The organism is uncultured Psychroserpens sp. (assembly GCF_947501425.1).
In the GTDB taxonomy this organism is placed as follows: domain Bacteria; phylum Bacteroidota; class Bacteroidia; order Flavobacteriales; family Flavobacteriaceae; genus Psychroserpens.
In genome coordinates this window covers 1-57,671 of the sequence record NZ_CANMVN010000004.1, presented here as the reverse complement: position 1 = coordinate 57,671, position 57,671 = coordinate 1, and the positions used below count along the sequence as shown (strand labels likewise).

Sequence of the window (57,671 nt, the reverse complement as noted above, 5' to 3'; positions counted from 1 at the left end):
CCATGAATATGTAGCAAGTGGATTGTCAATATTTCCATCTAGACTAACAACATCTGCACAGGTCTGAATATCTGCACCAAGATCAACGGTAGAGTTGAAACTGTTACCTTCAATAAATACGGCAGAGTCATAATTTCTATCAGTTTGATCAGCTATAATTAACTTTATATGATATTGTACATTAGGTTGTATGCTTGTGCTGGCAGTCATTACTGTAGTACGACCATTATAATTGGTATCTCCTAAATTATAACCATCAAAGAATTGTCCATTTGAAGCATCACAAAATCCAACAATCTCGTCGTGAATAGTATTTGTATTTACAGGAGTTGAGGTTCCTGGAATTACAGCTATGTTGACATAAGGATCATTTGTACCAGCCTCTTTGATTAGAAAAGCGAAGCCATCAGAATACTGACATGGGAAATTTCCGAAGTATTCTTCGGAAGCTAAAATGTAATTAAACTGTATTTGATTGGCAACTGAAACAAAATCAAATTCTATAGATGTTGCATTTAAAGTACCTGAAATTCCCAATGCAGTCTCCAGATCCGGATCTGTTGTCCAATTAGGTTGTCCTTCATTTAATATAGCAGTGTTTACTGTATTTCCTCCAGAAGTTGCATTACCTGTTGATAGCATAATACCGTTTTCAAAAGGAAAATTTGATCCAGCACGCTCAAAATAGGCAAAGCTGTTAAAGCCGTTAACCTGACCATTAACTTGAGATTGAATATTAGAGGTTTCTACACAGCCTTGAATAAGATTGTTTTCTATGAGTTCTTGCTCTGTAAACGAGTTATTGATACTAATTTGTTGTGCACTAACAATGCAGCATAGTAGACATGCGAATATGTGGAGGGATTTTTTAATAAACGTCATTTGCAAGCGGTTAAGTTTATGGCATCAATAGTGGTTAGTTTGGGGCACATGTGATATTGATATCCTATTGGGTGGAAAAATAGGTGTAATTAAGACGAAATACAAAAAAACACGATGAAATACATTAAATTTTAACATTTAATCCGTATGCTCTATCAATTTTAGATATAATGATAGTTTTTGAGAGTTAAGTGTATTTTTATTTGACAATTGACAGAGCAGACTAATAATCTATTTTTATAATTTCAGTTGTGGTGAACATATTTACACTTTCATTGAAAATCTTAAATTTTATTTCACTGATTTGCTTTGTGAATTTATCCCTAAAAAATCTAATACTCTCTGTTTTTAATTTTTTAGGTAACACGTTATTATGATCTACACAAAAGCAAAAACCACTATTGAAATTGCCTCCTACGGAAACCTTATTCTGTAGTGCAAAATCAATTATTTCATCAATTAGAATGTCTTCTTTAATTGGAGCTATTTCTTCCTGTAGCTTGATTTTAAAACATAATTCTCTCATTTGAGGTTAGGAGTTAAAAGGTTTAATAATTCACATATACCCAACCTACTACAGGTTGATAATTGGTGTCGTTAGGATTAAGCACGTAGAAGTATGTGCCTACAGGTACTAACTTTCCATGGTTATTCAATCCTCTATTGATAAGTCCATACCATTTTTTATCATTATCACCTTCAAAGATCAAAGTGCCATAACGATTGAAAATTTTCAGTTCATGCTGTTCAAAAATATCATACAAGCCTTGTATGTTAAACCAATCGTTTACTCCATCATCATTTGGTGAAAAACCTTGAGGAACATAAGGCGGACAATTTTCTACCGAAACTTCAAAACTATAAGCTTCGTAGCATGGTGGATTATTGACTCTCACATAGATGGTTTGGGGATTGGATGTATTAGAAAAATTTTCAGGATTTATAATATCATTGGTGTTAGCCTCAAGATCTTCTAAAGATTCAAAAAATTTGATCTCTTCTTCAGTAATTAGAATTTCAGAAATCAATTCAACCAAATTGAAAGATCCACTATTAAACCCTTCATTACAGGCTATTTGATCAGGTAAAGTTTGAATAGGTGGTACAACTAAAAGTTCAACGAGTGCATCATCTATATTGTTGTTCTCATTGATCTCGGTGACAATGCCATTGCCTGTTCCGTCATCGTCAACAGACAGAGTTAGTAAGAATATATCATCAACACTATCAGGAAGCATCAAGGTTATAGAACCACTCTCAGAGCCTCCAATGGGAATCTCATTCTCTGTTTGGGTTTGACCAATGTTTACACCATCTGCATAGCATGCAATTGGTGTGTTGGCAGGTAATGAATCAGTACTATTAGTATTAAACACTGTAAAATCAATCACAATAGTTCTATCACCACAATTAACAACATAATTATCCAGAGCAATCGTTGCATCAGGTAACTGGCTATTGAGTACGGTAACTATATTATTGATAATAATAAGATCTGCTCTAAAAACGCCAAATTCATCAAAATCACCTGTTGTTAATTTTATGGTCGCATTGGTGTCACCAATATTTATATTATCCTGAATATTATAAACATCCAGATCAGCATTATAAAATGTGTTGGAATTTGTAAAGCTGTTGGTTCCGTTAAAAGCATTATCACTTAAATTTAACGGTGGATTAGAAAGCACATTATCATTAATAGATAGACTTTCTCCAAAATTTAAACTATTATCACCTTCCCAAGCTAAAAAACCAATTTTTGCGCCTTCATTATCGATGACATTCAGGTTATCAATTACAATGGTTTTTTCCTGATTATTTCTGTTGATGATCTCAAGACCTTGATACAGGTTCAATTGATTAAGAGGAAGGCTGTCATCTTCATAAATGATGTAGATACTCCAACCTGCAAAATTTGTTCGATTACTGCAATATCCTGGTGTATTAGTTAGTGCTTCTGTAATATCAAGATCGGCGAGTTCGTAAGAAATATTACCTTCGGAAATTATCATATCGGTAATATTTGCATAACAAGAAAAATAGGTAAGCGTTTCACTAAAAGGTTCTGTATAATCAACAGTGTATATGTCTTCAGCATCAATTGGGAGACCATTAAGTGTGACATTAGCATCACCTGTTCCAGAACCAGCCCAATACAAATATGCAGAAACAATTGTAGCTGAGGACGATAAGTTTAATGTAGCACTTGATGATTCTAATGGAAAACAAAAGCTAAAATCAAGATTGTTTTCAAAAGGATTAAGTGTATTGCCTATGGCTATATAATCATATCGACCGTTGTACTGTTCGAATAAATTGATGTCTTGTGCAGATGAGGATATTGTAAAAACAATAGATGCTATAACCATTATGGATTTCAAAAACCTCATTTAACGAACTTTAGAATAACAATTTACATGATTTTTAGCGTTTTAGGGCAAAATGTCCTTTTACTGTACGTCCATCTTCTAAGATCACTACAAACCAATAATCACTTGCAGGCATATTAGCACCATTGAATGTCCCATCCCATCCTGGTCCAAGTGGATCGAGTTCTGAGAGTAATTTTCCAAACCGATCAAAAATCAGAATTTGCGAGTTAGGTTGAAAATCAGCATTAATCCCTTTCACTTGCCAAAACTGGTTAAAGGTATCACCATTTGGCGTAAAGAATTTTGGAAATCCTATCACAGAGACAATTTCTTCTACTGTCCCACAATCATTTTCAATATCACGCACGTAAACGGTATGAAAACCAAAACTTACATTTTCAAATAGATTGCTTTCCTGATATGGTCCATTTGGATCATCTAAGGCATATTCATAAACACCATCTCCTGTAACAAAAACACTAATGGAGTTATTTGATGTTGCATCAGTAACTTCAATTTCTGTAATGTTGGCAATGTCTGATGGTAATACATTTATGGTTCGGTCTTTAAAGCAGCCATCAGTTGAGGTCACTCTAACAGTATAGGTACCAGGTTCGTTAACTTCAATAGAAAATTCATCTTCGCCTGTTGACCATTCGTAATAATAATTATTTGGGATATCATCAATTAATCCACCAGTTAATGTAATGGTCTGGGGGAAGAAATTCAGACAGTAATACACATCTTCCTGAATTTCAATATTAGGTAGTTCAAATACGGTAAGCTGTATTTCGCTAATTCCAAAACAAGCATTCATATTTTCAACACGAGCATAAATAGTTTGTGAATACGGATTAGTATTGGTGTAATTTGTATCTAGTGCATCATCCTCAACTAAAGCATTTTCATAGGTCTCGTAAAACGTCACATCAAGATCAGCTGGTAGTCCAAACAAAATAGCATCCAAAGCATCATTTAAATTAAAGTTATAGAGACCATCTTCGGTGCCATCATCATCACAGACTTCTAAAACTGTATTGTTTGAAGCTGTTGAACTCACTTCAAGAGTTAATTCTGCTATATTAGTACAGCCTGTTGTAGTATTAGTAACTAAAGCGTAAAGTGTTTGCGGATTAAAATAATTCTCAAAAGCATCAGCGTTGACTTCGTCTTCAGCATTTTCAAGGTCAGATAGTGATACATAAAAGTTTATGGTTCTGTCTGATGCACCTCCAGTAATATCATCAAATGCCTGATTAAGATCAAAGATGGTAAAGCCTTCTGGAATGCCATCTTCATCACATTGAATTAAGGTTGAATCTATAGCCTCAGGAGAATTATTCACTGTTAGAATAAATGAATCTGTACTATAGCAGTCTGTATTGGTGCTATTTTCTATTCTTACAAATATTTCTTCAGAATTAGCAACTGTATTTGTGTAATTTGATGGTAAAGCACCTGTATTATCGTCAGCGTCCTGTTGGGTTGGGTGATAAGAGATAGTATATAAGGTTTCATCTTGATTTCCTAAAATACCTGCATTTAAATCATTTAGATTAGTTGTTGTAAAACCATCCATATTATTGTTATCGTCCCCAGAATCACAAACAGTAATATCATTTAGCGTAGTTATTATTGGTGTAACAAAAACTGATAGTGTAAAGCTTGTTGTTGCAAAACAGTTGGTGTTGTCGTTATTTTCTACTCGTGCGTAAATGGTTTGTGGGTTTTGAAAATTAGAAAAATCACCAACAATTTCATTTGTATTTGCATCAGCATCATCTTGTGTTTCAAAATATCTAACACTATACTGAGCTTGGTCTTGAGTGTCAAGAATATCAGCATCTTGAATGCTAAGATCAAAAACGGATGTTTCTGTCGTATCACAAACTACAATATCCTGTGGTTGAGTTGCAGTTGGAATATCAAAAACACCAACTACAGCTTCGCCTTCAATTGGGCATTCACCATTATTGGGTTCAATAAAGACCTCATAGAAGCCTGGAGTATCTACGCCTAATTCAAATGTGTTTTCGGGAAGCACAACACCATCTTTTGACCAAGTATAAGTAGCACCTGGAATTTCTTCAGCTGTTAAAAAGTACAAATCGCCAACGCATAAGCTAAGGTCTGTTGTACTAATGCCATTTTGAATGATATCTATTTGTGAATTAAAAAGAGATTGAATAAAAGGTGGTAAACCGATACGGCTTAAATTTTGAAATCCACCATTAATATCCAATAGTACACCAGTTTCATCATAGTTTGAGGCGCCACCTGTGGCCTCTGGATTTTCAATAACACCAATATAATTTCCTGAAGTTGTAAAATTAGCAAAACTCACCTGAGCTCTGTAGATGCGTTTGTCTAATCCTAATTGCAAAGCTCCAGCACTGAGAGTACCTGAACTATGGATCAATTGGATTGACGCTGGAATATCTGCACTCTCCAAATCCCATTGGTAAATACTACTAGCACCATTCCCTTGAATACCTGCGCCTACAGTTGCGTATACTTTTCTGTTTTCTGCGGAAAACTCAACACCATAAGGACTATCTCCATTTTGAGGACCATATAGCTCAACTGGGTTGGTAATGATTCCTGTATCATTATCAAAATCGAATAAATAGACACCACCAGCTGCATCATTAGCTGTTACTGTAGAAAACCCAAAATGAGCTACTGCTAATTTAGTACCATCAGGAGATGCTTTGATATAACCAAGTGCATTTCTACGATATCCAGAGACTGGTACTTCGGGACCAACTGTAGAAATTACAGGTGTTGTATTGACACCGTTCGTATCTACTTTAAATGCATAAAACTTATCTACAAAGTGAGTAATCACCCAAAATGATGAGCAATCGTCAGCTTTTACAGCGGTGATTTTTTCAGAACATTTATAGTCAACTTCATCTGGATTAGTTTCATCATAGGTAATGAGAGGTACGTTTTTTTCAGTATCTACAACATCACCCAGACCACCATCTAAAGTAATATCTACTAAAGAATATTGGAGACCATCATTAACACCATCTCCATCAGTTTCTCCAGGAAATGCTGCAGAGTTAAAATGATGAGGCTCGTCCACTGTAAAAATATAATACAAGTTTGGATCTTGCGGTTTAGGAACAATCAATCCAGAAGATGTACTTGAGTCGTCACCTTTTAATCCAGTACCAAACAATTCGCTGGCATTAGCCATTGGAATATGATTGGCGTTCCAAATGGTACGACCATCAGAGTAAAACAATAGATTTCCATTAGTATCAGAAATTGATGTACAGCCTTCGAGCGTATTTAGTTGACCGTTAGTGACTGCAGTAACTGTGCCTGTTCCAGCATCAAATTGCAGACCAGCATTTTGTCCGAAATACCAAAAGGAAGCTTCTTGTTGTGCAAAGGTAAGGGCAATACAGAGTTGCGTAATAAAAATTAAAACGTGATTCTTTTTCATGTAATATTTAGCAATTAACCAAGACGTTCTATGGATATAACAAACTGACATTTAAAACTCCTAATTTTCTTTAAAAAAGAGAGTTCAAAATTGGTTTCTGTTCTTATAGAACTACTGAGTCAATAAAGATATTACAAATCTCGCTTTTTTAATAATCTATACGATAAAAAGATAAATAAAGCTGTCCAGCAAATTACAATAGCTATCTCATGCCAATGCACTGCAAAATCGTAAGCAATATCTGCTTTTTCTGGCATCTTGGACATTACAATTCGCTGTATAGGTTGATCTATAAGCTTATACATAGATTTTAACGGAAAGAAATTCTGAATTCTTTCAGCAACATCAGCATTAACTTTCCAAGTAATTAGTCCGAAAATAATCCATTCTAATAACCAAAGCACGAATAAAAATGCTAATGCAAAAGCTGAACGCTTTACCAACATTCCGAGGAATAAACAGAGACTAAAAAATCCGACTAATTTAAGGAAATAAGCTAACAGAAATTCTGTGCCTCTAAAGATGAGGTGAGGCTCACTGATACTAGAATAATATAACCCGATAACTAAACAGATTAGAAATATAATTAATGTAGCTACGGCAGAAAAGAATAAAATGGTGTAGAATTTTGATAAAATGAATTCCTTTTTACTCAATCCGTCAATAAGGTTTTGTTTTATGGTCTTATTACTATATTCATTACCAATCATACTTACAACAACTATAGCAAAAAAGAACTTAAATTGGGCAGCAAAGAATGTCGTAATATGCCAAACTATGGGGAAATTAAACACACCATAATGTCCTAATTCTAGTACAAATAAACCAAAAAAGTTGATTCGTAATGAAGATAATATAATAACGAAGAATGGTAGAATGAATGATATAAAAATAAGAACTTTACTTGCTCTGTTGAGCAATAATTTTTGAAGTTCTAACTGTAATAATCTTAACATGGTGGTTGGTTTTTGATTGTTCTGAAAATTTGCGTTTCAGACTTGATTTGATTGATGATTAGTTGTTATTATCTGTTAATTGTAAGAATTGCTCTTCTAAACTTTCTTTACGTTTCACAAGGTGAGATAGGACGATACCTTTATCAAACATGAGTTTGTTAAATGTATGCGAATCCATAGGTTCATTTAAAAAGGCAGTAATCAAATTGTCTTCAACTTTTATAGTTCCGAAGTACGAATGCTCTTCAAGAACTTTGATAAGTTTCTCTTGTTTTTCTGCTTTTAGTTCGAAAAATCCATGACTGGATATCATTTCATCTACACGACCTGAATACAATTTCTCTCCTTTTCTCAATACTACAACATGAGAGCATACTTTTTCAACTTCATCCAATAGGTGAGAGGCTAAAAGTATGGTGGTTCCGTCATTGGCAATATCTTTTATAATCTGACGAATTTGATGAATTCCTTGCGGATCTAAACCATTTGTAGGTTCATCTAATATTAAGATTTCAGGATCATTTAGCAAAGCAGATGCAATTGCTAAACGCTGTTTCATACCTAATGAATAGGTTTTGAATTTATGATCTTTTCGATCTAGAAGTCCGACAACGTCAAGTTTTTCTTGAATTTTACTATCGTCCACACCTTTGATTCTACAGACTAACTTTAAGTTTTGCTGAGCGGTCATGTAAGGATAAAAGTTTGGTCGCTCGATAATAGCACCAACCTTTTTAAGTGCATCGTGAGTAGAGGTATTACCGTCAAACCAATGGAAATTACCTTCGGTTTTATTGACCACATTTAATACAATACCTAGAGTGGTTGATTTACCACTTCCGTTAGGACCTAAAATGCCATAAACATTACCTTTATTGATTGTAAATGATAAATCTTTTACAGCTTTGACGTGACCAAAATTCTTACTGAGATTGTTAATGGTTAGAATTGATTCCAAAATTTGATTGATTTTTTCTGCGGAACTCATGTCTGCAGTGGTTGATTATTAAAGTATGACGACTATACATTCGTTTTGTTACAAAATCCAGATATAGTTCATTCTGAAAAGATAACTAATCTATGATCATCATCTTAAGGACAAGTAGAAAAATAATGAGATTAACAGTTAATCTTAGCCATTTTATTTTAGATTTCAAAATGAGATTTCCTACAGAAATTAGTACTAGAAAACCAGCAACAATAAGTAATTGAGCGAGTTCGATACCAATATTAAATCCTAATAAGGGTAAAACGATAGACTCATCATCAAAGATCATCATTTTAATATAGTTAGAAAATCCTAATCCGTGAATGAGACCAAAGGCTAATAAAATGATGTATGTTGTAGTAAGTTGTTGTTTAGATTGTTTGTCTTTAGCTAATAACCAAAAATTATTGATACAACTCAACAGGATAGTAATAGGGATGAGTAGTTCAACAAGATCAGAGTTAATTCTAACGAGATCTAATCCAGAGAGAAATAATGTCACACAGTGCCCAACGGTAAAAGCAGTAACTAATCCCAAGATTTTTTTCCAGTCGTTAAATGTGTATAAGATGCAAAATGAGAGTATGAAATAGAAATGATCTAAACCATCTGGGTCCAGAATATGATTGATGCCTTCTTCTAGGTAGAATTTAAAATCAGTCATTAGTAAGATGTATTAATTCCAATTTTCGTCAAAGTCTAAATTGTCATAATCATCAACATCGATATCATCATCAAACTCATTAAAGTCGTCTCCAAAATCTTCAGCTTCAAATGCTTTTTCCGGAGCTGTATCTGGTATTTGTCCGTGAACAAACATAAGGTTTGGGTAGTCGGTACCTTCAGCTTCATCGACAATTTCAGCAAGCTCTACAAAAAAGGTCCACATGCTTAAAAAATCGTAAACATAAATGAGTTTTGTTTGAGCTTCATGGACCACATCATTTAGAGTAGTTTCATTCATAGTGCGAACTGCATTAGCACCTTCACTAACATCAAACATAGAGATTTCTTCACCTTGTTCCCAAGCATCATTACTGATATAGAAAGAAGCCATTTCCAATCCGTCAAATCCAAAAGATTGCGTAATTGTATTGTGTAGATCCTCAAGTGAATCTGTTTCACGGATTTCAATATCTCTGAAAATATCGTCTTCTGTGTCGTTATCTAGTATGACTCTAAATCTATAAATCATGATGTAAAAATAAACTATTTTTTAAATTATTTACTAAATCGGTGTAAGGTAAATACCATTGCCGAAAGGAGTAAGAATGCACCAACCTGATGTACCACTCCAAGCCATACAGGTACTGCGTATATTATGGTAAGCACACCTAAGATAAACTGTATAGCAACACCAACCAATAAGGTATTTATACCAGTGATTTGATATTTTGTAACTATAAGACGTCTCATTCTGTACCAAATAGCAATAATAAACGCAACAACAATATAGGCTAGTGTTCGATGAACAAACTGAACACCACTTTTGCCTTCAATGAAATTTCTGTAGAGTGGTTCTTGTTCTATGTAAACCGTTTCATGCATAAATTTCCCATCACTCATCATTGGCCAGTGATTATGAATAAAACCAGCATCTAAACCTGCAACAAAAGCACCATAAATGATTTGAATAACTAAAATAACCAGTCCTACACGAATGAAGTTTCTCATACTTTTATTAACCTCTTTTTTCTTCGGAAATATGAGATCTAAAGCCACCCAGAACGTGTAAGCAAACGTCAGGAATGCTGTAGTAAGGTGCATCGCTAGTCGGTAATGGCTTACATCTGGGTTGTCTACCAAGCCGCTTTTTACCATATACCATCCTAGAAAACCTTGAAAAGCTCCCATACAAAGCAGGATGATACTTTTCTTGATGGTTGGTTTTGAGAGTTGTTTTCGTATGAGGAAGTATAAGAACGGAATAATGAATACGAGTCCGATAAATCGTCCAATCACACGATGGATCCATTCCCAGAAATAGATGTCTTTAAAATCCTGGAGATCAAAATGAGTGTTTAGTTTCTGGTATTCGGGATATTGTTTATAAAGGTCAAATGCTTCCTGCCATTCGACTTCGTTCATTGGTGGAATTGTTCCTGAAATTAACTTATAATTCGAAATTGATAATCCCGAATGGGTTAACCTGGTGATACCACCAACAATGACCATAATAAAAATTAAAACACAACCTGTTAACAGCCAATAAATGACCTTTTTGTTATCCTTTTTCATCTAAACAATTTCTTTTTCAAAGCACAAACTATTGTCCATACCAATGTACTGACCATAATTTGAAATAATTTTGTAATTCTTCTTTTTATAAAATGCAACGGCCTCTTGCTGACGTTTTCCTGTTTCTAAAATACAAGCGGCATATCCTAATTCTTTAGCCCAATGTTCTAAAGCATCCAGAATTTTAGAAGCAATACCATTTCCACGATATTCAGGGCTGGTATACATTCGTTTAATTTCTACTTTAGAACCGTTAAATGTTTTAAAAGCACCACAACCTACAGGAATGCTATCTGAGTAAGCAACTACAACATGTTTTAGAACATCTATACCATTAAATTGATTGTAAAACTCATGCTCATCACCATCAGTAGTTTTCAAATAGGCATCCAATTCTTTTACAAGGTTTATAAAATCTTTAGTATTTGAATTTGTTCTGATTACCTCAATCATAGTTATGGATTCGTTTTTAGACCTAATTTTTCCCCTTCTTTCAGCATGAGTTGATAGGCTGCTTCATATTCATTTGGGATTTCACCTTCTAAAATAGCTTCTTTGATAACTTCTTTAATTTTACCAATTTCTCTGGATGGTTTTAAATTAAAGGTCTTCATAATTTCTTCTCCTGAAATTGGAGGTTGGAAATTTCTAACGTGATCTCTTGCTTCAACTTCAACAATTTTTTGACGAACAATTTTAAAATTGTTGTGGTATTTGTTGAATTTTTTTGGATTCTTAGTTGTAATATCAGCTTCACACAAGGTCATCAAATCTTCTACATAATCACCAGCATCAAACACCAATCGTCTCACAGCCGAATCAGTGACAATATCTTGAGCCAATACAATTGGACGAGAACTCATAAATACCATTTTTTGAACAAACTTCATTTTTTCATTCAGTGGCATTTTCAAGCGCTTAAATAAATGATATACCATTTTAGCACCTTCAAATTCGTGAGCATGGAAGGTCCAGCCCACTTTTTTGCTGAATTTTTTTGTAGGTGCTTTACCAATATCATGAAGCAAAGCTGCCCAACGTAGCCAAAGATTATCTGTATGCTTAGCAATATTGTCAACCACTTCTAAAGTGTGATAAAAATTATCTTTATGAGTCTGACCTTCAACTTCATCAATTCCCTTTAATGCTGTAAGCTCAGGAAGAATGAATTTTAAAAGCCCTGTTTTTTCTAAATGTAAAAAGCCTATTGATGGCGTATCGCTTTCAAGAATTTTATTGAGTTCTACGACTATTCGCTCTTTAGTAATGATTTTAATACGATGATTGTTTCTTGAAATAGCTTTGAGTGACTCTGATTCAATTGAAAATCCCAATTGTGTTGCAAATCTGATAGCACGCATCATTCTTAGAGGATCATCACTATAAGTAATGTCTGGGTCGAGAGGTGTACGGATGATGTTATCTTTCAAATCCTGAACACCATTAAATGGATCTAATAAATTTCCGAAGTGATCCTCGGAAAGATTGAGAGCCATAGCATTTATGGTAAAATCTCTTCTATTTTGGTCATCCTGTAAGGTGCCATTCTCAACGATTGGGTTTCTGCTATCTTCATTGTAAGACTCTTTACGAGCACCAACAAATTCGATATCCATCCCATCATGCACCAACATAGCTGTTCCGTAAGTTTTAAACACTTGAACTTTGGGTTGGTCAGGGAGATTTTTAGCAACTTCTTTGGCTAGAGCAATACCGCTTCCAATAGCAACAATATCAATATCTTTATGCTCACCACGATCTAAAATGTAATCACGAACAAATCCACCAATAACATAGCTGTCTAACCCTAATTCTTTTGCAGATTTAGAGATGATTTTAAAAATAGGATGTGTAAGGGCTTGTTTGTAATTCATCATCAAATTGCTCCTGGCAAATATCGTTTCGCTTTCATCTTTACAAAACTTCTATACTTATTAAAAATAGAATGATTTTGTGTCGTTAATTTCGTTTTGCAAATTTACGACATAACAGACATCTTTTAAAATCTCTTATCTTTTTTATTTAAAAGATTAAAGATATTTTTTTGATAACGTTTGGATTTAATTTTGGTCTAAAATCTCTTGATAATAAGCGATTGATGTTTCAACCATTTTTTCCTTTGTAAACGTACTCAAGACGTGAGCTCTTGCGTTTTTTGAAATACGTAGTTTTTCTTCTGAATTTGTAAAGATCAAATCAATGTATTTGGTGTAGTCTTGAAGTGTTTTTGCAATAAAGCCGTTTTCTTTAGGTGTGATGATCTCATTAAAAGAGGGAATGTCTGAGGCAATCACAGGCTTTTGTAAAGCCATGGCTTCAGCAATGATGAGCCCAAAAGTTTCATTGAGTGATGGAAATACACAAACAGTTGCTTTAGAAACTAACTTTGGGAGTTCTTCTATTTGTTTGGCACCATAATAGGTTACATTGTCTTTTGCTACAGGAGAAAGCACATTAGTTTTGAGATGATCCAGATAGTTTGTTCCTCTGCCAATTAAATGTAATGAGGCATCTGGGTATGCCTTTATGACCTCATTAAAAACCTTACAAAGAGTGTCTAGACCCTTAGCTTTTGAAATTGTTCCAAAATAAAAAATGGAGTGTTCAATTTCTTTGATGTTAGGATTTGGAGCAAACAGATTTGCATCAATACCATTGTAGATGATTGTATCCACATCTATGGCATAAATATGTTTTAGAGCGTTGGCTGAAAATTGAGATACAGTAACAGTGTATGGTGTGGCTTCAAGCGCTTTTTGTTCCATATGTATTTTATGCTCTTCTTTTTTTGCACCAAGATAGTAATGCCAAAATCCGCGAGAACCATGAAAACGAATGACAAGTGGAGTAGAGTTGTTCCAATACGCTGTAAACCCATTAAATACAAATGATTCTATGATATCTATGTCATGAATTTTGCAGTAATTTTTGAGCTCTTTGGCAAGGTAACGACGTTCTTTTTTTAAAAAGTTAAGCTCAGCATTTTTGAGATTTAATTTTCCGCTAATTGATCTCAAAAACTCAGAGAACGGAAATTGTTTTTTGTAATTTTTTATGTAAGTGATTTTGATATTGTCATACCCAAATGCAACAGCACGTTTAGAAAACCCATAGATGTGAACCTCATGACCTAGCTTGCTCATAGATTCTGCCATGGTTTTTAAAAATGAGCCAACACCTCCAGAAGATGGAAGTTTTGGGTGAGCGTATTCATTTGTAAAAAAGACAATTTTCATCTATTAATATTAGCGTTTGTGATGTTCAACCACGCTTTTTAAACGTTCATAAAATTTTTGAGAGATCACATCTTTAGTGAAATTATTTTTGAGGTGTTGATATCCGTTCTCAACAAGTTCTTGCTGTAACGATTTGTTATTGATGAGTAATTCTACCTTATCTGCAAAATCGGTTGGATTCCCAACTTCAGCCAATAGTCCTGTTTTTTTGTCTACAATAACTTCTGGAATTCCACCAGCATTAGCAGCTACAATTGGTACTTTACAAGCATAGGATTCTAAAAGAACACCACCTGTAGGTTCGTTGTTAGAGGTAAACATGAACAGATCAAACTCAGGAAGTAACTCAGGAATATCTTTTCTAAAACCAGCAAAAATAATATGGTCATTCAAATTTTTATCGCTTACATATTGTTTGATTTCTTCTTCTAATTCTCCAATACCTACCAAAATATATTTTGCTTTTACAGTTTTACGTTTTACTAGTATTTCGACAGTATCTACCCAAGTATAATGATCTTTAAAACCTGTAAATGCGGCAATATTTCCTATGAGTTTATAATCTTTTGGAATATCAAACTGCTCATGCAACATACCATTTGGAGCTTGTTTTTTAAATTTTGCAATATCTGTAACGCTACCTACAATACTGAGTTTGCTGTGATCTTTTACTGCAAATTTTAAGACATCCACAACCGCTTGAGATACACAAATAATATCTTTAATACCTTTATAATTGTATTTCCATTTACGGAGCGCATTTGTGTCTACACGCCTTATAAGGGTTCGACATAACACTAATGGTGCTTGCATCTTGTAGAACATATGAGCCAACACAGCTATTGTGTGTGATTTACTATTATGCATTAGCACTACATCAATACCTTTTTCCTCAACAATTTTAGCAAGTTGCTTAGCAAACTTAAAATCGTATTCAGATTTGAAATCAAAGCCAATCACCTGCATGTTCTTTTCTTTAGCAACCTCATATATAGGTGTGTTTTTAGCACAAACGATATATTGATCTTCAAAGGAGTTGTTGTCTCTGTATGCTTCGTAAAGGTAGATGATCTTTTGTTCATGACCTCTCCAAACTCCAGATGCAGTAATTTGTAATAATTTCATTGATGGTTGATGTCGAAAGTTAGATATCCATTAATATACCGCAAAGTAATTAAAAAAACATTTAAGAACAGTGTGTAGTTTTGAGTTCAATATATAAAAGTTGTAGTTTTGCCTTAATGAAATCAAAAGCACATATGAAAGCCTCATTGGTTATTTCTACCTACAATTGGAAAGAAGCATTAGAGCTGGTGCTTAAAAGTGTGCTTAAGCAAAAGATGATGCCTTTGGAAATTGTCATCGCTGATGATGGTTCTAAAAATGACACAAAAGCGTTAATAGATAATTACAGATCCAAATTCAATATACCTTTAGTTCATGTTTGGCAGGAGGATAACGGGTTTAGAAAGTCAATGATTATTAATAAGGCTGTTGCAAAAGCTAAAGGTGATTATATTATTCAAGTTGATGGTGATTGTATCCTGCATCCATCTTTTATAAAAGATCACCTGCGATATGCGCGTCAAGGTGTTTACCTCTCTGGAAGCCGGGTGACTATCAAAGAATCTTATTTGAAGACTTTATTTGGACAACAAAAAACGCGTTTAAATGTATTTACCAAAGGTATAAAGAAAAGAGGTAGAGCATTACGTTTACCAATTTTGAGTACTTTTTATAAAGAAAGTGACGGATTTAATTTGAAGAATAGAGGGTGTAACATGTCTTTTGCTCGAGAAGATTTTATTGCCGTTAATGGTTATAATGAAGATTTTGAAGGTTGGGGAAGAGAGGATTCTGAATTGGGTAGACGATTTCATAATTACGGATTATTAAACCGAAGATTAAAAAACATCGCTATTGTTTATCATATTTACCATTATGAAAAACCTAAGGATAAATTGGATGAGAATCATCAAATGGAAGTTGATGCCGTAAAAAATAAAACCGTTTGGTGTAACCACGGAATTGATAAATATTTAAGTGAGTAGAACCAAGCACATACACGACAACTTCAAACATAATGAAGCGTTTTTGGATGATATCATTACCAACTTTGATAGCAAAGGTGAGGATTTTGGTAACCAAGACAGGAACTCTTTAAAGCTCTTTAAACTTGATGATAAATTGCTAAATGTTAAATCATTTCGAATTCCAAATCTTATCAATCAAATAGCGTATAGGTTCTTTAGAAAAAGTAAGGCTCAACGTTCTTTTGAATACGGAAAATGGTTACAAAGTTTAGATATTGGTACACCACAACCAATAGCGTATTACGAGTTTAAAACTTTATTTCTTTTTAAGAAAAGCTACTACATTAGTGAACAGTTAGAATGCGACTTGACTTATCGTGAACTGACTACAGATTTTGATTATCCTGACCATGAAAATATTCTTAGAGCGTTTACAAGATTTACTTATAGATTGCACGAAAAGAAAGTTCATTTTTTAGATCATTCTCCAGGAAATACCTTGATAAAAAAAGTAGGAGCAAACTATGAGTTTTTCTTAGTAGATCTCAATCGTATGGAATTTAAACCATTAGATTTTGAAACACGTATCAAGAATTTTTCAAAATTAACAACTCATAAATTTATGGTTAAGATCATGAGTGATGAATATGCTAAATGTTCTGGTGCTGATTTTAATATTGTTTTTGATTTGATGTGGACCTATACTGAGGCGTTTCAAAATCGATATCACAGAAAAAAACGTCTCAAGAACAAGATATTATTTTGGCGTAGAAGCAAATAACCTTTCTAAGGCTTTATATCTGTAAAACACACCATAGGCGTTTAACGTACAAATGGTATAGCCTTCTTTACCATCCAGAATGCCAAGTCGGAAAATATAATTCGTTAAAAATTTATAAACTGGTTTGATATAAAAATGAAACCAATTAGGACGTTGTCCTTTAGTGTAAAGTTCTTGTGCTTTAAGTAATCCATAATGCTCTGTTTTACGCTTATAACTTTCGTAATCACTAAAGGAATAGTGGAGCATGTAATGTTTTAAAACTTTAAATTCGCCTTTAAAATCTAGTAATTCATGAACCAATTTATCTTCTCTATATTTGGTGACTCCCTTTTTAAATAGACGAAACACACGATCAGTTTGGAGTCCGCTAAATCGCATGACTTTGTCATTAAACATAAAACGTCTCGGAATTTTAAACGCTTCAACACCATTAGCTTGTTTAACGGTTTCTACAATTTCTTTTTGAGACTCAGGTGTTAAACGTTCATCAGCATCGATAAAGAAAATCCATTTACAATTGGCTTGATCTATAGCGTAGTTACGCTGATCTGCAAAGTTTTTAAATTCACGTAAGATAACTTTGACATGATCCATTTCAGATAATTTTTCAAAAGTGCCATCAGTACTATGTGAGTCTATAACAATAATTTCATCTGCAAAAGCAACAGTGTTTATGACCTCTTCAATATGGTTAATCTCATTGTAAGTGATTAGTAATGCAGATATGTTGCTTTTTTCAGAATTCAAAATAATTTTACGATGCGTTTAGTGGGTAAAAATAACTATTTTTGACCCAATGAAACGAATAGATACTTCAGTAATTATTAGTACTTACAATAGCCCAGAGTGGTTACAGAAAGTGCTGTGGAGTTTTGAGCAACAGACCTTCAAAGATTTTGAGGTAGTGATTGCCGATGATGGTTCTGGAGAAGAGACAAGAATACTCATTGATGCTATGAAAACTGAGGTGAGTTATCCAATTCAGCATATCTGGCATGAAGATAACGGTTTTCAAAAAACCATTATTCTCAATAAAGCTACTGTTGCAAGTCAAGGTAATTATTTAGTCTATACTGATGGCGATTGTATTGCTCGAGCAGATTTTTTACAAGTTCATATCGATCATAGGGAACAAGGTTATTTTTTGTCTGGTGGTTATTTTAAACTCCCAATGCATATTAGTGAGCTCATTTCCGAAGAAGACATTAAAACCCAGAGATGCTTTGATATTGATTGGTTGAAATCTAAAGGATTGAAATCTTCATTTAAGACGAATAAAATTACAGCTAAAGGATTTAAGCAGAAGTTATTAAATGCTCTAACACCAACAACAGCAACCTGGAATGGACATAATGCCTCAGGTTATAAAGCTGATATCATTGCAGCAAATGGTTATGATGAACGCATGCAGTATGGAGGAGAGGACAGAGAATTGGGAGAGCGTTTATTTAATGCTGGCATCAAAGCCAAACAGGTTCGTTACAGTGCTATTTGTTTGCATCTCGATCATGAGAGAGGTTATGTTAAACCTGAGATGATCGAAAAGAATTTAAAGATTAGGGCGACCACTAAAAGCGAAAAAGTTACCAGGACGCCTTATGGAATCGAGAAGCTTTAAAACTGCTGTAAATAGGTTTTTAACTTCGGAATGATTAACTCTGGAGGGAACGTTTCATATAATGAGAAAGCTTCAGTCTTCATTTCTTTAATTGATTTTCCCTCATATAATTCGGGCTTTACATCTTTTAAATGAACAGATACATGCGTGCTGTTATTCTCAAACATATTCCAAGCTTCCTTTAAGATCCAAGGTGAGAATACAGTAAATGTTGGGATGTTTAATGCTTTGGCCATGTTAACTGCACCACCTTCGTTTCCTATTAATGCAGTACAATGATGTGTTATGGATAAGAAATCCCGTAAACTTTTTCCGAAGACATCAAAGAAGATGTGAGATTTGGTCTTTTTATTACAAAAGTTATAAACGGTTTTAGCTTCAGTTATTTGTTTCGGTATGTAATTGAATACTATTTGTCCGTTAGTTTCCTCCACAATAGTATCAATCAAATCAGCCATATGCGGAAGAGGGTAGGTTTTGTTTTCACCACTTCCCAATACACTTATCATAAACAGAGGTTTGGATAAATCAATATTTGAGTCAATCAAAAACTGTTTAGAAGTTTTAATTTCATTATCGGTCAAATAGACTTTAGGTTGTAATTTTTCTGGTATTGAGTTACATAGAGGTTGTAATAATTGTAGTCTATTCTCGATAGCTAAACCTGCATTAGTTTTAGGTGTTGTAGCTTCTTTGAATGTATGCGTATAATAATGTGAGGTGTACCATTTTTTCTTGGAGATTTTAATTTTGGCTCCTGAAAACTTAGTCATCAAATTGCTTGAAAACTTAGAGTATACATCTATTACTGCATCATACTTCTCCTTTTTAATGGATTTTAAAAAGCTCAGAAATAAAGATTTTTTTTCTTCAATCTCTGGAGTGACGAATACAAATTTATCTACAAACGGATTGTTTTCAACAACAGGGTAGGTATGTGAATTAATAACATAATGCAACTCACTATTTGGATGTTCTGCCTTTAAAGCTTCAAACAAAATACTTGAGGTGAGTACATCACCAATCATTTTTTGCTGTATGATTAAGATTTTCAAGCGCTAGGTGTTATATTATGTTATTGATTGTTATGGAGTCAGTTTTTAAACTGCTACATCATATTCACGTAACGCATCATTTAGAGAGGTTTTCTTATTAGTACTCTCTTTACGTTTTCCGATGATCAAAGCACAAGGGACATTATATGTTCCTGCAGAAAATTGTTTAGTATAACTACCAGGTATCACTACAGAGCGTTCTGGAACAACACCTTTCATCTCAACAGGTGCATCACCAGTAACATCAATAATTTTGGTACTCATTGTCAATACCACATTGGCTCCCAGAACAGCTTCTTTTTCAACTCGTACTCCTTCAACTACAATGCAACGAGATCCAATAAAAGCGCCATCCTCTATAATTACAGGTGCTGCTTGTAATGGCTCTAGAACACCTCCGATACCAACACCACCAGATAAGTGTACATTCTTACCAATTTGAGCGCAACTACCCACAGTTGCCCAAGTATCTACCATTGTTCCCTCATCTACATAGGCACCAATATTTACATAACTTGGCATTAAAATAGTACCAGGAGAAATATAAGCACCATGACGAGCTACAGCATTTGGTACCACGCGAATACCTCTTTTTTGATAATCTCGTTTTAAAGGAATTTTATCGTGATATTCAAAAATGCCAGCCTCTAGAGTTTCCATTTTTTGTATTGGAAAATAAAGTACTACAGCTTTTTTTACCCATTCATTGACCTGCCAGCCATTGTTTGTTGGTTCTGCAACTCTTAATGTTCCTTCGTCTAATAAATCGATGACACTTCTTATGCTATCAATGGTGACCTGATCAGTTAATAATGAGCGATCGTTCCAAGCGTTTTCTATATTCTGTTGTAATTGTTTCATAAATTTTTCTCCTGTATAAGCACAAAGATAATGGTATAATTGGTTAGATGAAAAGCTTAAAAATAAAAATATAAAAATAAATGTGACCATTTAAAAAGTGTTGTGTCTTAATTAATGTGAATTATTATTAGGCAGGTATTTCCCTAAACTAATATCAGTCTATTTAATAATTAATAGCTAATTTTTGTGAAAACTCTCCTTCTCCCTTAGGAGAGTTTTCTTTCTCAAAAAATGAGATGTGACCTATTTAAAAAAGAGGTGTCTAAATAATTGGTTATGAGTTGATAATAGCGAAAGCCCTATATACCCTTTTAAATAATAGCAATACCAAAAACCTTTCTTCGCCCCAGGAAAGGTTTTTATTTTATAATATTATTACTGATAATCCTTTCTAAACGCCTTACATAATTTATAGATACTCTAAACCTTTTTTAAATGAGAAAGATTTTTTTAAATCGATGTGACTTATTAGAAATTCATGTGTCTTAATAGTACATGAGCTGTTTAAGGTAGAGGGTGAATAGTATCATGGATTTTAATTAATAGTTGATTATTTTGAACTCTTCTTTGGTTTCCAAAGAAGAGTTTTTTTATGGCATTAAGATTGATTAACAAGAATATAAGATTACCTTTGTAAAATGGCAAGATTATTGGCTTTAGACTACGGAACTGTTCGAACAGGAATAGCTGTTACAGATGAATTACAGATTATTGCATCTGGCTTAACTACTTTGGCTACAAAAGAGTTGGTTGCCTTTTTGAAACAATATACTTCCGAGGAGCAAGTTGAATTATTTGTTGTAGGTGAACCAAAGCAAATGAATAATGAAGCCTCTGAAAGCGAAGCTTCAATCTCAAAATTTTTAAAGACATTGGCTAAAGCGTTTCCTGAAATCCCAATCCATCGTGTAGATGAACGTTTCACATCTAAAATGGCTTTTCAAACAATGATTGATAGCGGACTCAACAAAAAGCAACGAAAAAACAAGGCCTTGGTTGATGAGATAAGTGCTACTATAATATTGCAAAGTTATTTGTATAATCGTTCTTAAATCCGTCTTAAAAGTTCTGAAATAACAATAAGAATCGTATTTTTGCACCCGAAAATTACAATATAATGATATTACCAATTGTTGCATATGGCGACCCAGTTTTAAGAAAAAAAGCTGAAAACATTACAAAAGACTATCCTAATCTTGATACCCTTATCGAGAATATGAAAGAGACTATGTATGGTGCTTATGGCATCGGTTTGGCTGCACCTCAAATTGGACTGCCAATACGATTATTTATAGTAGATACTGCTCCTTTTGCTGAAGATGAGGGATTTACTGAGGAAGAACGTGAAATATTTGAAAATTTTCAACGCACCTTTATTAATGCTGAAATTTTAGATGAAGAAGGAGATGAATGGGCTTTCAATGAAGGTTGCTTAAGTATTCCTGATGTAAGAGAGGATGTGTTCAGACAGCCAAAGATTACCATAAAGTATCAAGATGAAAACTTTAAGACACATACAGAAGTTTTTGATGGTATCATTGCTAGAATTATCCAACATGAATATGATCATATTGAAGGCGTTTTATTTACCGATAAACTATCCTCTTTAAAAAAGCGTTTGATTAAAGGTAAATTGGCAAATATTTCAAAAGGAAAAATTAGAGTAGATTACAAAATGCGTTTCCCAGCAATGAAAAAGAAACGCTAATACAATATATATAAGATGAGTTTAGATAAAATACTTTCTATATCAGGTAAGCCTGGTTTATTTAAAATACTAGCCCAAACACGAAGCGGTTTCATTGCAGAATCGTTGATTGATAAAAAAAAGATGTCTGTAGGTATTCACAATAACATTAGTGTTTTAAGTGAAATTGCTGTCTATACTTTGAGTGAGGAGTTACCTCTTAAAGAAGTCTTTAAAAAAATAAAAGATAAAGAAAACGCACAGCAAACCTCTATCAGTCATAAAGATTCTAAAGATACTTTAGAAGAATATTTCTTTGGGATTTTACCAGATTATGATGAAGACCGTGTGTATGCCAGCGATATTAAAAAAATTGTGCAATGGTACAATTTACTTCAAAAACATGATTTGCTAGGAAGCATAGAAGACGGCGAAGAAGTTACAGCCGACGAAGAAGAGTAGCTTTTTCGTTAATAGATTGTTCATATTAAAACGCTTTCAGAACATAAATCTGAGAGAAAGGATTGTATTTTTGAGTTTTAAATTTTAAAAATGTCAGATAAAACTCAGCAATTAAAAGCTTTTGAACGCTTACTTATCATCATGGATGAGCTACGTGAGCAATGTCCTTGGGATAAAAAACAAACCTTACAATCACTTCGTCATCTCACCATAGAAGAAGTTTACGAACTAGGCGATGCTATACTTGATAATGACCTTGATGAGGTTAAAAAGGAGTTAGGTGATGTTTTACTTCACATTGTTTTTTACTCTAAAATAGGAAGCGAAACCAAGGCTTTCGACATAGCAGATGTCTGCCATAGTATTTGTGATAAACTCATAGAACGTCATCCTCATATCTACGGAAATGTAACAGTTAGTGACGAAGAGGAGGTCAAACGAAATTGGGAACAGTTAAAACTTAAAGAAGGAAAGAAGAGTGTTTTGGAAGGTGTTCCGAAGAGTTTACCTGCAATGGTAAAAGCTAATCGCATTCAAGATAAAGTGGCTGGTGTTGGATTTGACTGGGAGCAACCTTATCAGGTGCTTGCTAAAGTCGTAGAAGAATTAGGAGAGCTAGAAGATGAAGTCAACGCAGGAGATATGGATAAAATTGAAAATGAATTTGGAGATGTACTTTTTTCTATGATTAATTTTGCACGATTTTTAAAAATAGATCCTGAAAGCGCTCTCGAACGTACCAACAAAAAATTTATCAAACGATTTCAGTATTTAGAGCAAAAATCAAAAGATTTAGATAAATCACTTTCTGAAATGACCTTAGCAGAAATGGACGTTTTCTGGGAAGAAGCAAAAAAAATGTAATTTTTTTTCAAAGCCGTCATCCAAAACAATAAAATCAATCGTATATAAATCAGATAGGAACTTTTTAAAGTTTCTTAATCATAAGTAGGTAATCTTAATGTAGTAGTTAAGCGGACGCATTAAGATTTAAAATTTAGTTTAGTTAGGGGTAGAATCCTGTCTGTATATTCAGACAGGATTTTATTATTTACAAAGGTCTCATCAAATAATTTATACAATACTAAGATTCTTGTTTTACATTTTTAATTAAGATTTGGTTATTTCAAAAATGTAAAGTATATTTGTCATATAGTAAAAATATTTTTACTTAATATAAAATATACTTGTCAATTATGAATGCTGAAAATATTATTAATTGTGAACGCAGCCGATTTCAAAAGATGATCAATTTTAGATTGCCTTATCGTTTTATGTCCATAGGAGTGGTTGTAGTTTTACTATCTATAGTTACTATGTTTATCAGAGCTTTTGTTATCGAGGGCGATACAGAATGGTTAAAACACTTACTGCAAAAAACGATGTTGATTGGTTTACTTATTATGTCTTTATCAAAAGATAAGGTTGAAGATGAAATGACAATAACATTACGAGCACAATCTTATGCTATTGCTTTTGTTATTGGAGTTATTTATGCCCTTGTTATGCCTTATGTAGAGTTTGGTGTGTCTAATGTTGTGAATTCAGGAGGAGAAGTGCTTAAAGATTTAGGTGATTTTCAGGTTCTACTATTCATGCTTATGATCCAGCTTCTGTTTTACCACAATTTAAAGCGTTACAGATAATGGAGAACACAATCAAAGTAGAACGTGCCATTTTAAGTTTAACTCAAGATGACCTGGCCAAAAAAATTGGAGTATCTCGTCAAACTATTAATTCAATTGAAGCCAATAGATATGTGCCTTCAACTGTTTTGGCGCTTAAATTATCTGAGGTATTTGGTAAATCAGTAAATGAATTTTTTAAACTATCAGAAAATGATTAAGCTGTCTTTATTATTTGTATTACTTGTGGTGTTTGTTACCCTATTAATTCTAAAAAAGTTTTTAAACCTTTAGTAGCAGTTTCACTAATAACAGTAAGGTTGGTCTTACTTTCTACGGCTGGATTAGGGTCAATAAAAAAACTTGGCGTGTTGTATGGAACACAATTCATGAGTCCAGCAGCAGGATAGACTTGCATAGATGTTCCAATAATCAATAAGAGGTCTGCAGTTTGACAAATATCAATAGCGGTTTCCATCATAGGAACATCTTCTCCAAACCAAACAATGTGAGGCCTTAATTGATGACCAAGATCACAGGTGTCTCCCAGATTAAGATCAGTAGTCCAGGATTTTACATCGTGATGGTTTTTAGTGCTACGTACTTTTAATAATTCACCATGTAAATGGACAATGTTATTACTGCCAGCACGTTCATGGAGATCATCTATATTTTGAGTAATAATAGAAACTTTATACGCATTCTCCAGCTGAGCCAGAGCTTTATGCGCACTGTTGGGTTCTACAGTTAATAGTTGTCGTCTTCTTTGATTATAAAAATCAAGAACTAATTCTGGGTTTTTGGCAAATCCATGAGGTGAAGCAACTTCCATTACATCGTGTCCTTCCCATAAACCACCAGCATCCCTAAATGTTTTAATGCCACTTTCAGCGCTCATACCAGCTCCAGTTAATACAACAAGGTGTTTCATTTAGTTCTTTGTTTTTTTACGTTTCCAGATTTTAAAGTCTTTAGATTTTACCAAGTCTTCTAATATGTTCTCACCAAATTCATCATCTTCTTCAACATACTCTACTATTACTGATTTTTCATAACCTTCTTCCACAAGAACATCAAGATATTTCACAGCGTCAGCATAGTTCTTCATCATTACTAATGTGTTGAGATAACCCGCTTGCCCTTCAAAAAAATCTGGATAATTATCTTTAGTGTATTCAAAAAAGTTTAATGCCATATCATAATTCTGGTCTTCAAAAGCAATACAGGCTTTGAGGTAATTTAGAAAATCGTCCTCCGTTTCATTTTGTAATTGATTAATGGTTTGAATGGCTTCATAATATTCTTCTTTATAAACATGGTAATCAATTTTATTGAGATAAATTGTCGGGTCGTCAGGAAAGGTATTGATAATGTCTTCAAGTGATTTTAAATATTCTTTCTCTCCAATATTTGTAGCAACGAGTGATTTGAATATGAGTAGAAATTTTTCTTTCCCAAGATCAGATTTTAATCCATCTATAATATCGTATGACTTCTGAAATTCTCCATTAGAGTTATACAAAAACGCTTTGTATATATCTTCCACTTCTGCATCTCGAGATGTTTTGATAACTCCAAAAATTTTATCCTGAGGTAGAGAGAAGGCTAACATTCTTCCCAAAGTTTCGGTAAAGTGTTCTCCAGATAAATAAATATACATGTCAGAAAACTGAATCTCACCATCCTTTTTATAAATTCTATAATCGTGGTAATTCATTCCTGCTTCCGCAGAATACAATCTAAATAGTGCATAATAAGTTTGATCATCTGTATCATACCTATAACTTATAAAATCATAATAGGAGCCATTTCTTACATCTGTAATAATTTCATTAGGAAAAGAATTTAGTGCTTCTTCCATTCCCATCATAAATCCTTTTACAAAATCATCATTGGGATCAATACGCTTATCCTGATTTAAGATTCGGTCAAAAAATCGATCTTTATTTAGTTTAGCAATAAAAGCATTATCATCATAAGAATGTATAGCTTGCGAAATTTGATTGGCAAATTCAATTATCTTCTGCGTGTTTTCTTCATTGTAACTAACAGTATCTTGCAGTACTGTTTTTATATTTTCCTGACTTATGGCATTTGTATTACAAATAATGACAAGCGAAAAAAAGAGTGATAGTTTTTTTAATACCATAGAGTTTTTATATTTTTCAACTAATATAAATCTTTTTAATGATTGACATCAAACTTTTAGAACATCTTGAAAGTTATCTCACAACCCAACGCAAAGAAAAGTTTGAGCGTATTGTGGCGCAACGAACCAAACACTTTACAGTGGCAACTGAAGATGTCTACCAATTGCATAATACCAGTGCAGTAATAAGAAGTTGCGATGTATTTGGAATTCAGGAAGTCAATATTATAGAAGAACAGAATACAAAAAAAATAGATAGAGAAATAGCTATGGGCTCTCAAAAATGGGTAGATCTCCATCGCTATCATTCTGTAAAAGATGCCATCAAAGACCTAAAACGAAAAGGATACCAGATTGTCGCTACTACACCTCATGAGAATGATAGTCTGCTCGAAACATTTGATGTGACCAATAAATCCTGTTTTTTCTTCGGAAGAGAAATGAGTGGTTTATCTCAGGAAGTGATTGATCAGGCTGATTGTTTCTTAAAAATACCAATGGTTGGTTTTACTGAAAGTTTAAATATTTCAGTGTCTGCAGCAATTATCTTACAACATGTCACAACAAAGCTAAAACAATCTGATGTCAATTGGCACTTAACCGAAGACGAGCAACTGGAAAAACGTTTAGATTGGTGTAAGAAAACGATCAAAAGTCATAAGGAGATTATTGATCGTTTTTATCAAGCTTAATAATTTCGTAAATTTAGACTAACAACCAAAAACGATACATCATGATTTTCCTGTACATTATTGGAGCAATAGTCTTGCTCTTTGTACTGCTGGCATTAATTGCTCCAAAAAAATACGAAGTCTATCGCAGTATTATTATCAACAAACCTGTACCTGAGGTTTTCAATTACCTAAAACATATTAAAAATCAAGATCATTGGTCACCCTGGAAAAAGAAAGATCCAAATATGACTCAGGAATTTATTGGTACTGATGGAGAAGTAGGTTTTATTTCTAAATGGGAAGGCAACAAGGAAGTTGGAACTGGTGAACAGGAGATTATGAATATCGTCGAAAATGATAGAGTAGAAGCAAGGCTTCGCTTTTTTAAACCATGGAAATCTGAATCTGATGCGGTAACCAAAGTTGAGGATGCAAGAGAAGGAAAAACGAAAGTGACATGGGGATTTTCTGGAACTAATAAAGTGCCTGCAAATATCTTCATGATGTTGTATAATGTTGATAAACACGTAGGTAAAGACTTTGAGGAAGGTTTGGCAAGTTTAAAAGATATTTTAGAAAACTAGATAATTATGAAGCATAATATGGTAGCATGGTTTGAGATTCCAGTAAATGATATGAATAGAGCTAAAGCGTTTTATGAGTCTGTTTTTGACATTAAGATTGAGATTCATGATTTTGGTGGTGTTTTAATGGGATGGTTTCCATTCTCAGAGCATAAGACTGGTGCAGCTGGTACGCTTATCAAACAGGAGTCGTATATTCCAAGTCAGGAAGGTACACTGGTATATTTCCAATGTGATGATGTGGCTAATGAAATAAGTCGGGTAGAGGCAGCAGGCGGAAAGATATACCAACCCAAAACTCAAATTTCACCCGAACATGGATGCATGGCAGTGTTTATAGATACAGAAGGTAATAGAGTAGCATTACATTCTAATGTATAAATAGAAGTTTAGGTTAGTGATTAACGGGTGTTTTAGTTGTTTATTAGAATATTATTCTAGGTATTATTCTATTTTACAAGAAACTGGAAAGACCTGTTAGATGCGTATCGATTAAAATCTGTCTGTCTGAGCAACTTATTTATTTCGGTTTAAGACCTTATATTCTTCATAACACTCACTTATGGCGTCTAAAATCTGAAGATCATTTGCAGAAGTTATAAAGTCTCTAGAGTAATTACATTGATTGACAATTTCGTCAAGGTCATAACGATCAACTTGTAGTAAAACCATAAGCATTTCTCTGTCAAAACGAGAAGCGAGTAGGTTTCTAATTTCATCGTCTTTTTTCATTTTTTTGAGCTTTCTCAACTCATTGGGTTTCTTTCCGAAGATTTTGTGTAAAAAGTCTGCAGGATTAAAAATGGCACCTAATACTTTACTAACAGCATTTGGTCTTCGATCTCCTGCTTCATAGCCTTTGTTTGGTAATCCAGAAATGCTATACCTGTAGTTAGATTTGATTGGGACTTGCTTTACATCAATATCTAAATAACCAGTGAGTTTGAGTTGATTCACTACAACTTCATCAAGTGCTAAAGCTAGTTCTGTCATTCCTATTTTAGTCTCACCAAATTTTAGCCAATCATTAGTAACTCTAACCTTTATAGATTTATAACCCAAATAGGATAGATGTAAAGTATCATTAACTTGAGCTTGGATTTCAAAGTTTCCTTCGTCATCAGTTGAAGTACCAATGACCTGATTTAAATTGACAATATTCACACGATCTATAGGTTTATCTGTGCTAAGGTCAATAACAGTACCTTTAACACTAGTTGCTTCTTGCGAAAAACCAACAGATGTGGCAATAAATAGGAATATAGTCAGTAAGTGTTTCATGTACTGTAATAATGCATAAAAATACTAAACAAATTGCATACCACTATTGTGGTAGACGTAAATTTGACTTAATATTAACAAGAAGGTTTAGTGATTTATTATTCAGAGTTATTTTTTATATGCACTTTATCCGCTTTTATAGTTGTTTAAACGAAAAATAAAAATGTAAGAAATTTTATATATATATTTAATATTCGCTTGATTTTTTATCACCAACCTAACTATGAGAAACACAATACTACTTTTATCTTTTATGCTGGTTTCTAGCATATTATTCTCTCAAAACGAAGCTGCAAATTGGTATTTCGGATTTAATGCTGGAGTTACTTTCAATAGTGGATCACCAGTAACCATGCTGGATGGTGAATTAAATACTACAGAAGGTTGCGCAACAATTTCAAATAGTGCTGGTCAGCTATTATTTTACACAGATGGAATAACCGTTTGGGATAAAAATCACAATATCATGCCAAATGGCACAGGATTATTAGGAGATCCTTCCAGTACACAATCTGCTATTGTAGTTCCTAAACCAGGAAACATAGATATATACTATATTTTTACTGTAGATGAGCAAGCTGGTCCGAATGGATTGCGCTATTCAGAATTAGATCTGGCATTAAACTCGGGTAATGGTGATATTACAACAAACAAGAATATTTTGTTAACCACACCAACAACTGAAAAAATATCTGCAGTAGCACATGCTAATGGCACTGATTTCTGGGTAGTAACACACGAATTTAATAATGCTGATTTTCTTGCTTATGAAATTACAGCAGCTGGAGTAAATGCCACACCTGTTGTGTCAACTTCAGGTTCTCCACATTCAGGATCTAATCAATCAACTATTGGTAATTTGAAATTTTCACCTAGTGGAGAGAAACTGGCTTTAGCCAAATCCTTCTCGCCAAATTTTGTAGAGCTTTTTGATTTTGATGCCAACACTGGTGTGATAAGTAATCCTATTACAATTTCGGGTGTGTTCTATAATACCAGTGAAGGGCCTTATGGTATTGAGTTTTCCTCTGATAGCAATGTGCTTTATGTTAGTGATATTGGTTCTGGACCGTCACGTATTCATCAATTTGATATTTCCTTAGGAAATCAAACGGATATTATAAATTCAGATTTTGTACTTTTTCAAGGCAACGGTGTTCTTGGTAGTTTGCAATTGGCTATTGATGAAAAGATCTACGTGGCTAATTATGCAACAAACTTCTTAGATGTTATAGAAAATCCTAATACGCTTGGCGCCACAACAATGTACACTGATAATGGAGTGGATTTGATGGGAAGGCAATGTCGTCTCGGACTTCCGCCATTCATTCAATCGTTTTTTAATGTAGGTATACAAATCAATGATACCTGTTTTGGAGATGAAACACAGTTCTCGGTAAACTCAAGTGAAGCTATCGTGTCTATTGATTGGGATTTTGGAGATATGACTACATCAACCGATGAAAGTCCTACACATATCTATGCCTCAACTGGAACATACACAGTAAATGTAACTGTGACTACCTTAGAGAATACGGCAACTTTATCACGTGAGGTAACAGTTTATGAAGTGCCTTTAGCCAATCAGCCTTCTGATTATATTCTTTGCGACGACGTATCAAACGATGAGACAGAAATTTTTGATCTGTCTACAAAAGTAGATGAAGTACTTGGTATGCAATCGGCAACGCTTTTTGATGTATTATTCTTTGAAACTGCTGAAGATGCTAATAACAACGAAAATGTATTACCATTATCTTACAGCAATATCAGTAACAGTCAAGAGGTGTTTGTTAGAATTCATAATAGCCAAAATACAGCCTGTTACGACATAACAAGTTTTAATTTGATTGTCAATTTACAACCTATTGCTAATGCTGTTGATGATTTAATTCTTTGTGATGATGAAGTAAATGATGGTTTAGAAGAAGTCAACCTCACGATGTTTGACAGCACTGTAATTGGAAATCAGGATGATACAGCAGTAACCGTAACCTATTACCTTACACAGAATGATGCAGATAATGCTGCAAATCAGCTTCCTATAAATTATGAGACCGTTACTAACCCACAAACCATTTTTGTAAGAATAGAATCCAATACCAATCCAGATTGTTTTGATACTAATGCCATTACAATAACCGTAGATGAACAGCTTCTTGCGTTTCAACCTCAAGATATGAATACCTGTGATGACGATAGTAATGATGGCTTTGAGTTTTTTAATTTGTCCTCACAAGACGATCAGATTTCAAACGGACAAACAGGGACTTTTGAAATTACGTATCACATTTCAGAAGAGGATGCGAATCTCAATCAGAATGCGCTACCAACTAATTATGAAAACACCAGTAATCCGCAAACTATATTTGCCAGAATAGAAAACACAACCAATACGAATTGTTTTAATACAACATCATTTGAAGTTAATGTATTAGGAACTCCTGATATTGAAACAGATGAAACCTTTTACCTCTGTACAGGAGAAACCATTGAATTAGTCGCAGATGCTGGACTGTATTATTACGATTGGTCAACGGGTGAAACCACCAGCAGTATAGATGTCGATCAGGCAGGAACTTATACTGTTGACATTTCACAGGAATATCCAACAGATCCTGTATTGAGATGTTCTAAAACCAAAACGTTTACGGTTATTGAATCTAATGCAGCCGAAATTACAAGCATAGAAATTGATGATTGGTCTCAAAATAATAATATGATTACTGTATTTGTTGAGGGACTTGGCGATTATGAGTATTCTATAGACGGAATTGTGTATCAGGACAGTAACGTATTTGACGGATTGAGTCCTGGCGATTATACAGTATATGTGAGAGATAGAAATGACTGCGGAATCGTTACCGAAGATGTTTACCTATTATACTATCCAAAATTCTTTACACCAAATGGTGATACCTATAATGCATATTGGCAGATTATCTTCTCTGAAATAGAACCGGATCTTCAAATTTTGATCTTTGATCGCTTCGGAAAATTGATAAAAGAACTAGATCCTGTCTCAGCAGGTTGGGATGGAACCTATAAAGGACAAAATATGCCAGCATCAGATTATTGGTTTGTGGTGAACAGGCCAAGTAATGGTAAAACTTACCGAGGTCATTTTGCACTGGTACGATAAAAAAAAAGCCTCAAACTTAGTTTGAGGCTTTTTTATCATATTAACGTCTAGAACGTCTTGGTCTGTCTGATGCAGACCTTCGATCAGAATTTCCAGATCCACTTGATTCACGTTCTGAACGTCGTCTTTCTTTTCTATTTCCAGAATGTTCACTTGAACGTCTGTCACTTCTATTTCTAGAATCGCTACGTCTTCCTGAATTTTCAGAAGAGCGTCTATCACTTCGATTACGAGAACCCGAATCACTTCGTCTTCCACTAGATCGTCTTTCTCCTCTTGGCTTATCATCGCGTCTGCGTCTTCCACCACTATCACGACGTCTTCCGCCTCGATTTCGTCCGCCACCTCTGTCTTCACTTACTTCAACATTGACAAAACGTCCGTTGTGTTTGAAATCGGTAAAGAATGCAAGAACTTTCTCCTGAATCGATTTTTCCGTATTAAAAAAAGAAAAACTGTCTTTGACATCTACTTTGAAGACATCATCACGACCTAATTCTAAGACTTCTTTTAAGAAATCTTTAAGTTTCATCCAATCATAACCGTCTTTACGACCAACATTGATAAAGTAACGCGTTTCATTTCCACTACGTGCTGTACCTTCACTATCATGACCTCGAGAGGAATCTGTGACATTAAGATCTTTGGCCTTTTGATAGTAATTGAAGAAACGCGAGAATTCTACAGAGAAAAATTTCTTGATCAATTCCTCTTTATCTGTATCTTCAAATAATTCATTAATACTCTCTAAATAAGCATCGATTTCATGATTAACTTCGGTGTTGTGAACTTTATTGGCGAGTGACATGAGTTGTACTTCGCAAATTTCCATACCATCAGGAATTTCCTTTTTCTCAAATTCTTTCTTGATGATGCGCTCAATACTTTTGATCTTACGGACTTCACTTTTAGAGACAATAACCATTGAAACTCCAGTTTTACCGGCACGACCTGTACGACCAGAACGGTGTGTATAGGTTTCAATTTCATCTGGTAATTGGTAATTGATCACGTGAGTAATATCATCTACATCAATACCACGAGCAGCTACATCTGTAGCGACTAACATTTGTATTTGTTTGTTTCTAAAGGATTTCATTACCAGATCTCGTTGATTCTGACTCAGGTCACCATGAAGAGCTCCAGCGCTATAACCATCCTCAATTAAATTTTCAGCAACTTTTTGAGTATCGCGTTTGGTACGACAAAAGATTACTGAGAAAATATCTGGATTGGCATCTGCTAAACGCTTAAGTGCTTGATAACGATCTCTGGCGTTGACGAGGTAATATTCGTGAGAAACCTGACTGGTACTTTCATTTCTGTTACCTACAGTAATTTCAATTGGGTCATGCATAAAATCTTTTGCGATTCTTGCAACCTCTTTAGGCATAGTAGCTGAAAACAACCATGTGTTTTTGTCTTCAGGAGTATGAGATAAAATATCAGTAATATCCTCATAGAATCCCATGTTTAACATTTCATCGGCTTCATCTAAAACAGAATATTCAATTTTAGAGATGTCCACCATGTTTCTACTAATCATATCTTTCATACGACCAGGAGTCGCTACAATAATTTGTGCGCCACGTTTGACCTGTCTTGCCTGATCTGTAATGCTGGCACCACCATAAATGGCAACAACATTTAAGCCTTTACAATACTTTCCGTAGAGTTTAAGTTCATTGGTGATCTGTAAACAGAGCTCACGTGTAGGTGATAAGATTAATCCTTGCGTTGTACGACTATCAACATTAATTTTTTGTAGCATTGGAAATCCAAATGCTGCCGTTTTACCAGTACCTGTTTGCGCTAAGGCTACAAGATCTGATTCTTCTTCTAATAAAAGTGGAATTGCTTTTTGCTGAACATCACTTGGAGTTTCAAATCCCAGATCAGTAATAGCAGATAATAGGTCTTCATTGAGACCGAGTTCTTTGAATGTGCTCATTCTTTTGTTTCGTATTCGATTATGTCTTTTGGTGTTACAAAAGAAGCGAATCGACATACTAAACACTTAAACTTCCAGGTAACACATCCTCACTCTGAGGAATATTTAATCCCGACGCTTCGGAATTCAAGGTTCTATTTCACATTATAGTTTCTTAGAACGGGTGCAAAGATAGACTATTATTTGGATAATCAATGTTTTGACGTCTCTCTATTAAGGAGTAGGGATTAATTACGTTGCCAAAAAGCATTTTTTAAAATTTACTATGTAGCGTGCTTTTCTGGTTTTTTGTAGAATTTTTCTGTAAAAATGATGTAGGTCATTGTGTGTCTTTTATAACTCTCGTAACTTTTGAATAGTTAATAAAATGCGAAAAATTTACTCAATGTTGAGTATTTGTTTAATATATAAAATTTAATAATCATGAAAACTAAACAATTTATTACAGGTGTTTTTTCTATGCTCATTATATATTGCTTTGCCTTCACATTTGTAGGGTGTAGTGATGATGATGGAGGTATAGATGAACCAGCAATTTTGAATTATAGAGTTGCAGAAAAAGTTAGTACTGAAATTTCCGGATCAAATATTTATGAAGACAAATCTGTTTATAATTATATTGATAATCGTTTAATGGAAATCATTGAACTCGATAAGGAAAATGGAAGCTGGATAGACGATAGAAAAACAGAATTTGAGTATAATGGGGATTGGGTGTCTTCAAGTCGTTATTACAAAGATGGAGATGAATGGGTATCACAAGGTATGCAGTCGTCAGATCAAATAAAAATTGTAGATGGAAAAATTGTAGAAATTAAATATACATCTATAAATTATACTTCAAGTACGGTTTATACCTATAGTGGAGATAAAATAATTAAAGTTGAGAGTTTCACTAATGGAGAATTAAATAGCAAGTATGTGTGTACGTATGACGGAGATAACTTAGATGAAATTATTGAGTACGATTACAATGGTGGTATTGAAGAATTTGACTACAAATACGAATTCTCTTATACAAATGGAAATTTAACAGAGCTATTATCATATTATTTTAATGAGGGAGTATGGAAAAATTCTGATAAAGATGTATACTCATATTCTGGAAATAAAGTGACGCAAATAGATGATTACGATTATAATAGTTTTACTGAAACTTGGGAATTAGATGATAGTGTATACTATAGCTATAATAATCTGGGACTTTTAGAGTCTATTTCTGAGAGTGGTGAAGGATGGTCATGGGAAGAAATGTACACTTATGAAGATGGTATAGGTAATTATAAACTATTACAAGGTGAAGGAGGTTATTATGAGATTTTCAATTATCCTACTGCTCAAAGAACAAGCGATACTAATGCAAGTACTGATGATAGAGCATTAAATTTAAAACGATTTCTATTGCATTAGAATACACAATTTAGTGAGCTATATTAGAATGTGTTCTTGTTATTAGCTTATTTTTAAGCTTCCAAAAATTAAAAAGACCTTACATATGTGTAGGGTCTTTTTGTTTTGATAGTTTCTGCTTAGCAAATGACTATTTATGATATGTCAGATACTTTTTTATCTAGCTTAATTCAATTTAAATCAATTTTAGTTTTCTGGCTTCTAATAAATATAGAACAGCTACAGAGCAATATGGCTGCCAAGCTTTTGAAATGTTTAACATTTCAGTTTTTAAGTTCTGAGAATCGTCAATTACATAAAGCTTAGACATTATTTTTTTAACCTGATAATCATCAGTGGGAAAAATATTTTTTCTCCCTAGAGTAAATAATAAGACCATATCTATACTCCAGTGACTAATACCTTTGATTGGTAAAAGTAGATTTCTAATGTGATTGTCTTCTGCCAATTCCCAATCGAAATTTTTAAGCTCATGCGTTTCCCAATATTGTGTTATGTCAATTAGAGCATTATACTTTTGACGAGACATATTGATATGAGCTAAGCCAGATTCTCCAATGGAAAAAATGTTTTCGTGAGTTACCACTTGTTCATTGAGTAATTCTTTGAGTCTTTTAAATCTAATGGCTTTGCCACGATACCTGATCTGCATATCTAGAATACAGCTAACTAAATCTTCAAAAATAGAATTTGGAGACTCTAACTTAGGTATTGCATCAATATCAAAAATAACCTGTTGTAGTTTTGTATCGGTTTCATACAAATAATTTATGATATCACTAGTAATCAAATGTCTAAGGTGTTTAAATAATCAACTAATTGCCTAACAGCCTTCCCACGATGTCCAATGGTGTTCTTCTCATCCAAGGAAATTTCAGCAAATGTTTTATCATAACCTTCGGCTTTAAAAATCGGATCGTAACCAAACCCCTTATCGCCATGTTTGGTCGTAGTAATCTCACCTTTGCAAATTCCAGCGAATGTCTCCAATTTATCATTAAGATGTAGTGCAATAACTGTTTTAAACTGTGCTGTTCTGTTTGATTTAACTTTTAAATTTTCTAATAGTAAATTCATATTGTCATTGGCATCACGTTGCTCACCAGCATAACGTGCACTAAAGACACCAGGCTCTCCGTTAAGCGCCTCAACTTCTAGGCCTGTATCATCGGCAAAACAATTAAATCCGTAATGTGCTTTGATATACTCTGCTTTTTGAATGGCATTACCTTCAATGGTCAATTGTGTTTCAGGAACATCTTCAAAACAACCAATATCTTTAAGGCTAAGCAATTTGATATGTTTTGGAATCAAGCTTTGGACTTCCTTTAGCTTGTTGAGATTGTTTGTAGCGAAAACGAGTTGCATATGGATGATTGTTTGATTCAAAAGTATATATTTTTACTTAAATTGTGACTTAATTATTAACTTGATCAACCATGCTAACCAAACTCGGCGAACGATTTACAGATCTATTTCAAAAGTATATGCCAAGTGCATTTGTGTTTGCCATTCTTTTAACTTTAATAACGGCTTTAGCTGCTTACTTTTGGGTAGATACTAAACCTTTGGATATTATTAAGTCCTGGTATGATGGATTTTTTAATTTGTTGAGTTTTGGGATGCAGATTGTACTTATAATTGTAACGGGTTTTAGTATTGCCTTGTCACCAGCGATAAGACGAGGCATAGATAAACTAACCACGTTCATTAAAACACCAAAACAGGTGTATGCTTTTGTGCTAATTATAGGTTCATTATTATCCTTTGTGAGTTTTGGTTGGATAGTCATAACCTGTGTATTGGCAAGAGAATTAGCGATGCGAGTAAAAGGGGTTAATTATCCGTTTTTAATTGCTTGTGCTTATTTTTCCTTCGGAGGTTGGGTGAGTGGTTTATCAAGTTCAATTCCTTTACTGTTAAACACTGAAAATAATTTTTTAATCGAAGAAGGTATTTTAGCTTCTAAGATCTCCACAAGTTTTACTTTGGGTTCTATATTGAATATAGCTATGATACTCGTGTTTATGGTAGTAGCACCAATATTGTTTCTATGGTTAGTTCCCAAAAAAACAGATGGAAAAGAATTAAAAGATCTATTGCAGTCCAATTACCAATCTAACGAATCCTCAATAAAAGATGAAGCAGAAAGTTTCAAGTTGCCAGTTAAAGCAATATCTGATACTTTAAACAATACCTCAATACTGTCTTTGATCATTTTTACCATGGGATTGTCCTATGTCATTTATCATTTCGTGACCTTCGGTTTTGATGTTAATTTAAATATCATGATTTTCATTTTCTTGATGCTAGGCTTGTTGCTTCATAAAACGCCTATGCAATATAGTATAGCTATGAAACGCGCCAGTAGTAATATCTCAGGAATTTTGTTCCAGTATCCATTTTATGCTGGAATTATGGGTATTATGTTATATACGGGTATTGGCGAAAAACTTACAGCTATGTTGGTTTCGGTAATGACAATAGATAACTATCCGTTTTTTGCCTACATTACAGGAGGCTTGGTCAATTTTGCTATTCCTTCAGCAGGAGGAGAGTTTGCTGTTGTAGGACCAAGTATTATTCAGGCGGTTCAGGATATTGCTACAGGCCTACCTCAAAACGAAGTCACTGCTATGGTGTCTAGAGCGTCTATGTCAATTGCTTATGGAGAGAGCTTAAGTAATATGCTTCAGCCCTTTTTTATCTTATTAGTATTGCCAGTCATGGGAGCAGGAGTGAAGTTGCAAGCCAGAGATATTATGGGATATTTAGTATTACCGTTTGTGATATTCTTTGTGATTCAAACCTTGATGGTCCTCTATGTACCATTTTAATATTCTAAATTAATAATCAACGATGAAAAACCATCTTACGAGTTCTGTTTTATTTGTATTATCCATTTTGGTTTTTAACTGCGGAAGCAAACAGCCTGTCATTGAAGCGCAACCTGTTAAGGAGACTGTTGAACCGATTGAAAAGGCTGTAACTGATTCAGAGTTAATACAACAATATTTTAATAATGAATTTGAAAATTACAGAGATGCTCATAGTTCAACCTATACTGTCTTACCACCTGCGAGTGGAATAAACCCAGCTTTATTTCCCGAAGATATTGTGTTTAATTTTAAACAGATGTCTTATGCTTTATATAGTATTGAGTTGTTTCAGGATACTGCTATTGTTGCAAATTACTACGCTAAACTCGTATTTGAAAATAAACAATGGAAAGTAGATCGAATTTATTTGTACGACCTTCAGGAGGTTATGAGAGAAATCTATAAAAACACATATCAAGGGAAATCTAAAAGTGAGTTGTTAGTCAAATTTAAAAAAGAACGCAATTCATATATGGAGCGCAAAGGAATGCGTGATACGTTGCTATACAACAAGCGTTTAGGAGATTTTGATACTTATCTTTTGAAAGCTGAAAAGATCACTTTATTGAGTAAAACCGATAAAGACATTGTAGATTATTTCAAGTCTAATATCTCAAAATTTGAGGCTTTGTTATTAAATTTAAAAGATAAAACCTATTTAGATTCTTATGATTCTGAGCAAGGAGAGCTGTTAAAAAATTTGCTTTTAGAATCGTATAACTATGAGAATGATACCTATTACTTTTCAATTATTGGTGGTTTTGGCGAAGGCCTGGAAGGACAACAAATAGGCTTTTTAAAGGCAAAACCAAATGCAGTGGTGCGTCCATTGGATTTATTCTCAGGACGGGAACCTTATCTGTTAGCTATTCCTATTATGGATGGATGGTATCTTTACAAGCAGAAATAAACTTAGCTTAAATCAATAGTACAGCTTTTTGATTGTCCGAACCATTGAATCCGATGTTTTGAGGCTGTTTTGTAAATGTAGTCACGTATTAGCTTAGGAATAAAGGCTAATAAAGCAGCAACTCGTTTCCATTTAGGTATCTTAGATACAATTATCAAAAACCCATCAGAATGCGTTTTAACACCCTGTTCATCAATTAGGATAACCGTATCTAATTGCTCTGTTGGAAATCCATAAGCTGTTAACAGTTCTTGTCCGTAACTGGATTGGAATGCAACAAATTGAAAAAGATCTTCAGGCGCAAATTTCAACAACCATCCAACAACGCCATTACACAAATTGCATTCGCCGTCAAAAACGATAATATCTTTATTTCTTTCTGATTTCATGATTATAGGTTTTGCTATGTAAGTAGACGAATAAAAAAATAAATGCTTTCAAAATACTTCAATTTTTAGTTTTTTTTATGACATATGTCACCTTCAAAGACCAGTAAAATTTGTAAATTAGTATTAAGAAATTAACCTTTAAAACAAGAATGATTATGAATGTAACGATTAGATACGTAGATGTAGATATAAGTGAAACATTAAACACTTTTACAGAAGAGAAATTGAAGAAATTATTTGATAGATATGAGTTTTTAGTTGGTGCTGCAGTACGCTTTAAACAAGACGAAAATGATCACACAAACGGTAAGATTTGTGATATAGAATTAAGTTTGCCAGGACCACGTATTTTTGCGACATCTAATGAAAAGAATTATGAAGTTGCTGTAAAAGAAACGATTAGTGATTTAGTTCGTCAACTAAAAAAACGAAAAGAAGTCTATAAACCTTATTAGAACTAGCGATGATGATACGGCTCATTCTTAAGAATGGTAAAGCCACGATATAATTGCTCAATAACAAATAAGCGAATCATCTGATGGGAAAAGGTCATTTTTGATAATGACAGTTTCCCATTTGCTTTTTGATAGACTTCAGGTGAAAATCCGTAGGGACCTCCTATGACAAATACTAATTGTTTAATACCAGAATTCATATGTTTTTGTAAATATTGAGAAAAGCCAACGGAGTCTAATTGCTTGCCATTCTCATCCAGTAGGATCAAAACATCAGAATTATTAAGCTTACTTAAAATAAGTGCGCCTTCTTTTTGTTTTTGCTGAGCTTCACTTAAGTTTTTAACTTTCTTGATATCTGGAATAATCTCAAATTCAAATTTGATGTAAAAGCCCAGTCGCTTTTGATATTCATCAATTAGTGATTGAAGGTCTCTATTATCTGTTTTGCCAATGGCAAGAAGTTTAATTGTCATGTTTCAAAGTTATAATTTTTTGAAAGTTTTTAAGATGCAATTGCTATTTTTACAGTAAATATTGAAAATATGATTTCACAAGAACAATTCGATAAAGAAATAGAACTCATTATTGCTAACGCCATCAGAGAAGATGTAGGTGATGGAGACCATAGTTCTTTAGCCTGTATTCCTCCAAGTGCTCTAGGAAAAGCGAAACTCCTAGTCAAAGATGAAGGTGTTATTGCAGGTGTGGAATTTGCTAAACAAGTCTTTGCTCATGTGGATAGTAATATGAAGGTTGAGACACTAATAGAGGATGGAAGTCATGTGAAATATGGTGATATAGTTTTTTACGTTGAAGGTGCTTCACAATCTATTTTAAAAGCAGAACGATTAGTCTTAAACGCTATGCAACGAATGAGTGCTATTGCGACTAAAACAAAAGTGTTTGTCGACCTATTGGAAGGTACTGGAACTAAAATCTTAGATACAAGAAAAACAACACCTGGAATTAGAGCCTTGGAGAAATGGGCAGTAAAAATTGGAGGTGGTGAAAACCATAGATTTGCATTATATGATATGATTATGCTCAAGGACAATCATATTGATTTTTCAGGAGGTATTACCAAAGCGATCAACAAAACAAAACAGTATTTGAAAGACACTAATCGTGACTTAAAAATTATTGTTGAAGCAAGAAATCTTGAAGAGATTAAAGAGATTCTCGAAACTGAAGGCGTATATCGTATCTTAATCGATAACTTTAATTATGAAGATACAAGAACTGCAGTAAAATTGATTGGTGAGCAATGCCTAACTGAATCTTCTGGAGGAATTAACGAAAAAACCGTTAGGGCATATGCAGAATGCGGAGTAGATTATATTTCTTCAGGAGCGCTGACACATTCAGTGTATAATATGGATCTCAGTTTGAAAGCTGTATAATGTCAATTATTCCTAAACAACGACTACATGTCTAAATCTATTGAAGACAGACTTGCTAAGATTCCTGTAATTAATCTCATTGTAGATTTGTTAAAGCGTATCAAGTTGCCTGCACTAGAAGGACTGACATTATACGATCTATTAGAATTGTATGCTATTGGAATTTTTAAAGGCGCATTAACTACAAGAGCAAGTGCCATTGCGTTTAGCTTTTTTACAGCTATTTTTCCGTTTTTACTGTTTGTATTAATCTTGATACCATACATCCCAATAGATGATTTTAAGGTAGAATTTTTAATGTTTCTGGAATCATTTCTTCCACCTCAAACCTCTGATTTTTTCTTTACTAATATCTTTGAAAATCTGGAGAGTACAGAACGAGGCGGATTGATATCTTCTGTGTTTTTAATTTCTATAGTATTAATGGCTAATGGTGTAAGTGCTGTGTTCTCAGGATTTGAAAACTCCTATCATCAAGAACTCACCAGAAATGTATTTAAGCAATTCATGTATGCTTTAGGTGTAGCTTTGATACTGGCTTTTCTGGTTATATTGACTGTGGCTGTTTTTGGTTACTTTCAAATCTTTATCATCCAACCACTATATGAACAATTTGATACTTTAGAGGTTGCAACTAAAGACCCTAACTTGTTTTGGGTTGTGTTTTCTAAATACCTGTTCTTTGTAGTCATGCTTTATGTTGCTACAGCTACCTTGTATTATTTTGGTACTAAGGAGGGAAGACATTCAAAATTTTTCTCTGTAGGAGCATTATTTACAACGCTTTTAATCATTTTAACATCGTATTTATTTGGAGTATATATCGAGAATTTTTCACAGTATAATAAATTATATGGCTCCATAGGAGCATTGTTGATATTGCTGTTTTATCTGTGGTTAAATGCAAATATTTTATTGTTAGGTTATGAACTAAATGCAACCATTAGACGTTTAAGTAAGAAAAATGATAATGAAAATGAATAGATATATTCTGGTTTTAGTAATGCTTTTAGTGACGATTTCAGTATCCTCACAAACCATTTTTGGAAAATGGAAAACCGTAGACGATGAAACAGGTGAGGAGAAGTCTATTGTAGAAATTTATAAAGAAAATGGTAAAGTCTATGGTAAGATTATTGAAATTTTCGATCCAGAAAAACGAGACCTACCATGTAAATTTTGTAAAGGTGACGATTATAACAAACCAGTTTTAGGACTCCAGATCATTAAAAATATGATTAAAATTGGAGACGTATTTAAAAAAGGTACCATAACCAATCCTGAAGACGGTAAAGTCTACGATTGTAGATTAAAATTAGATGAAGACAATTCTAATAAACTTCAGGTAAGAGGTTATATTGCATTCTTTTTTCGCACACAGTATTGGATAAGAGCTGAAGATTGATGGACTATTTCATCAACGTCATATTACCAATTCCTTTAGAGAAAAGTTTTACTTACGCTATTTCCAAAGCTGAAGCCGATTTTCTCAAGCCAGGTATTCGTGTGTCTGTTCCTTTCGGAAAAACAAAAATCTACACAGCTTTAGTTATTGACATTCATAACAATGCACCTTTAGTTTACGAGGCTAAAGAGATTCATCAAATTTTAGATGAAACACCTGTTGTTACTTCTCAGCAATTACAACATTGGAAATGGATTGCCGAATATTACATGTGTACATTAGGAGATGTGATGCGAGCAGCTTTGCCAAGTGTCTTCATTTTAGAAAGTGAAACCATCATAAGCAAAAATGAAAATACGGTTGTTAATGATGAGGAATTAAAAGATGATGAGTTTGTAATCTATGAGGCGCTACACCATCAATCGTCCTTAAAAATTCAGGATCTTATGTCTATTCTGGATAAAAAAAATGTCTTACCTGTAATCAAGCGATTATTAGATAAAAATGCTATTTCTGTTCAGGAAGAGATCTATGAGAAATACAAACCAAAGCTAGTTAGATATGTAAAGTTAGGCACTGAGTTTTCTTCGGAAAACGGACTTCAAAACTTAATGGAAGATCTTAGTCGAGCTCCCAAACAGCGAGATGTAGTGATGACCTTGTTCTCTGTCTCTGCTCAAACTAAAAAACCTGTAAAGGTGTCTGATCTAACTTCGGAAAGTGGCGCATCTTCATCTATTGTAAAAGCATTAATTGATAAAGGAATTCTCGAAGAATATCATATCCAAACCGATCGCGTTCAGTATTCTGGAGACGATAATGAAGACTCAAAGCGATTAAATAAGCATCAGGAAAATGCTTTAAGTGACATACGAGAATCTTTTGAAAATAAGAACATTACACTTTTGCATGGTGTAACTTCCTCAGGTAAAACCGAAATTTATGTCAAACTCATCGAAGATCAGCTTGAAGCAAAAAGGCAAGTACTATATCTGCTTCCTGAGATTGCTTTAACGACTCAACTAGTGGAACGTCTTCAAAATTATTTTGGAGAAAAAGTTGCTGTATTTCACAGTAAGTATTCATCTCATGAGCGTGTTGAGGTTTGGAATAATGTCTTACAGAATGCTTCTAAAGCTCAGGTGATTCTTGGGGCACGTTCTTCGGTGCTTTTACCTTTTCAAAATCTAGGATTGATCATTGTTGATGAGGAGCATGAATCGTCTTATAAACAGTTTGATCCAGCACCACGATATCATGCACGTGATACAGCCATTGTATTGGCTAGTATCTTTCAGTGTAAAACACTATTGGGATCTGCTACACCAAGCTTGGAGAGTTATTATAATGCTAAGCAGGGAAAATATGGTTTGGTAGAATTGAATCAGCGCTATAATAATGTGCTGATGCCAGATATTGAATTGGTCGATATCAAGGATAAGCATAAACGAAAGCGTATGCAAGGTCATTTTAGTGATCGACTAATCGAGGAGATGACCGAAACTTTAAAGAATGGACATCAAATTATTCTGTTTCAGAATCGACGCGGATTTTCACCAATTGTAGAGTGTCACACCTGCGGACATTCACCTCAATGCCCAAATTGTGATGTGAGTTTAACATTTCACCAATATAAAAACCAGTTAAGATGCCATTATTGTGGTTATCATACTGTTATGCCTAAAACCTGTGAGGCCTGTGGTAGTGTTGAACTGGATAGTAAAGGCTTTGGTACAGAACAAGTAGAGCAGGAGGCAAAGCTGTTATTTCCAGAGCATAATGTGGCGCGTATGGATTTGGATACTACCAGAGGTAAATACGGTTATGAAAAAATTATTACTTCTTTAGAGCAAGGCGACATCGATATTTTGGTTGGTACGCAAATGCTAACCAAAGGATTAGATTTTAGAAATGTAAAACTTGTAGGCATCATGAATGCTGATAATATGCTCAACTTTCCCGATTTTAGAGCTCACGAACGCAGTTATCAACTTATGGCACAAGTTTCTGGAAGAGCAGGACGTACGGAAGAACGAGGAAAGGTATTGATACAAACGTATAATCCTTATCATAAGATCTTACAACAAGTCTCCACCAATAATTTTATTCAGATGTTTGAGGAACAATTGAATGAGCGTCATATTTATAAATATCCACCAATTTATAGGATGATAAAGATTACTTTAAAACATAAAGATTATCAAAAGGTCAATATTGGTGCTGAGTGGTACGCCAGATCGCTACGAACTGTTTTTGATAAGTATGTCTTAGGACCTGAGTTTCCGCCAGTGGCTAGAATTCGTAATCAGTATTTAAAGCATATTTTAGTGAAGATTCCGCAAAAACAATCACTGTCAAAAACAAAAGAAGCCATTATTAAAATTAATAATAGCTTCCTCAGTGTGAAAGATTTTAGGGCAATAAGAGTAATTTTAAATGTCGATAATTATTAAAAAGTTAATTAGTCAATCGTTTAACGTTATATCTCCAAACTAATAAAGTCTTAATGTCCTTTAAATATTGTTTAAGGCATCAACAAGTTGGGTTTTCTTGTTTCTACTTAATGGAATCTCATAAGCGCCAACTTCTACGTTCTTGCTGTTAAATCGATCAACCTTGTCTAGGTTAACGATGTAAGATTTATGGATTCTTAGAAATTTACCTTCTGGTAATTCGTGCTCAAAAGCTTTCATTGTAGATAAAACGACAAGGCTGTTCTCTTCAGTAACTAATTTTACATAATCACCAAGGGCTTCGATCCATTTAATATCTTTAATGTAAACTTTTCGTTTTTTTAGATTACTTTTGACGAAGATGTGTTCGCCATCAGTTTCATTGAAATCTAGCTTTAATTTATGTTGTTCTAGCGCCTTTTCTACAGATTGATTGAATCTTTCCCTAGTTATAGGTTTTTGTAGGTAGTCGGTTGCATCATAATTAAAAGCTTTAAACGCGTATTCAGTTTTACCTGTAACGAAAATAATTTGGGGTTTGTTGTTGAGTACATCCAGCAATTCGAAACCGTTGAGGACTGGCATCTCAATATCCAAGAAGATAAGATCTACTTTATGAGTGTTAAGTCCATTTTTAGTTTCTAATGCGCTGCTGTATTCTGCAATAAGGTTAAGTGAGGAATGATTCTCAATTAACTTTACAATCGATAATCGTTGAATCGCAGAATCATCAACTACTACACAGTTTAAAGTCATAACATTATTATATTTTAGGTTAAGATATCGACAATAGTACGAAAAATTCGGATAAAAACCAAAAAACATCGGTAAAGTGTGATTTTTAACATTTTCTTAACATATTTTTGCCTTCTGAAATTTAATAAACAAAAACATTGCCAGAATTAGAAATAATAGTTATTTTTGCACTCATTTTTAACACAATAAATAGATTTTTATGAATCATTATGAAACTGTTTTCATCTTAAATCCCGTTTTATCTGATGACCAGATAAAGGAAACAGTAAAGAAATATGAAGATTTTCTTGTTTCTAGAGGAGCGAAGATGGTAGCCAAAGAAGATTGGGGCTTAAAAAAATTAGCATACCCAATTCAAAACAAAAAGAGTGGATTTTACCACTTATTTGAGTACACTGTAGATGGAGAAGTAATTAATCCATTAGAAGTAGAGTTTAGACGTGATGAGCGTTTTATGCGTTACTTAACAGTAAAATTAGACAAGCATGCGATTGCTTGGGCAGAAAAGAGAAGAAACAGAGATAAACAAAAAGCGTAATTATGTCTTCAATTGAACAACAAGCAAAAGGAAAAAAAGATGGAGAGATTAGGTATCTAACTCCATTAAATATCGATACAACTAAAACGAAGAAATATTGTCGTTTTAAGAAATCTGGAATTAAGTATGTTGATTACAAAGATCCAGATTGGTTATTAGGTTTTGTAAACGAACAAGGTAAAATCTTACCAAGACGTTTAACAGGAACATCTTTAAAATACCAAAGAAAAGTATCTGTAGCCGTAAAGAGAGCGCGTCATTTAGCGTTAATGCCATACGTAGCAGATTTATTAAAATAAAATACCAATAACTATGGAACTTATATTAAAACAAGACGTTGAGAACTTAGGATTTAAAGACGATATTGTAACAGTAAAGAACGGTTATGGTAGAAACTTTTTAATTCCTCAAGGACAAGCTGTAATGGCGACGTCATCTGCTAAGAAAGTATTAGCAGAAACATTAAAGCAAAGAGCTTACAAAGAAAAATCAATTATTGAAGCAGCACAAAAAACTGCAGATGCTATCAAGGATCTTGAAATTAAAATTTCATCTAAAGTAGGATCTGGAGACAAATTATTTGGATCTGTAAACAATATTGATTTAGCTAACGCATTACAAAAAGCTGGTCACGAGATTGATAAAAAATTCATCTCTGTTGCTGGTGGAACTGTAAAACGTTTAGGGAAATACGACGCTGTTGTAAGATTACACAGAGAAGTATCAGTTGATTTACCATTTGAAGTTGTAGCTGAAGCTTAATTTTCAAATACATTATAACACTAAGCCTCAACTTACCGTTGAGGCTTTTTTCTGATTATTTTTTAAAAGCATAAATAATGAAGTACTCAAGACTAACAAAAGAACAGTTTGAAGAACTCCACCAGGAATTCATCAATTTTCTAGCTACGCAATCCATAACTGCAGATGAATGGACAGATATCAAAGCGAATAAGCCTGAAGTTGCTGAGCAAGAATTAGATGTGTTTAGCGATTTGATCTGGGAAGGTGTCTTGTCTAAAGTCGATTACCTCGAACATATTTCACCACAGCAAATGCACCTCTTTCATTGCACCGAAAAGCATATGCGCTTAATTGCTCTCAAAATAAAAAACACCGAAATAGATATCACTACAACAGAAGGTTATCACTGGTTTAGAGAGAACTTGATGTCTGATGATATCGAATTTTTTACTGCAAAAAAAGAGTATTCAGACGATAAAGGTGCCGATAAATTTAAACTTATTCAAGAAGGTGCTAACATCACTAAAGGTCAATTATACCAGTATTTTGAAAATTTAGTAGGTAAATAATGGCGTTTAGTTGTTTGACGTTAAGTCGTTGAGTTGTTACTCACTCTTGCTTTTTAATTTAAAGCTTGTCATTCAGAGCGCTAGCGAAGAATCTTTCAGTTTAAATTTTACTAAGATTCTTCAGTCGTACCTCCTTCTGAATGACATTTGTACTTATCTTATTACAATTAGAAATCACTCCACAGGAATATACATGTCAACAATGCATTTTTTTTCAGGATGCTCATTAAAGTTGTTGTGGTAAATTTCAAAGGGAGGTGCATCACGCTTTTTGTAACCATTATCATTCATCCATTTAAATAGATTCATCCAGGTCACAGGAAACACTTCAACACCAATTTCATAATGAGCAATAATATATTGTCCTGCATTAATAGTGGTTGAGACAACCTCGCCATCAGTGTTTACAGGCTCGTCTACAACTAGACAACAGGTCATTCTTACTTTATCTGGAGCTGTGATTTTAAAGCTATCGTAAAAGATAGTTGCCATTTTAAACTCAGAATTCCTTAACAATCCTTTTGATCCAGCCCATTCCAGCAGGCGATTAAAAGACTGATCTAACTGTTGTTTGCCTATACAGGTTATCCCAACAGTTTGTATGTTACCAATTGTTTTTACGTTAATGTTGGATGTCATATCTGTATCGTTTTTTTGATTGATATGACAAACATAATCCTCAAAAGTGGTAATGGGTTGTCCATTCTTGCTTTTCGCTTGACTAATCTTGCTATACTTGCCTTTACTATCTCTTCGGAAATTGGACGGACTCACACCATAGAACTTTTTAAAAGCTCTAGTAAATGATGAGTGACTTGTAAATCCGTATTGTGTTGATAACTCTGAAATCGTAATACCATCGCGATGTAGTATATCTGCAGAAGCTTTCTCTACACGCTTTCTGGCAATGTAATTATTAAGCGTTTCATTGGTGAACTGTTTGAACACACGATGAAAATGATAAGGCGAGTAATGTGCTATACTGGCAACACACTCTAATGATAGATCACTTTCGAGATGGTGTTCAATATAATGTAAGGCTTTATTAATGCTTTTGATATGTGCTGAGGAAAGCGTCATACTAGTTACTCATAACGCAACGATTCTACTGGATCAAGCTTAGCAGCTTTATTTGCAGGATATGATCCGGAAATCACAGCTACAATAAAGGTGATGACACTGGCCCAGATCATGGCAGTCCATGGAATCACAAATTTGAAGTCGACAATAGCTGCAAAACCAAAACCTAATAGGATTCCTAGAATGATTCCTAAAATTCCACCTAACTGACCAATGATAATGGTTTCGATAAAGAATTGAAATGCGATGGTACTTCGTTTTGCTCCAAGCGATTTACGCACACCAATTTCTCGTGTACGTTCAGTAACAGACACCAACATCATATTTAATAAGGCAATGGTAGAACCAAAAATGGTAATGATACTAATAATCCATGCAGCTGTTTCTAGAACACCTGTAATGGATCCAATTCTGTTGATAAGGTCGTCACTACGCTCTAAACCAAAGTTGTTTTCTTCAATAGGGTTCAAGCCTCTAATATTTCGGAATAATAAAATAGCTTCATCCTGAGCACCTTCAAGCATGTCTTTTTTATCAGTTTTGACACTCAAACTGTAATTGATATTAGCATTGGTAAAAATAGTCCGAGCCTTTTGTAATGGCATCAAAACACGTAAATCCTGATTATTCCCAAACGTCGCACCTTTTTCTTTTAAAACACCAATGACTTTAAATTTTGAACCTCTAATGCTTATGGTTTTGTTCAACGGGTTGACCTCGTCGAGTAATGCCTTCTTCAAATCACTACCAATAACACAAACGCTATTGCTATTCTCAACATCAAAATAGTTGAGTGCTCTACCAACTTCAACCTCCAATCCAGAATTTGCAATGAAGTTTTCATTAATCCCATATACCTGAACTTCAGGATCGGTTTTCTCGTTTTCATATTTAACTTCTGCAGTTCGTGTACCAAGGAATGAGATGGAAGTTTTTGTAAACGGAAAGTTATAATCTTCTTCAAAGGCTTTTACTTGTCGATAATTAATAACTGGATTTATCTTTTGAGCTTCGTCTCCACGACGTTGCGTATTAAACTCATATCGTTGGATATTAAAGGTATTGGCTCCCATGGATGAAAAATCACTGGATATGGTGTTTTCCAAAGCAGATACTGCACTTAAAATACCAACCAAGGCCGTAATGCCAATGGCTATGATTAAAACGGTAAGGATGGTACGTAACAGTTGACTTCTAATAGAATCAAAGGCAATGCGGATATTTTCTCTAACTAATGAAAACATAGTAAACTCTAAAGTTGGTTGCGTTTTATTGTAAGACTACAAAACAAGCATAAAGTTACTATAAAATTGAAATAACTTTCGAATGCGACTAAAATTTATAATATTTTTGTGAAGTTTGAAATGATAAATTCTGATAGATCTGTCATTTCGAGCGTAGTCGAGACATCTTAAAACAGATTCCTCTCGATTTAAATGAAACGTTTTATCAAAAAAGATTCCTGCTTTCGCAGGAAAAATTATGGCACAAAAACCAAGCATACCAAAAGGCACCAGAGATTTTAATCCGCAAGAGGTCGCAAAGCGAAATTATATTTTTAATACGATTCGTCGTGAGTTTGAAATGTTCGGATTTCAACCTATTGAAACCCCAAGCTTTGAAAACTCCAGTACCTTAATGGGAAAATATGGAGATGAAGGGGATCGCTTGATCTTTAAGATTTTGAATTCTGGAGACTATTTAAGTAAAGTTAATGATGAGTTATATCAAGCAAAAGATTCAAATAAGTTAACAGCTGGTATTTCAGAAAAAGCCCTTCGTTATGATCTAACCGTTCCGTTTGCGCGTTATGTGGTACAACACCAAAATGACATCGATTTTCCATTTAAACGATATCAGATACAACCGGTTTGGCGAGCAGATCGTCCGCAAAAAGGACGCTTTAGAGAATTCTATCAATGCGATGCTGATGTGGTAGGAAGTGATTCTTTATGGCAAGAAGTGGAGTTCGTACAGTTATATGATGCTGTGTTTACTGCGCTGAAACTTGAAGGAGTCACTATCAAAATCAATAATCGAAAGATATTATCAGGTATTGCCGAAGTGATTGGTGCTCAGGATAAGCTTATCGATTTTACTGTGGCTTTAGATAAGCTGGATAAAATAGGAGAGGAGAAGGTGAAAGCTGAAATGTTAGAAAAAGGGATTCCGCAATCTGGTATCGACAAGTTGCAACCGTTGTTTAACCTGAAGGGCAGCTTTGGAGATCAGATTAGTGAATTGAGATCGATTTTAGAGACTTCCGAAGAAGGAAAAAAGGGTATAGAGGAACTAGAATTTATAAACGATAATATTGATGTTCTTGGATTAAAAACAGCTAGTCTGCAACTGGATGTGACTTTAGCTCGTGGATTGAATTATTACACAGGTGCGATATTTGAAGTGGCAGCACCAGAAGGTGTGAAGATGGGATCTATTGGAGGTGGAGGTCGTTATGATGATCTCACTGGGATTTTCGGACTCAAAGATATGAGTGGTGTTGGAATTAGTTTTGGTTTGGATCGTATTGCTTTGGTGTTAGAGGATCTGGATTTATTTCCTGAGACCATAACCAATACGGTAAAAGTGCTCTTTATCAATTTTGGAACTACTGAAGCTATGGCTAGCATGAAGGCTATTAAAGCACTCCGCGAACAAGGTGTTAGTGCCGAATTATTTCCAGATAAAAAGAAAACCATCAAGCAATTCAATTATGCTAACAAGCGTGAAATTCCTTATGTGGTATTGCTAGGTGAGTCTGAGTTAGCATCAAGTACTTATACACTTAAAAATATGGAATCTGGTGAACAACAGCAGTTGAGTTTGAATCAGCTTATTTCAGAATTAAAATCATAAAAAAAAACCTCTTTCCAATTAAGGAAAGAGGCATTCTTAAGTTAAGATCACGGTAGATTTGGGTCTATTATTTCACCAAAACTTTCTTCGATAGCAAACCGCTTAAAGTATCTATCTTTAAAATGTAAGTTCCAGTGCTTAGGTTCTTAACTTTATATTCAGAATAGTCCAGTTCTGAAATATTTTCAATAGTTGTTATGTTTTGTCCGATCATGTTGTAAACCTCGATAGATCGAATGTCTACAAAATTAGGATTGAATAACGCAATGCTATCTGTGTCATTATTATAGAATACATCCACAGTATTTAGTTCCTGTTCCTCAGTACTTAGAGAATCGCCTTCACTGAAGGTTAATTCAAATCGATCTAAATACTCACCAGCTGCAAGGTAGAATTGGAAATCACTCTCTCTTAAATTGTGGTATGTATCATTTTCAATATCATGAATATAGATTTCGATATTATCAGGAACATTCTCTAAGGCATCAATAGTGATTGTATTTAATCCTCCGTCCTGAGTTTTAATACCTAATGGGTAAACGCTATGTGGTTCAGCTTCATTACTACCTTGAATGGTATATTTTTCATTGTCTATTAACCAGTATAGATCATCCATTTGGTTGTCGTAGATCTTTGCATCAAAAGCCCAATCGTAACCTGTTGTTGTAGTTTCATCGATTGTTAATAATAACTGTCTATGAATGGTATTAACAGAGTTGAACCCTAGTCTAAATTTCATACGATCATCAGTATCTTGATTGTAATTATATACTGTTGAATTTGGATCAGCATTTCTAACAAATATAGAAGTTCCTACGCCTTCTTTTCTGTAAATACGTTGTCCGTTATTAAAGTTTATCGTACCTGTATTTTCACCAACAACAAAGAATCCTTGACTTACCGGAATGTAACGCGCTGGTAATTTTGTTGGTGTACCACCAGTCCCTACATCTGGATCATTGGTTCCTAGTGAAGGTGCTGCTACACCACCAGAGAAGTTATACGTAGCATAACCACCTTGGTAGTCCTGTAGGTTATGGTTTCCTCCGCCCCAATGTTCCCAGAAATAAAGTGTACCACTAATTAAAGGGTTAGCACCAGCACCATCAATTGTTGGTCCGTTATCTGTAATAAATTGGTTAGCATCTATAGCAGAAGGGTATGGGTTTCCTACTAAATAATCGTTTCCAGTATTTAATGTAAGATTAATATCTCCATTATTTGGTTTTCCGAGGAATACATAATTTTGTAAATCTGTAATGGTTCCGGTTCCAGGTCCTTTCATGGTGAATCCTTCACCTGCATTGAGTGTTCCATTTCGTCTAACATGTTGCCATGCCGAATAGTCATCATCTGGTTGATTGGCAAATTTCCATATCCAATAATCAGCAATTCCAATTGGAGATCCACTTGTACCATCATATCCAGAATTAATGAAGTTAATTGGTGTTGTACCATCAAACATGACATCAGTAACTGTATACGAGTTGTTATTTGTTGTCGCATTACGCTCACCTACTGGTGATGACCAATAATTATATGTATAAAGATCTGCTGTACCCTGTTGGTCTTTCTCTAAAGCACCTGACGACGTAGGATCAAGATCACTACCTGTTTCCTGAACCAGTTGTGACTGACCTTCAAGATCAATTGTTCCATCGAGTTTTAAATAATGCGAAATGGTTAAACCGTTACCAGCTGCAGCATCTGCATTATCACCATCAAGGGTTAATTCTCCAGAATCTACATATAAACCGAGTACTTTACGGTCTCTACCTAATACAACTTCAGTGTCAATAGTGACATCGTGAGCTACTCTAACAATATTCCAGTCAATTGGTGTTGTACCATCAACTACAGATAATTCGTTAGGTATTGCTTGAATGGTACCATTTTCCCAGGTTGCATTATTCGTCCAGTCACCATCAGCTTGAGATTCATAAGGTAGTGGAGCCGTTTGACGGTCAACTGTATCCAGGTTTCTCAAGGCACCTTGATTACCATTTCCTGAAGCATCTTCAGTGTTGGTATACGTGTAAACAGACATTGGATAATATCCTGCCAGATCAGACCAAGGAATGGTTCCTACATCATTCTTAGTGATGGTTGTAGGTAATACTTTACCTGCACAAAATGTAGCGTTATTTTCTATTTCCTGATTCATGATGAAACGTAATTGGTCCTCAGTAAGAGCTCTATCCCAAACACGTACTTCATCAATATTTCCTCTAAAATGTCGTTGTGGTGCCGTTTTACCAGCCGCAGCAATAAAAAATGAATCATCAGTATCTACTGGAGCTGTTAAGTTTGCAGACGAATCTAATACACCATCAATATACAAAGATGCAGTAGTACCATCATAAATGACAGCAACATGATGCCATTCATCGTTAGGTACTTGTGCTGAAGATGTTAGTGTTCTACTTCCAGGATTTTTCCATGAAATATTTATACGGTTACTGTTTAAAATTCTGAAATCGTAACCTGTAGTAAACGCAACATTTCTTTTAGATACTATAGACTTTGTTCCACTATCAACAGCATCTCTTTTAATCCATGCTGAAATGGTAAATCCTGAAGGGTTTAGATCTAAGGCATCTTCCATATCTACATAATCTACAGAACCATCAAAATACACAGATCGTTCAACGATAACCTGAGGCGCATATCCGAAAGTGATAAATTTCACACCGTCAAAATCGTAATTTGTTTCAAGATTTCCACTTCCATCAGGAGTCATAATTCTGTAATCGGCTGTAGGGTCAAATACACCTGTGCTTGAAATGAACATGTAGTAATTACCAGGAGGTGTAATATTTCTAATAGCATCCTGAGGAATTCTTACTTTCACTGAAGGAATATCTCCACCAGTTTCTTCAACTCTCCAAACACGTTGCATCGCTGTAAAAGATACATCAGTACTGAGAGCAGGCGTAATACCAGCACTCATGTTTACCGTTATGGTAGTTGCTGCCAGATTTAAATCAACACCATTATTACCCCATACCAAGTATTCTTTATCATTAAATGTAGTAGGATCTGTAGCCGCATGTTCACTATTAGTATCATAAATATCATTCAATCCCATGGTTAATATCCCTTCAATTCTACCAGTGCCATCAGCAGCATCATTGACACTTCTGGATTGTAATTGGTTTAATTCTGAATCATCATCTCTACCTATTCCAGCAATATCATAATTGTATGCGCCAGAATTTGCAGATTGGTCCCATATGACATCACCATCACTATTTACATAATCTTGGGATGTTCCGTTGACACCTAAAGTAATTCCATACTTAATCGCTAAATAAGATTGTATTCTGTTACGCTCTCTTGTTAAATCAGAATCATCTTTTCTATCATCAAACGTAATTACTTCAGCGATACGTCCGTCAAAACTACCAGCCCAGTATTGACTGCGGCCTAACCAAAATCTCCCATTGTTGACCATAGCATAGGCTGCAATATCATTGGTTAATGTACCTATCTGATTGGCATTGAAGTATAATTCCATATCTGTATCAGCAGCATTTTGTCTGATATTAATAATTTGGACTTGGTTATAATCAGTTCCAGTACCTATTTCTGCACGACCATAGCCGTCATCGTAACTAGGCGCTGGATTAGAAGCTGAAGATTCATTAGTTACTCCAATACAGTATGCGAAACGTTCGTCAATAAATCTTGCAGAATATCCTCCGTAACCAAACCCTGTTACATCTTCATCATAGGTTTGTCCTAACGGATCGGTACTTGTAAATGTATCTAATGGGATCATTGATGTTGTAATTTCTGGATCAGGCATTATAACTACAAACATATCGTTTGTATTAAAGCCACCAGTTCCTTTTAAGACATCTCTACTACCATTATTAATGATATAAGTCATATCCCGAGGAGCAGTATTCGGATTGTTTTCAAATTCTATTACTGGATTAAAGTTAAAGTTTCTGTTGATATTGTTTCGGTATACTGGTTCTTGTCCAGTCACCACAGTTTCAGCATGATTGCCTTTTCCATTATCAATCCATTGTGATACTCCCGAACCATCAGACGCTACAGAAGAGCCATCCAGTTGATCGGCTCTTAACCATAAATCAAGATCGTTTGTAATACCACCAGGACCAGTTGTTGGGTTTTGAAATGTAGTTCCTATGATACTTATGGCATCAATCATAACAGTATCACTATTATTGTTAGCTCTAGGTCGAATTCTAAATTGACCAGTTGGTAATACAGGAAATGTGTAATCGGCAGCAAATATTGTAGCTGTTTTACCGTAAAAAATCGTACTATTGGTACTCTCAAAATCTCCATTTTTATTGACGACATCTCCTGATCGATAGGTGGCAATGATTTGCCATGAAGAACCAAGACCTCCATGATTATATTCAATAATAAAATCTTCTCCATTTTCCATACTGTAAGCAGAGAAAAAGAACTTGATGTCAATTTTGTCATAAAGAAAGAGACTATAATTGGGAGAGGTCATCGTGGAGTTTGTAGGTGTTGAACCATTACGTATCCAATAACTATGCGTGCCTTCGTAAGCCCAAGTGGCATTATTATTACGAAAAGCTTGCGATGCTCCTGACCAACCTTGGGTTCCTGATTCAAAATCGTAATAACCTATAGTTGTTGTCGTTTGGGAGTGTGATATGCATATGGTTAATAATGTAAAAACCAATAGAGCATACTTTTTCTGAAAAAAAGTAGAAATTTTCATAAGCGGTTAAATTTTAGTTTGGGACTAATAAATTATGATACAAATGTATCTTATAACTCCTTGAAATGCAAATTTATTCGACGAAATGCGTAAATGATTTTTAATTCACTGATTACTAGTTGATTGAAAATCGCTGGGATTTCACATTGCTTTAGTATATTACTCTATCCTTTCTTTGTTGATTATTAGATATTTATATGAAAAAAAAGCTGAATCATACAATTCAGCTTTTTTTATTCAATAAGGATTATGTTTAAAACTTGATCAGTTTCTTAGTTACCGTAATTCCATTATCTCTATTTGAGATTTTTATGAAATATGGTGCTTGTTCTAATCGATCAAGATCATTTATAATAATTGTACCATCAATACTTGATTTTCTTTTCTTGTAAACCACACGACCATTCAGATCATATATATTTATTTCAAATTCACTTCCATTTAAGCTTAATGGTAGATTAATATTGATTGTTGTTTCAAACGGATTTGGTTTTATAGTAATATCTCTACTATTCACTTCTCCTGTACTTAGAGTACTATCATCAATTCCATCACAGTCTTCATCAATTCCATTATCTGGAATTTCAGTTGCACCTGGATAGATCATGTCATTAGTATCATCACAATCTGTATTGTCGGTTACATATCCTGTTGGAAGCGTACAATCAACTACAGTGTTGTCTGGATCTCCAAATCCGTCGTTGTCTGTATCCGCGTAATATGTTACACCTGTTCCATTATCAGTTACTTCCCAAGCACATGTGGTATTATTAAACGTAGCCGTCTCGTAACATTCTGTTGCTGGTTCTGCAGGTTGAGTTCCTGTAATTTCCCAAACACACGTCGTATTATTAAACGTAGCCGTCTCATAACATTCTGTTGCTGGTTCTGCAGGTTGAGTTCCTGTAATTTCCCAAGCACATGTGGTATTATTAAACGTAGCCGTTTCGTAACACTCTGTTGCTGGTTCTGCAGGTTGAGTTCCTGTGATTTCCCAAGCACATGTGGTATTATTAAACGTTGCTGTTTCGTAACATTCTGTTGCAGGTTCTGCAGGTTG

Annotated in this window: 55 protein-coding genes (1 of these 55 running past the window's edge); 26 read left to right on the top strand and 29 right to left on the bottom strand. The window is 34.2% G+C overall.

The features are described 5' to 3' along the window. The 13 genes from Q0951_RS07055 to Q0951_RS06995 all read right to left on the bottom strand — a co-directional run. On the bottom strand, positions 1-882 hold the beginning of the coding sequence (locus Q0951_RS07055; RefSeq protein ID WP_299335796.1) for a T9SS type B sorting domain-containing protein. It extends 3,963 nt beyond the left edge of the window; 882 of the gene's 4,845 nt are visible here — the first part of the coding sequence; its start codon is at positions 880-882; its stop codon lies beyond the left edge, outside the window. Between the two features lie 223 nt (positions 883-1,105). Further along, positions 1,106-1,408: a hypothetical protein gene (locus tag Q0951_RS07050; RefSeq protein WP_299335795.1), complete on the bottom strand. Its 303-nt coding sequence runs from the start codon at positions 1,406-1,408 to the stop codon at positions 1,106-1,108. A 22-nt stretch (positions 1,409-1,430) separates the two neighbouring features. Continuing rightward, complete coding sequence (locus Q0951_RS07045; protein WP_299335793.1) at positions 1,431-3,263, bottom strand: gliding motility-associated C-terminal domain-containing protein; 1,833 nt, start codon at positions 3,261-3,263, stop codon at positions 1,431-1,433. Between the two features lie 43 nt (positions 3,264-3,306). Further along, positions 3,307-6,711, bottom strand: coding sequence for a T9SS type B sorting domain-containing protein (locus Q0951_RS07040; protein WP_299335791.1), 3,405 nt, complete (start codon positions 6,709-6,711; stop codon positions 3,307-3,309). Positions 6,712-6,842: 131 nt separating this feature from the next. Next, on the bottom strand, positions 6,843-7,667 hold the full coding sequence (locus tag Q0951_RS07035; protein WP_299335789.1) for an ABC transporter permease subunit: 825 nt from the start codon (positions 7,665-7,667) through the stop codon (positions 6,843-6,845). 58 nt (positions 7,668-7,725) lie between these two features. Further along, positions 7,726-8,625: an ABC transporter ATP-binding protein gene (locus Q0951_RS07030; protein WP_299336141.1), complete on the bottom strand. Its 900-nt coding sequence runs from the start codon at positions 8,623-8,625 to the stop codon at positions 7,726-7,728. Between the two features lie 115 nt (positions 8,626-8,740). Further along, positions 8,741-9,319: a HupE/UreJ family protein gene (locus Q0951_RS07025; RefSeq protein WP_299335787.1), complete on the bottom strand. Its 579-nt coding sequence runs from the start codon at positions 9,317-9,319 to the stop codon at positions 8,741-8,743. 12 nt (positions 9,320-9,331) lie between these two features. Beyond that, positions 9,332-9,850: a hypothetical protein gene (locus tag Q0951_RS07020; RefSeq protein ID WP_299335785.1), complete on the bottom strand. Its 519-nt coding sequence runs from the start codon at positions 9,848-9,850 to the stop codon at positions 9,332-9,334. A 26-nt stretch (positions 9,851-9,876) separates the two neighbouring features. Next, the gene (locus Q0951_RS07015; RefSeq protein ID WP_299335783.1) at positions 9,877-10,893 is read right to left on the bottom strand and encodes a COX15/CtaA family protein; all 1,017 of its coding nucleotides are present in this window, start codon (positions 10,891-10,893) and stop codon (positions 9,877-9,879) included. Then, positions 10,894-11,346: a GNAT family N-acetyltransferase gene (locus Q0951_RS07010; RefSeq protein WP_299335781.1), complete on the bottom strand. Its 453-nt coding sequence runs from the start codon at positions 11,344-11,346 to the stop codon at positions 10,894-10,896. It lies immediately after the preceding gene. A gap of 2 nt (positions 11,347-11,348) precedes the next feature. Further along, positions 11,349-12,767, bottom strand: coding sequence for an HD domain-containing protein (locus tag Q0951_RS07005; protein WP_299336140.1), 1,419 nt, complete (start codon positions 12,765-12,767; stop codon positions 11,349-11,351). Positions 12,768-12,953: 186 nt separating this feature from the next. Continuing rightward, complete coding sequence (locus tag Q0951_RS07000) at positions 12,954-14,129, bottom strand: glycosyltransferase family 4 protein (RefSeq protein ID WP_299335779.1); 1,176 nt, start codon at positions 14,127-14,129, stop codon at positions 12,954-12,956. 9 nt (positions 14,130-14,138) lie between these two features. Continuing rightward, the gene (locus Q0951_RS06995; RefSeq protein ID WP_299335777.1) at positions 14,139-15,254 is read right to left on the bottom strand and encodes a glycosyltransferase family 4 protein; all 1,116 of its coding nucleotides are present in this window, start codon (positions 15,252-15,254) and stop codon (positions 14,139-14,141) included. Between the two features lie 116 nt (positions 15,255-15,370). Here Q0951_RS06995 and Q0951_RS06990 point away from each other — a divergent pair, with 116 nt between their 5' ends. Further along, entirely contained in the window at positions 15,371-16,180 is an 810-nt protein-coding gene (locus Q0951_RS06990) for a glycosyltransferase family 2 protein (RefSeq protein WP_299335775.1), read from the top strand. Next, positions 16,173-16,943, top strand: coding sequence for a Kdo domain containing protein (locus tag Q0951_RS06985; protein ID WP_299335773.1), 771 nt, complete (start codon positions 16,173-16,175; stop codon positions 16,941-16,943). The genes Q0951_RS06990 and Q0951_RS06985 overlap by 8 nt, the downstream gene beginning before the upstream one ends. Here the strand turns inward: Q0951_RS06985 and Q0951_RS06980 are convergent. Beyond that, on the bottom strand, positions 16,920-17,693 hold the full coding sequence (locus Q0951_RS06980; protein ID WP_299335772.1) for a glycosyltransferase family 2 protein: 774 nt from the start codon (positions 17,691-17,693) through the stop codon (positions 16,920-16,922). The genes Q0951_RS06985 and Q0951_RS06980 overlap by 24 nt on opposite strands. Before the next feature lie 49 nt (positions 17,694-17,742). Between Q0951_RS06980 and Q0951_RS06975 the strand changes: the two genes are divergently transcribed. After that, complete coding sequence (locus Q0951_RS06975) at positions 17,743-18,564, top strand: glycosyltransferase family 2 protein (RefSeq protein ID WP_299335771.1); 822 nt, start codon at positions 17,743-17,745, stop codon at positions 18,562-18,564. Here the strand turns inward: Q0951_RS06975 and Q0951_RS06970 are convergent. Both Q0951_RS06970 and Q0951_RS06965 read right to left on the bottom strand, forming a co-directional pair. Next, positions 18,561-19,619, bottom strand: a complete 1,059-nt coding sequence (locus tag Q0951_RS06970) for a glycosyltransferase family 9 protein (RefSeq protein ID WP_299335770.1) — start codon at positions 19,617-19,619, stop codon at positions 18,561-18,563. The genes Q0951_RS06975 and Q0951_RS06970 overlap by 4 nt on opposite strands. Before the next feature lie 45 nt (positions 19,620-19,664). Beyond that, entirely contained in the window at positions 19,665-20,480 is an 816-nt protein-coding gene (locus Q0951_RS06965; RefSeq protein ID WP_299335768.1) for a 2,3,4,5-tetrahydropyridine-2,6-dicarboxylate N-succinyltransferase, read from the bottom strand. Between the two features lie 638 nt (positions 20,481-21,118). Here Q0951_RS06965 and ruvX point away from each other — a divergent pair. The 6 genes from ruvX (at position 21,119) to Q0951_RS06935 (ending at position 24,475) form a co-directional block, all read left to right on the top strand. Continuing rightward, positions 21,119-21,532: a Holliday junction resolvase RuvX gene (gene ruvX / locus Q0951_RS06960; RefSeq protein WP_299335766.1), complete on the top strand. Its 414-nt coding sequence runs from the start codon at positions 21,119-21,121 to the stop codon at positions 21,530-21,532. Positions 21,533-21,597: 65 nt separating this feature from the next. Next, positions 21,598-22,188, top strand: coding sequence for a peptide deformylase (gene def / locus Q0951_RS06955; RefSeq protein WP_299335764.1), 591 nt, complete (start codon positions 21,598-21,600; stop codon positions 22,186-22,188). Positions 22,189-22,203: 15 nt separating this feature from the next. After that, positions 22,204-22,629 (top strand): DUF5606 domain-containing protein, encoded by a 426-nt coding sequence (locus Q0951_RS06950; protein ID WP_299335763.1) that lies wholly within the window; start codon positions 22,204-22,206, stop codon positions 22,627-22,629. Positions 22,630-22,719: 90 nt separating this feature from the next. Next, complete coding sequence (gene mazG, locus Q0951_RS06945) at positions 22,720-23,493, top strand: nucleoside triphosphate pyrophosphohydrolase (protein WP_299335761.1); 774 nt, start codon at positions 22,720-22,722, stop codon at positions 23,491-23,493. A gap of 332 nt (positions 23,494-23,825) precedes the next feature. Then, complete coding sequence (locus Q0951_RS06940; protein ID WP_299335759.1) at positions 23,826-24,275, top strand: hypothetical protein; 450 nt, start codon at positions 23,826-23,828, stop codon at positions 24,273-24,275. Further along, positions 24,275-24,475: a helix-turn-helix transcriptional regulator gene (locus Q0951_RS06935; RefSeq protein WP_299335757.1), complete on the top strand. Its 201-nt coding sequence runs from the start codon at positions 24,275-24,277 to the stop codon at positions 24,473-24,475. Before Q0951_RS06940 ends, Q0951_RS06935 begins: the two co-directional genes overlap by 1 nt. A gap of 35 nt (positions 24,476-24,510) precedes the next feature. On the opposite strand, the gene Q0951_RS06930 is transcribed toward Q0951_RS06935, so the two are convergent. After that, positions 24,511-25,185, bottom strand: a complete 675-nt coding sequence (locus tag Q0951_RS06930) for an NAD-dependent deacylase (protein ID WP_299335755.1) — start codon at positions 25,183-25,185, stop codon at positions 24,511-24,513. Continuing rightward, positions 25,186-26,403: a hypothetical protein gene (locus Q0951_RS06925; protein WP_299335753.1), complete on the bottom strand. Its 1,218-nt coding sequence runs from the start codon at positions 26,401-26,403 to the stop codon at positions 25,186-25,188. 38 nt (positions 26,404-26,441) lie between these two features. Between Q0951_RS06925 and Q0951_RS06920 the strand changes: the two genes are divergently transcribed. From Q0951_RS06920 to Q0951_RS06910, 3 genes are read left to right on the top strand one after another with little or no spacing between them, the layout of a single operon-like run. Next, positions 26,442-27,095 carry an RNA methyltransferase gene (locus Q0951_RS06920; protein WP_299335751.1) on the top strand — a complete coding sequence of 218 codons (654 nt, stop codon included), beginning with the start codon at positions 26,442-26,444 and terminating at the stop codon, positions 27,093-27,095. A gap of 41 nt (positions 27,096-27,136) precedes the next feature. After that, positions 27,137-27,661 carry an SRPBCC family protein gene (locus Q0951_RS06915; protein ID WP_299335749.1) on the top strand — a complete coding sequence of 175 codons (525 nt, stop codon included), beginning with the start codon at positions 27,137-27,139 and terminating at the stop codon, positions 27,659-27,661. Positions 27,662-27,667: 6 nt separating this feature from the next. Then, positions 27,668-28,042 carry a VOC family protein gene (locus Q0951_RS06910; RefSeq protein WP_299335748.1) on the top strand — a complete coding sequence of 125 codons (375 nt, stop codon included), beginning with the start codon at positions 27,668-27,670 and terminating at the stop codon, positions 28,040-28,042. A gap of 135 nt (positions 28,043-28,177) precedes the next feature. Here Q0951_RS06910 and Q0951_RS06905 read toward each other — a convergent pair whose 3' ends face one another. Continuing rightward, entirely contained in the window at positions 28,178-28,942 is a 765-nt protein-coding gene (locus Q0951_RS06905; RefSeq protein WP_299335746.1) for a carboxypeptidase-like regulatory domain-containing protein, read from the bottom strand. A gap of 223 nt (positions 28,943-29,165) precedes the next feature. On the opposite strand from Q0951_RS06905, the gene Q0951_RS06900 reads away from it, so the two are divergent. Further along, positions 29,166-32,084, top strand: coding sequence for a T9SS type B sorting domain-containing protein (locus Q0951_RS06900; protein ID WP_299335744.1), 2,919 nt, complete (start codon positions 29,166-29,168; stop codon positions 32,082-32,084). Positions 32,085-32,124: 40 nt separating this feature from the next. Here Q0951_RS06900 and Q0951_RS06895 read toward each other — a convergent pair whose 3' ends face one another. Then, positions 32,125-34,035: a DEAD/DEAH box helicase gene (locus tag Q0951_RS06895; RefSeq protein WP_299335742.1), complete on the bottom strand. Its 1,911-nt coding sequence runs from the start codon at positions 34,033-34,035 to the stop codon at positions 32,125-32,127. Positions 34,036-34,458: 423 nt separating this feature from the next. Here Q0951_RS06895 and Q0951_RS06890 point away from each other — a divergent pair, with 423 nt between their 5' ends. Continuing rightward, complete coding sequence (locus Q0951_RS06890; RefSeq protein WP_299335740.1) at positions 34,459-35,445, top strand: hypothetical protein; 987 nt, start codon at positions 34,459-34,461, stop codon at positions 35,443-35,445. 175 nt (positions 35,446-35,620) lie between these two features. On the opposite strand, the gene Q0951_RS06885 is transcribed toward Q0951_RS06890, so the two are convergent. Together Q0951_RS06885 and Q0951_RS06880 are read right to left on the bottom strand one after the other, a co-directional pair. After that, the gene (locus Q0951_RS06885; protein WP_299335738.1) at positions 35,621-36,235 is read right to left on the bottom strand and encodes a hypothetical protein; all 615 of its coding nucleotides are present in this window, start codon (positions 36,233-36,235) and stop codon (positions 35,621-35,623) included. Beyond that, complete coding sequence (locus tag Q0951_RS06880; RefSeq protein ID WP_299335736.1) at positions 36,232-36,813, bottom strand: non-canonical purine NTP diphosphatase; 582 nt, start codon at positions 36,811-36,813, stop codon at positions 36,232-36,234. Before Q0951_RS06880 ends, Q0951_RS06885 begins: the two co-directional genes overlap by 4 nt. A gap of 71 nt (positions 36,814-36,884) precedes the next feature. Here Q0951_RS06880 and Q0951_RS06875 point away from each other — a divergent pair, with 71 nt between their 5' ends. Both Q0951_RS06875 and Q0951_RS06870 read left to right on the top strand, forming a co-directional pair. After that, complete coding sequence (locus Q0951_RS06875) at positions 36,885-38,282, top strand: TIGR00366 family protein (protein WP_299335734.1); 1,398 nt, start codon at positions 36,885-36,887, stop codon at positions 38,280-38,282. 22 nt (positions 38,283-38,304) lie between these two features. Continuing rightward, on the top strand, positions 38,305-39,234 hold the full coding sequence (locus Q0951_RS06870) for a hypothetical protein (RefSeq protein ID WP_299335732.1): 930 nt from the start codon (positions 38,305-38,307) through the stop codon (positions 39,232-39,234). 2 nt (positions 39,235-39,236) lie between these two features. On the opposite strand, the gene Q0951_RS06865 is transcribed toward Q0951_RS06870, so the two are convergent. Beyond that, a complete protein-coding gene (locus tag Q0951_RS06865; protein WP_299335730.1) occupies positions 39,237-39,623 on the bottom strand; it encodes a thiol-disulfide oxidoreductase DCC family protein in 387 nt (128 codons plus the stop codon). Positions 39,624-39,778: 155 nt separating this feature from the next. Between Q0951_RS06865 and Q0951_RS06860 the strand changes: the two genes are divergently transcribed. Continuing rightward, positions 39,779-40,078: an HPF/RaiA family ribosome-associated protein gene (locus tag Q0951_RS06860; RefSeq protein ID WP_299335728.1), complete on the top strand. Its 300-nt coding sequence runs from the start codon at positions 39,779-39,781 to the stop codon at positions 40,076-40,078. Between the two features lie 2 nt (positions 40,079-40,080). Here the strand turns inward: Q0951_RS06860 and rlmH are convergent, their stop codons facing one another. Continuing rightward, entirely contained in the window at positions 40,081-40,554 is a 474-nt protein-coding gene (gene rlmH / locus Q0951_RS06855; protein WP_299335726.1) for a 23S rRNA (pseudouridine(1915)-N(3))-methyltransferase RlmH, read from the bottom strand. A gap of 69 nt (positions 40,555-40,623) precedes the next feature. Between rlmH and nadC the strand changes: the two genes are divergently transcribed. The 4 genes from nadC to priA are packed head-to-tail and all read left to right on the top strand — an operon-like array spanning position 40,624 to position 45,339. After that, the gene (gene nadC, locus Q0951_RS06850) at positions 40,624-41,481 is read left to right on the top strand and encodes a carboxylating nicotinate-nucleotide diphosphorylase (protein ID WP_299335724.1); all 858 of its coding nucleotides are present in this window, start codon (positions 40,624-40,626) and stop codon (positions 41,479-41,481) included. Between the two features lie 27 nt (positions 41,482-41,508). Continuing rightward, positions 41,509-42,465 carry a YihY/virulence factor BrkB family protein gene (locus Q0951_RS06845; protein ID WP_299335722.1) on the top strand — a complete coding sequence of 319 codons (957 nt, stop codon included), beginning with the start codon at positions 41,509-41,511 and terminating at the stop codon, positions 42,463-42,465. Continuing rightward, positions 42,458-42,886 carry a DUF2147 domain-containing protein gene (locus tag Q0951_RS06840; protein WP_299335720.1) on the top strand — a complete coding sequence of 143 codons (429 nt, stop codon included), beginning with the start codon at positions 42,458-42,460 and terminating at the stop codon, positions 42,884-42,886. Before Q0951_RS06845 ends, Q0951_RS06840 begins: the two co-directional genes overlap by 8 nt. Then, on the top strand, positions 42,886-45,339 hold the full coding sequence (gene priA, locus Q0951_RS06835; RefSeq protein WP_299335718.1) for a primosomal protein N': 2,454 nt from the start codon (positions 42,886-42,888) through the stop codon (positions 45,337-45,339). Before Q0951_RS06840 ends, priA begins: the two co-directional genes overlap by 1 nt. A gap of 60 nt (positions 45,340-45,399) precedes the next feature. On the opposite strand, the gene Q0951_RS06830 is transcribed toward priA, so the two are convergent. Continuing rightward, a complete protein-coding gene (locus Q0951_RS06830) occupies positions 45,400-46,095 on the bottom strand; it encodes a LytTR family DNA-binding domain-containing protein (RefSeq protein ID WP_230937136.1) in 696 nt (231 codons plus the stop codon). Positions 46,096-46,294: 199 nt separating this feature from the next. Between Q0951_RS06830 and rpsF the strand changes: the two genes are divergently transcribed. The 4 genes from rpsF to Q0951_RS06810 all read left to right on the top strand — a co-directional run bounded on the left by rpsF (position 46,295) and on the right by Q0951_RS06810 (position 47,946). After that, positions 46,295-46,633 (top strand): 30S ribosomal protein S6, encoded by a 339-nt coding sequence (gene rpsF / locus Q0951_RS06825; protein ID WP_230937135.1) that lies wholly within the window; start codon positions 46,295-46,297, stop codon positions 46,631-46,633. Beyond that, the gene (gene rpsR / locus Q0951_RS06820) at positions 46,633-46,932 is read left to right on the top strand and encodes a 30S ribosomal protein S18 (protein ID WP_299336139.1); all 300 of its coding nucleotides are present in this window, start codon (positions 46,633-46,635) and stop codon (positions 46,930-46,932) included. The genes rpsF and rpsR overlap by 1 nt, the downstream gene beginning before the upstream one ends. Before the next feature lie 13 nt (positions 46,933-46,945). Then, a complete protein-coding gene (gene rplI, locus Q0951_RS06815) occupies positions 46,946-47,395 on the top strand; it encodes a 50S ribosomal protein L9 (RefSeq protein ID WP_299335716.1) in 450 nt (149 codons plus the stop codon). A gap of 77 nt (positions 47,396-47,472) precedes the next feature. Next, positions 47,473-47,946: a DUF6495 family protein gene (locus Q0951_RS06810; RefSeq protein ID WP_299335714.1), complete on the top strand. Its 474-nt coding sequence runs from the start codon at positions 47,473-47,475 to the stop codon at positions 47,944-47,946. 174 nt (positions 47,947-48,120) lie between these two features. Here the strand turns inward: Q0951_RS06810 and Q0951_RS06805 are convergent, their stop codons facing one another. After that, positions 48,121-49,026: a GyrI-like domain-containing protein gene (locus Q0951_RS06805; protein WP_299335712.1), complete on the bottom strand. Its 906-nt coding sequence runs from the start codon at positions 49,024-49,026 to the stop codon at positions 48,121-48,123. Between the two features lie 5 nt (positions 49,027-49,031). Next, positions 49,032-50,270, bottom strand: coding sequence for an ABC transporter permease (locus Q0951_RS06800; RefSeq protein ID WP_299335710.1), 1,239 nt, complete (start codon positions 50,268-50,270; stop codon positions 49,032-49,034). Between the two features lie 238 nt (positions 50,271-50,508). On the opposite strand from Q0951_RS06800, the gene hisS reads away from it, so the two are divergent. Beyond that, positions 50,509-51,882, top strand: coding sequence for a histidine--tRNA ligase (hisS, locus tag Q0951_RS06795; RefSeq protein ID WP_299335708.1), 1,374 nt, complete (start codon positions 50,509-50,511; stop codon positions 51,880-51,882). 67 nt (positions 51,883-51,949) lie between these two features. Here the strand turns inward: hisS and Q0951_RS06790 are convergent, their stop codons facing one another. Next, positions 51,950-56,611: a LamG-like jellyroll fold domain-containing protein gene (locus Q0951_RS06790; RefSeq protein ID WP_299335706.1), complete on the bottom strand. Its 4,662-nt coding sequence runs from the start codon at positions 56,609-56,611 to the stop codon at positions 51,950-51,952. Between the two features lie 253 nt (positions 56,612-56,864). Further along, positions 56,865-57,671: T9SS type A sorting domain-containing protein (locus tag Q0951_RS06785; RefSeq protein ID WP_299335704.1), on the bottom strand; the 807-nt coding region annotated here is incomplete at its 5' end.

Excerpts from the sequence above, each read along its gene's own strand:
- Q0951_RS07050 (WP_299335795.1), bottom strand. The coding sequence starts at position 1,408 with ATGAGAGAATTATGTTTTAAAATCAAGCTACAGGAAGAAATAGCTCCA.
- Q0951_RS07040 (WP_299335791.1), bottom strand. The coding sequence starts at position 6,711 with ATGAAAAAGAATCACGTTTTAATTTTTATTACGCAACTCTGTATTGCC.
- Q0951_RS07035 (WP_299335789.1), bottom strand. The coding sequence starts at position 7,667 with ATGTTAAGATTATTACAGTTAGAACTTCAAAAATTATTGCTCAACAGA.
- Q0951_RS07025 (WP_299335787.1), bottom strand. The coding sequence starts at position 9,319 with ATGACTGATTTTAAATTCTACCTAGAAGAAGGCATCAATCATATTCTG.
- Q0951_RS07020 (WP_299335785.1), bottom strand. The coding sequence starts at position 9,850 with ATGATTTATAGATTTAGAGTCATACTAGATAACGACACAGAAGACGAT.
- Q0951_RS07015 (WP_299335783.1), bottom strand. The coding sequence starts at position 10,893 with ATGAAAAAGGATAACAAAAAGGTCATTTATTGGCTGTTAACAGGTTGT.
- Q0951_RS07010 (WP_299335781.1), bottom strand. The coding sequence starts at position 11,346 with ATGATTGAGGTAATCAGAACAAATTCAAATACTAAAGATTTTATAAAC.
- Q0951_RS07005 (WP_299336140.1), bottom strand. The coding sequence starts at position 12,767 with ATGAATTACAAACAAGCCCTTACACATCCTATTTTTAAAATCATCTCT.
- Q0951_RS07000 (WP_299335779.1), bottom strand. The coding sequence starts at position 14,129 with ATGAAAATTGTCTTTTTTACAAATGAATACGCTCACCCAAAACTTCCA.
- Q0951_RS06995 (WP_299335777.1), bottom strand. The coding sequence starts at position 15,254 with ATGAAATTATTACAAATTACTGCATCTGGAGTTTGGAGAGGTCATGAA.
- Q0951_RS06990 (WP_299335775.1), top strand. The coding sequence starts at position 15,371 with ATGAAATCAAAAGCACATATGAAAGCCTCATTGGTTATTTCTACCTAC.
- Q0951_RS06975 (WP_299335771.1), top strand. The coding sequence starts at position 17,743 with ATGAAACGAATAGATACTTCAGTAATTATTAGTACTTACAATAGCCCA.
- Q0951_RS06965 (WP_299335768.1), bottom strand. The coding sequence starts at position 20,480 with ATGAAACAATTACAACAGAATATAGAAAACGCTTGGAACGATCGCTCA.
- ruvX (WP_299335766.1), top strand. The coding sequence starts at position 21,119 with ATGGCAAGATTATTGGCTTTAGACTACGGAACTGTTCGAACAGGAATA.
- def (WP_299335764.1), top strand. The coding sequence starts at position 21,598 with ATGATATTACCAATTGTTGCATATGGCGACCCAGTTTTAAGAAAAAAA.
- Q0951_RS06950 (WP_299335763.1), top strand. The coding sequence starts at position 22,204 with ATGAGTTTAGATAAAATACTTTCTATATCAGGTAAGCCTGGTTTATTT.
- mazG (WP_299335761.1), top strand. The coding sequence starts at position 22,720 with ATGTCAGATAAAACTCAGCAATTAAAAGCTTTTGAACGCTTACTTATC.
- Q0951_RS06940 (WP_299335759.1), top strand. The coding sequence starts at position 23,826 with ATGAATGCTGAAAATATTATTAATTGTGAACGCAGCCGATTTCAAAAG.
- Q0951_RS06935 (WP_299335757.1), top strand. The coding sequence starts at position 24,275 with ATGGAGAACACAATCAAAGTAGAACGTGCCATTTTAAGTTTAACTCAA.
- Q0951_RS06930 (WP_299335755.1), bottom strand. The coding sequence starts at position 25,185 with ATGAAACACCTTGTTGTATTAACTGGAGCTGGTATGAGCGCTGAAAGT.
- Q0951_RS06925 (WP_299335753.1), bottom strand. The coding sequence starts at position 26,403 with ATGGTATTAAAAAAACTATCACTCTTTTTTTCGCTTGTCATTATTTGT.
- Q0951_RS06920 (WP_299335751.1), top strand. The coding sequence starts at position 26,442 with ATGATTGACATCAAACTTTTAGAACATCTTGAAAGTTATCTCACAACC.
- Q0951_RS06915 (WP_299335749.1), top strand. The coding sequence starts at position 27,137 with ATGATTTTCCTGTACATTATTGGAGCAATAGTCTTGCTCTTTGTACTG.
- Q0951_RS06910 (WP_299335748.1), top strand. The coding sequence starts at position 27,668 with ATGAAGCATAATATGGTAGCATGGTTTGAGATTCCAGTAAATGATATG.
- Q0951_RS06905 (WP_299335746.1), bottom strand. The coding sequence starts at position 28,942 with ATGAAACACTTACTGACTATATTCCTATTTATTGCCACATCTGTTGGT.
- Q0951_RS06900 (WP_299335744.1), top strand. The coding sequence starts at position 29,166 with ATGAGAAACACAATACTACTTTTATCTTTTATGCTGGTTTCTAGCATA.
- Q0951_RS06895 (WP_299335742.1), bottom strand. The coding sequence starts at position 34,035 with ATGAGCACATTCAAAGAACTCGGTCTCAATGAAGACCTATTATCTGCT.
- Q0951_RS06890 (WP_299335740.1), top strand. The coding sequence starts at position 34,459 with ATGAAAACTAAACAATTTATTACAGGTGTTTTTTCTATGCTCATTATA.
- Q0951_RS06880 (WP_299335736.1), bottom strand. The coding sequence starts at position 36,813 with ATGCAACTCGTTTTCGCTACAAACAATCTCAACAAGCTAAAGGAAGTC.
- Q0951_RS06875 (WP_299335734.1), top strand. The coding sequence starts at position 36,885 with ATGCTAACCAAACTCGGCGAACGATTTACAGATCTATTTCAAAAGTAT.
- Q0951_RS06870 (WP_299335732.1), top strand. The coding sequence starts at position 38,305 with ATGAAAAACCATCTTACGAGTTCTGTTTTATTTGTATTATCCATTTTG.
- Q0951_RS06865 (WP_299335730.1), bottom strand. The coding sequence starts at position 39,623 with ATGAAATCAGAAAGAAATAAAGATATTATCGTTTTTGACGGCGAATGC.
- Q0951_RS06860 (WP_299335728.1), top strand. The coding sequence starts at position 39,779 with ATGAATGTAACGATTAGATACGTAGATGTAGATATAAGTGAAACATTA.
- rlmH (WP_299335726.1), bottom strand. The coding sequence starts at position 40,554 with ATGACAATTAAACTTCTTGCCATTGGCAAAACAGATAATAGAGACCTT.
- nadC (WP_299335724.1), top strand. The coding sequence starts at position 40,624 with ATGATTTCACAAGAACAATTCGATAAAGAAATAGAACTCATTATTGCT.
- Q0951_RS06845 (WP_299335722.1), top strand. The coding sequence starts at position 41,509 with ATGTCTAAATCTATTGAAGACAGACTTGCTAAGATTCCTGTAATTAAT.
- Q0951_RS06840 (WP_299335720.1), top strand. The coding sequence starts at position 42,458 with ATGAATAGATATATTCTGGTTTTAGTAATGCTTTTAGTGACGATTTCA.
- priA (WP_299335718.1), top strand. The coding sequence starts at position 42,886 with ATGGACTATTTCATCAACGTCATATTACCAATTCCTTTAGAGAAAAGT.
- Q0951_RS06830 (WP_230937136.1), bottom strand. The coding sequence starts at position 46,095 with ATGACTTTAAACTGTGTAGTAGTTGATGATTCTGCGATTCAACGATTA.
- rpsF (WP_230937135.1), top strand. The coding sequence starts at position 46,295 with ATGAATCATTATGAAACTGTTTTCATCTTAAATCCCGTTTTATCTGAT.
- rplI (WP_299335716.1), top strand. The coding sequence starts at position 46,946 with ATGGAACTTATATTAAAACAAGACGTTGAGAACTTAGGATTTAAAGAC.
- Q0951_RS06810 (WP_299335714.1), top strand. The coding sequence starts at position 47,473 with ATGAAGTACTCAAGACTAACAAAAGAACAGTTTGAAGAACTCCACCAG.
- Q0951_RS06805 (WP_299335712.1), bottom strand. The coding sequence starts at position 49,026 with ATGACGCTTTCCTCAGCACATATCAAAAGCATTAATAAAGCCTTACAT.
- Q0951_RS06800 (WP_299335710.1), bottom strand. The coding sequence starts at position 50,270 with ATGTTTTCATTAGTTAGAGAAAATATCCGCATTGCCTTTGATTCTATT.
- hisS (WP_299335708.1), top strand. The coding sequence starts at position 50,509 with ATGGCACAAAAACCAAGCATACCAAAAGGCACCAGAGATTTTAATCCG.
- Q0951_RS06790 (WP_299335706.1), bottom strand. The coding sequence starts at position 56,611 with ATGAAAATTTCTACTTTTTTTCAGAAAAAGTATGCTCTATTGGTTTTT.